At 70.9% G+C, this 56,211-nt stretch carries 56 protein-coding genes and 1 pseudogene (2 of these 57 cut by a window edge); 44 read left to right on the plus strand and 13 right to left on the minus strand.

Going from position 1 to position 56,211, the window contains the following annotated elements; genetic code table 11:
* From L3Q65_RS03605 to L3Q65_RS03615, 3 genes are all read left to right on the plus strand, one after another.
* A protein-coding gene (locus tag L3Q65_RS03605; protein ID WP_237598786.1) for a DUF389 domain-containing protein crosses the window boundary here: on the plus strand, window positions 1–854 show its 3' portion. The gene continues 88 nt to the left of window position 1, outside the view; the window shows 854 of its 942 coding nt (coding positions 89–942); its start codon lies beyond the left edge, outside the window; it ends in the stop codon at window positions 852–854.
* A gap of 69 nt (window positions 855–923) precedes the next feature.
* Complete coding sequence (locus tag L3Q65_RS03610) at window positions 924–2,111, plus strand: phosphotransferase (RefSeq protein ID WP_237598787.1); 1,188 nt, start codon at window positions 924–926, stop codon at window positions 2,109–2,111.
* 456 nt (window positions 2,112–2,567) lie between these two features.
* Entirely contained in the window at window positions 2,568–3,419 is an 852-nt protein-coding gene (locus L3Q65_RS03615; protein WP_237598788.1) for an SGNH/GDSL hydrolase family protein, read from the plus strand.
* Here L3Q65_RS03615 and L3Q65_RS03620 read toward each other — a convergent pair.
* Window positions 3,385–4,140, minus strand: a complete 756-nt coding sequence (locus L3Q65_RS03620; RefSeq protein ID WP_182890472.1) for a metallophosphoesterase — start codon at window positions 4,138–4,140, stop codon at window positions 3,385–3,387. The two genes, L3Q65_RS03615 and L3Q65_RS03620, sit on opposite strands and share 35 nt — an antisense overlap.
* 78 nt (window positions 4,141–4,218) lie before the next feature.
* Between L3Q65_RS03620 and L3Q65_RS03625 the strand changes: the two genes are divergently transcribed.
* From L3Q65_RS03625 to L3Q65_RS03635, 3 genes are all read left to right on the plus strand, one after another.
* Complete coding sequence (locus tag L3Q65_RS03625) at window positions 4,219–5,601, plus strand: replication-associated recombination protein A (protein WP_182890471.1); 1,383 nt, start codon at window positions 4,219–4,221, stop codon at window positions 5,599–5,601.
* Between the two features lie 104 nt (window positions 5,602–5,705).
* Window positions 5,706–6,236, plus strand: coding sequence for a cupin (locus L3Q65_RS03630; RefSeq protein WP_237598789.1), 531 nt, complete (start codon window positions 5,706–5,708; stop codon window positions 6,234–6,236).
* A 107-nt stretch (window positions 6,237–6,343) separates the two neighbouring features.
* The gene (locus L3Q65_RS03635) at window positions 6,344–7,195 is read left to right on the plus strand and encodes an NAD(P)-dependent oxidoreductase (RefSeq protein ID WP_182890469.1); all 852 of its coding nucleotides are present in this window, start codon (window positions 6,344–6,346) and stop codon (window positions 7,193–7,195) included.
* Here L3Q65_RS03635 and L3Q65_RS03640 read toward each other — a convergent pair.
* Window positions 7,185–8,090 carry a hypothetical protein gene (locus L3Q65_RS03640; RefSeq protein WP_182890468.1) on the minus strand — a complete coding sequence of 302 codons (906 nt, stop codon included), beginning with the start codon at window positions 8,088–8,090 and terminating at the stop codon, window positions 7,185–7,187. The genes L3Q65_RS03635 and L3Q65_RS03640 overlap by 11 nt on opposite strands.
* Window positions 8,091–8,244: 154 nt before the next feature.
* On the opposite strand from L3Q65_RS03640, the gene L3Q65_RS03645 reads away from it, so the two are divergent.
* The 8 genes and pseudogenes from L3Q65_RS03645 (at window position 8,245) to L3Q65_RS03680 (ending at window position 17,003) form a co-directional block, all read left to right on the plus strand.
* Window positions 8,245–8,649, plus strand: coding sequence for a DUF948 domain-containing protein (locus L3Q65_RS03645; protein ID WP_067579318.1), 405 nt, complete (start codon window positions 8,245–8,247; stop codon window positions 8,647–8,649).
* Window positions 8,646–8,948 carry a hypothetical protein gene (locus L3Q65_RS03650; RefSeq protein WP_182890467.1) on the plus strand — a complete coding sequence of 101 codons (303 nt, stop codon included), beginning with the start codon at window positions 8,646–8,648 and terminating at the stop codon, window positions 8,946–8,948. The genes L3Q65_RS03645 and L3Q65_RS03650 overlap by 4 nt, the downstream gene beginning before the upstream one ends.
* Before the next feature lie 80 nt (window positions 8,949–9,028).
* On the plus strand, window positions 9,029–11,692 hold the full coding sequence (gene alaS, locus L3Q65_RS03655) for an alanine--tRNA ligase (protein WP_182890466.1): 2,664 nt from the start codon (window positions 9,029–9,031) through the stop codon (window positions 11,690–11,692).
* Window positions 11,682–12,182, plus strand: a complete 501-nt coding sequence (gene ruvX, locus L3Q65_RS03660) for a Holliday junction resolvase RuvX (RefSeq protein WP_182890465.1) — start codon at window positions 11,682–11,684, stop codon at window positions 12,180–12,182. Before alaS ends, ruvX begins: the two co-directional genes overlap by 11 nt.
* Window positions 12,179–14,578, plus strand: coding sequence for an endolytic transglycosylase MltG (gene mltG / locus L3Q65_RS03665; RefSeq protein ID WP_237598790.1), 2,400 nt, complete (start codon window positions 12,179–12,181; stop codon window positions 14,576–14,578). Before ruvX ends, mltG begins: the two co-directional genes overlap by 4 nt.
* Window positions 14,579–14,597: 19 nt before the next feature.
* Window positions 14,598–15,428 carry a shikimate dehydrogenase gene (locus L3Q65_RS03670; protein ID WP_237601037.1) on the plus strand — a complete coding sequence of 277 codons (831 nt, stop codon included), beginning with the start codon at window positions 14,598–14,600 and terminating at the stop codon, window positions 15,426–15,428.
* Window positions 15,429–15,472: 44 nt separating this feature from the next.
* Window positions 15,473–16,036: pseudogene (locus L3Q65_RS03675) on the plus strand (GrpB family protein); the annotation flags it as partial.
* 25 nt (window positions 16,037–16,061) lie between these two features.
* Window positions 16,062–17,003, plus strand: a complete 942-nt coding sequence (locus L3Q65_RS03680) for a D-2-hydroxyacid dehydrogenase family protein (RefSeq protein WP_182890462.1) — start codon at window positions 16,062–16,064, stop codon at window positions 17,001–17,003.
* On the opposite strand, the gene L3Q65_RS03685 is transcribed toward L3Q65_RS03680, so the two are convergent.
* The 5 genes from L3Q65_RS03685 to L3Q65_RS03705 form a co-directional block, all read right to left on the minus strand.
* A complete protein-coding gene (locus L3Q65_RS03685; protein WP_182890461.1) occupies window positions 17,000–18,496 on the minus strand; it encodes an alpha/beta hydrolase in 1,497 nt (498 codons plus the stop codon). The two genes, L3Q65_RS03680 and L3Q65_RS03685, sit on opposite strands and share 4 nt — an antisense overlap.
* Complete coding sequence (locus L3Q65_RS03690) at window positions 18,493–19,308, minus strand: serine hydrolase (RefSeq protein WP_237598791.1); 816 nt, start codon at window positions 19,306–19,308, stop codon at window positions 18,493–18,495. Before L3Q65_RS03690 ends, L3Q65_RS03685 begins: the two co-directional genes overlap by 4 nt.
* A 125-nt stretch (window positions 19,309–19,433) precedes the next feature.
* Entirely contained in the window at window positions 19,434–19,703 is a 270-nt protein-coding gene (locus L3Q65_RS03695) for an HPr family phosphocarrier protein (RefSeq protein WP_033291653.1), read from the minus strand.
* Window positions 19,704–19,731: 28 nt separating this feature from the next.
* Complete coding sequence (locus L3Q65_RS03700; RefSeq protein ID WP_182890459.1) at window positions 19,732–20,970, minus strand: PTS transporter subunit EIIC; 1,239 nt, start codon at window positions 20,968–20,970, stop codon at window positions 19,732–19,734.
* Window positions 20,967–21,764 (minus strand): GntR family transcriptional regulator, encoded by a 798-nt coding sequence (locus L3Q65_RS03705; protein ID WP_182890458.1) that lies wholly within the window; start codon window positions 21,762–21,764, stop codon window positions 20,967–20,969. Before L3Q65_RS03705 ends, L3Q65_RS03700 begins: the two co-directional genes overlap by 4 nt.
* Window positions 21,765–22,009: 245 nt before the next feature.
* On the opposite strand from L3Q65_RS03705, the gene L3Q65_RS03710 reads away from it, so the two are divergent.
* Window positions 22,010–22,246: a glucose PTS transporter subunit EIIB gene (locus L3Q65_RS03710; RefSeq protein ID WP_037818963.1), complete on the plus strand. Its 237-nt coding sequence runs from the start codon at window positions 22,010–22,012 to the stop codon at window positions 22,244–22,246.
* A complete protein-coding gene (locus L3Q65_RS03715; RefSeq protein ID WP_237598792.1) occupies window positions 22,243–22,698 on the plus strand; it encodes a PTS glucose transporter subunit IIA in 456 nt (151 codons plus the stop codon). The genes L3Q65_RS03710 and L3Q65_RS03715 overlap by 4 nt, the downstream gene beginning before the upstream one ends.
* 48 nt (window positions 22,699–22,746) lie before the next feature.
* On the opposite strand, the gene L3Q65_RS03720 is transcribed toward L3Q65_RS03715, so the two are convergent.
* Window positions 22,747–23,172 carry a Rieske (2Fe-2S) protein gene (locus tag L3Q65_RS03720; RefSeq protein ID WP_182890456.1) on the minus strand — a complete coding sequence of 142 codons (426 nt, stop codon included), beginning with the start codon at window positions 23,170–23,172 and terminating at the stop codon, window positions 22,747–22,749.
* 103 nt (window positions 23,173–23,275) lie between these two features.
* Between L3Q65_RS03720 and L3Q65_RS03725 the strand changes: the two genes are divergently transcribed.
* Window positions 23,276–23,656, plus strand: coding sequence for a hypothetical protein (locus tag L3Q65_RS03725; protein WP_182890455.1), 381 nt, complete (start codon window positions 23,276–23,278; stop codon window positions 23,654–23,656).
* Here the strand turns inward: L3Q65_RS03725 and L3Q65_RS03730 are convergent.
* Window positions 23,644–24,060, minus strand: coding sequence for a pyridoxamine 5'-phosphate oxidase family protein (locus L3Q65_RS03730; RefSeq protein ID WP_237598793.1), 417 nt, complete (start codon window positions 24,058–24,060; stop codon window positions 23,644–23,646). The genes L3Q65_RS03725 and L3Q65_RS03730 overlap by 13 nt on opposite strands.
* Window positions 24,061–24,142: 82 nt before the next feature.
* Here L3Q65_RS03730 and L3Q65_RS03735 point away from each other — a divergent pair, with 82 nt between their 5' ends.
* From L3Q65_RS03735 to L3Q65_RS03765, 7 genes are all read left to right on the plus strand, one after another.
* On the plus strand, window positions 24,143–25,075 hold the full coding sequence (locus L3Q65_RS03735; RefSeq protein ID WP_182890453.1) for an AraC family transcriptional regulator: 933 nt from the start codon (window positions 24,143–24,145) through the stop codon (window positions 25,073–25,075).
* 103 nt (window positions 25,076–25,178) lie between these two features.
* On the plus strand, window positions 25,179–26,603 hold the full coding sequence (locus tag L3Q65_RS03740) for an A24 family peptidase (RefSeq protein WP_237598794.1): 1,425 nt from the start codon (window positions 25,179–25,181) through the stop codon (window positions 26,601–26,603).
* 49 nt (window positions 26,604–26,652) lie between these two features.
* Window positions 26,653–27,840, plus strand: a complete 1,188-nt coding sequence (gene aroC / locus L3Q65_RS03745) for a chorismate synthase (RefSeq protein WP_182890452.1) — start codon at window positions 26,653–26,655, stop codon at window positions 27,838–27,840.
* A complete protein-coding gene (locus L3Q65_RS03750; protein WP_182890451.1) occupies window positions 27,837–28,361 on the plus strand; it encodes a shikimate kinase in 525 nt (174 codons plus the stop codon). Before aroC ends, L3Q65_RS03750 begins: the two co-directional genes overlap by 4 nt.
* 132 nt (window positions 28,362–28,493) lie before the next feature.
* On the plus strand, window positions 28,494–29,609 hold the full coding sequence (aroB, locus tag L3Q65_RS03755) for a 3-dehydroquinate synthase (RefSeq protein ID WP_182890450.1): 1,116 nt from the start codon (window positions 28,494–28,496) through the stop codon (window positions 29,607–29,609).
* Window positions 29,606–30,037: a type II 3-dehydroquinate dehydratase gene (gene aroQ / locus L3Q65_RS03760; protein ID WP_182890449.1), complete on the plus strand. Its 432-nt coding sequence runs from the start codon at window positions 29,606–29,608 to the stop codon at window positions 30,035–30,037. The genes aroB and aroQ overlap by 4 nt, the downstream gene beginning before the upstream one ends.
* A 334-nt stretch (window positions 30,038–30,371) precedes the next feature.
* On the plus strand, window positions 30,372–31,862 hold the full coding sequence (locus tag L3Q65_RS03765; protein ID WP_237601038.1) for a beta-xylosidase: 1,491 nt from the start codon (window positions 30,372–30,374) through the stop codon (window positions 31,860–31,862).
* Here the strand turns inward: L3Q65_RS03765 and L3Q65_RS03770 are convergent.
* The gene (locus L3Q65_RS03770) at window positions 31,786–32,388 is read right to left on the minus strand and encodes a B-4DMT family transporter (protein WP_237598795.1); all 603 of its coding nucleotides are present in this window, start codon (window positions 32,386–32,388) and stop codon (window positions 31,786–31,788) included. The genes L3Q65_RS03765 and L3Q65_RS03770 overlap by 77 nt on opposite strands.
* Window positions 32,389–32,483: 95 nt before the next feature.
* Here L3Q65_RS03770 and L3Q65_RS03775 point away from each other — a divergent pair, with 95 nt between their 5' ends.
* From L3Q65_RS03775 to nusB, 3 genes are read left to right on the plus strand one after another with little or no spacing between them, the layout of a single operon-like run.
* The gene (locus L3Q65_RS03775) at window positions 32,484–33,575 is read left to right on the plus strand and encodes a Xaa-Pro peptidase family protein (RefSeq protein ID WP_237598796.1); all 1,092 of its coding nucleotides are present in this window, start codon (window positions 32,484–32,486) and stop codon (window positions 33,573–33,575) included.
* 43 nt (window positions 33,576–33,618) lie between these two features.
* Window positions 33,619–34,182 carry an elongation factor P gene (efp, locus tag L3Q65_RS03780; protein ID WP_009075786.1) on the plus strand — a complete coding sequence of 188 codons (564 nt, stop codon included), beginning with the start codon at window positions 33,619–33,621 and terminating at the stop codon, window positions 34,180–34,182.
* A complete protein-coding gene (gene nusB, locus L3Q65_RS03785; protein ID WP_182890445.1) occupies window positions 34,182–34,640 on the plus strand; it encodes a transcription antitermination factor NusB in 459 nt (152 codons plus the stop codon). Before efp ends, nusB begins: the two co-directional genes overlap by 1 nt.
* A 1,112-nt stretch (window positions 34,641–35,752) precedes the next feature.
* Here the strand turns inward: nusB and L3Q65_RS03790 are convergent.
* Complete coding sequence (locus L3Q65_RS03790) at window positions 35,753–36,241, minus strand: transcriptional regulator (protein ID WP_003096372.1); 489 nt, start codon at window positions 36,239–36,241, stop codon at window positions 35,753–35,755.
* 261 nt (window positions 36,242–36,502) lie between these two features.
* Between L3Q65_RS03790 and pyrR the strand changes: the two genes are divergently transcribed.
* From pyrR to L3Q65_RS03860, 14 genes are all read left to right on the plus strand, one after another.
* On the plus strand, window positions 36,503–37,099 hold the full coding sequence (gene pyrR, locus L3Q65_RS03795) for a bifunctional pyr operon transcriptional regulator/uracil phosphoribosyltransferase PyrR (RefSeq protein WP_116203800.1): 597 nt from the start codon (window positions 36,503–36,505) through the stop codon (window positions 37,097–37,099).
* Window positions 37,096–38,028 (plus strand): aspartate carbamoyltransferase catalytic subunit, encoded by a 933-nt coding sequence (locus L3Q65_RS03800; RefSeq protein ID WP_037818941.1) that lies wholly within the window; start codon window positions 37,096–37,098, stop codon window positions 38,026–38,028. The genes pyrR and L3Q65_RS03800 overlap by 4 nt, the downstream gene beginning before the upstream one ends.
* Entirely contained in the window at window positions 38,025–39,311 is a 1,287-nt protein-coding gene (locus L3Q65_RS03805) for a dihydroorotase (RefSeq protein WP_237598797.1), read from the plus strand. The genes L3Q65_RS03800 and L3Q65_RS03805 overlap by 4 nt, the downstream gene beginning before the upstream one ends.
* Window positions 39,311–39,814, plus strand: coding sequence for a transporter (locus L3Q65_RS03810; protein WP_182890443.1), 504 nt, complete (start codon window positions 39,311–39,313; stop codon window positions 39,812–39,814). The genes L3Q65_RS03805 and L3Q65_RS03810 overlap by 1 nt, the downstream gene beginning before the upstream one ends.
* Complete coding sequence (carA, locus tag L3Q65_RS03815) at window positions 39,766–40,938, plus strand: glutamine-hydrolyzing carbamoyl-phosphate synthase small subunit (protein ID WP_220506947.1); 1,173 nt, start codon at window positions 39,766–39,768, stop codon at window positions 40,936–40,938. The genes L3Q65_RS03810 and carA overlap by 49 nt, the downstream gene beginning before the upstream one ends.
* Entirely contained in the window at window positions 40,938–44,255 is a 3,318-nt protein-coding gene (gene carB / locus L3Q65_RS03820) for a carbamoyl-phosphate synthase large subunit (protein WP_182890441.1), read from the plus strand. Before carA ends, carB begins: the two co-directional genes overlap by 1 nt.
* Complete coding sequence (pyrF, locus tag L3Q65_RS03825; RefSeq protein ID WP_237598798.1) at window positions 44,252–45,094, plus strand: orotidine-5'-phosphate decarboxylase; 843 nt, start codon at window positions 44,252–44,254, stop codon at window positions 45,092–45,094. Before carB ends, pyrF begins: the two co-directional genes overlap by 4 nt.
* Window positions 45,095–45,201: 107 nt before the next feature.
* Entirely contained in the window at window positions 45,202–45,519 is a 318-nt protein-coding gene (mihF, locus tag L3Q65_RS03830; protein ID WP_003096398.1) for an integration host factor, actinobacterial type, read from the plus strand.
* Window positions 45,516–46,187, plus strand: coding sequence for a guanylate kinase (gene gmk / locus L3Q65_RS03835; protein WP_182890439.1), 672 nt, complete (start codon window positions 45,516–45,518; stop codon window positions 46,185–46,187). The genes mihF and gmk overlap by 4 nt, the downstream gene beginning before the upstream one ends.
* Window positions 46,184–46,453 carry a DNA-directed RNA polymerase subunit omega gene (rpoZ, locus tag L3Q65_RS03840; protein WP_020658117.1) on the plus strand — a complete coding sequence of 90 codons (270 nt, stop codon included), beginning with the start codon at window positions 46,184–46,186 and terminating at the stop codon, window positions 46,451–46,453. Before gmk ends, rpoZ begins: the two co-directional genes overlap by 4 nt.
* On the plus strand, window positions 46,446–47,678 hold the full coding sequence (gene coaBC / locus L3Q65_RS03845; RefSeq protein ID WP_182890438.1) for a bifunctional phosphopantothenoylcysteine decarboxylase/phosphopantothenate--cysteine ligase CoaBC: 1,233 nt from the start codon (window positions 46,446–46,448) through the stop codon (window positions 47,676–47,678). Before rpoZ ends, coaBC begins: the two co-directional genes overlap by 8 nt.
* 90 nt (window positions 47,679–47,768) lie before the next feature.
* On the plus strand, window positions 47,769–48,971 hold the full coding sequence (metK, locus tag L3Q65_RS03850) for a methionine adenosyltransferase (RefSeq protein ID WP_182890437.1): 1,203 nt from the start codon (window positions 47,769–47,771) through the stop codon (window positions 48,969–48,971).
* A 192-nt stretch (window positions 48,972–49,163) separates the two neighbouring features.
* The gene (locus L3Q65_RS03855; protein WP_237598799.1) at window positions 49,164–51,266 is read left to right on the plus strand and encodes a primosomal protein N'; all 2,103 of its coding nucleotides are present in this window, start codon (window positions 49,164–49,166) and stop codon (window positions 51,264–51,266) included.
* Window positions 51,267–51,698: 432 nt separating this feature from the next.
* The gene (locus L3Q65_RS03860; protein ID WP_182890435.1) at window positions 51,699–52,244 is read left to right on the plus strand and encodes a GNAT family N-acetyltransferase; all 546 of its coding nucleotides are present in this window, start codon (window positions 51,699–51,701) and stop codon (window positions 52,242–52,244) included.
* A 4-nt stretch (window positions 52,245–52,248) separates the two neighbouring features.
* Here the strand turns inward: L3Q65_RS03860 and L3Q65_RS03865 are convergent, their stop codons facing one another.
* Together L3Q65_RS03865 and L3Q65_RS03870 are read right to left on the minus strand one after the other, a co-directional pair.
* Window positions 52,249–53,406, minus strand: coding sequence for a hypothetical protein (locus L3Q65_RS03865; RefSeq protein WP_237598800.1), 1,158 nt, complete (start codon window positions 53,404–53,406; stop codon window positions 52,249–52,251).
* The gene (locus L3Q65_RS03870; protein ID WP_182890433.1) at window positions 53,403–54,470 is read right to left on the minus strand and encodes a helix-turn-helix domain-containing protein; all 1,068 of its coding nucleotides are present in this window, start codon (window positions 54,468–54,470) and stop codon (window positions 53,403–53,405) included. Before L3Q65_RS03870 ends, L3Q65_RS03865 begins: the two co-directional genes overlap by 4 nt.
* A gap of 253 nt (window positions 54,471–54,723) precedes the next feature.
* Here L3Q65_RS03870 and L3Q65_RS03875 point away from each other — a divergent pair, with 253 nt between their 5' ends.
* The 3 genes from L3Q65_RS03875 to L3Q65_RS03885 form a co-directional block, all read left to right on the plus strand.
* The gene (locus tag L3Q65_RS03875) at window positions 54,724–55,344 is read left to right on the plus strand and encodes a hypothetical protein (protein WP_182890432.1); all 621 of its coding nucleotides are present in this window, start codon (window positions 54,724–54,726) and stop codon (window positions 55,342–55,344) included.
* A 34-nt stretch (window positions 55,345–55,378) separates the two neighbouring features.
* A complete protein-coding gene (locus L3Q65_RS03880; protein ID WP_182890431.1) occupies window positions 55,379–56,041 on the plus strand; it encodes a Crp/Fnr family transcriptional regulator in 663 nt (220 codons plus the stop codon).
* 71 nt (window positions 56,042–56,112) lie between these two features.
* Window positions 56,113–56,211 carry the 5' end (the start) of a hypothetical protein gene (locus tag L3Q65_RS03885; RefSeq protein ID WP_237598801.1) on the plus strand. It continues 234 nt past the right edge of the window, so the window shows 99 of its 333 coding nt (coding positions 1–99); the start codon lies at window positions 56,113–56,115; its stop codon lies off the right edge, out of view.

Here is a 56,211-nt window from a genome sequence, read left to right on the forward strand (position 1 = left end):
TCGTGCACCGCGGGGCGTCCGTCTCGCCTGAGGGCGACCTCATCGAGGCGGACATCGCGCGGGAGGCGGCCGACGACATCGTCGACGCGTTGTGCACGCTCGGTCTCGACCGCAGCGGCGGCATCACCATGGAATCGCTGGACACAGCGCTTTCCGATGCCGCCGACGCGGCCGAGGAAGCCGCTCCCGGCGAAGGCGCGGACGCGGTCGTGTGGCAGGAGCTGCTCGGCCGCACCGGCGAGGAATCGCGGTGGAACGCGACGTTCCAGGCATTCCTCGCCATCGCGTGCCTGCTCGCCGCGGTCGGCGTGCTGACCGACTCGTCGGTGACGATCGTCGGCGCGATGGTGGTCGGTCCGGAGTTCGGCCCGCTCGCCGCGATCGCGGTCGGCATGGTGCTGCGCCGCTGGGACCTGGTGCGCCGGGCCGGGGTCGCGCTGGCCGTCGGGTTCCCGGTCTCGATGGCGATCACGCTGCTCGGCGTGCTGCTCGGCAGTTCGGCCGATCTGTTCGATCCGCACGCGATAGTCAATAACCATCAGGTCGATTTCGTGTACCAGGTCGGACCCGCGTCGTTCGTGGTGGCATTGCTCGCCGGGGCGGCCGGAATGCTCGCGATGACGTCGGCGAAATCGGCCGCGCTCGTCGGCGTGTTCATTTCGGTGACGACGGTGCCCGCGGCCGGTTACGCGATGGTCGCGGCCGTCGCCGGACGCTGGGACCGGGCCGGTTTTTCGGTGCTGCAGCTGCTGGTCAACCTCTTCGGAATCGTTCTTGCTGCGGCCATTGTGCTGATAGTTCGCCGACGCAAGCAACGTTCCACCGCGTTGCTGCGTCCGCTTTCCCGTGGGTGATTCCGGGCGTGTCCCGGCGCCCGGAACGTTGTGGTCATGGTTGCTCAGTCACGAGTAGGGTCGGTGACAATGACAGTCGACACCTCCTCCGCCGGCGACGCTGGAGTCCGGGCGGAAGCCGGGGAACTCGCAGTCGCCGCGGCCGTCGCGGCGGGCGAGGCGGTGCTCACGCGCCGGTTCGGGAGCGCGATCACGCTGGTCTCGCCCGAACACCTCTCCGGAAGCGGCCCGGCGACCGTCGTCCGGGCACGGGTCGTGTCTTCCTCCTTCGCACTGCCGCGCACCCTGGTGGTCAAGCACTATCCGGACCCGCCGGAACCCGGCCGGGTCGATCCGTTCGCCCAGGAAGCCGTGAGCTACCAGCTGTTCACCGCACTGGCCCCGGACGAGCGAATGTGCCCGGAACTCCTGGCCCACGACGGCGGCGACCGCGTGCTGGTGATCGAGGATTTGGGCCGCGCACCGACGCTGCAGGACAAATTGGCCGCCCGCGACTCCCGGGCAGCGGAGCGCGCACTCCTGTCCTGGGCGCGCTCGCTGGGCCGCCTGCACGCGAGCACCGCCAGCCGCGAAGCCGATTTCAACGCCCTGCTGCGCCGTCTTGGCGGCCCAGTGCGCACCGACAACGACGGCTTGGCCGGCCTGGCCGACGACGTCGAAGAACTTCTCTCCGAGCTGCTGGACGTGCCCGTCCCCGAGGCAGTGCGCGAACGCATCGCCGAAGCCGTCGCCCAAGCCCGGTCGGCCGCCTTCCGCGCGTTCAGCCCCGTAGAACTGGCCCCGGAAAACAACCTGGTCACCGGCTCCGGAGTGCGCTTCCTGGACTTCGAACGCGGCCGGGTCCGGACAGCCCTGGTCGACGCCTCCTGCCTGCGGCTGCCGTTCGTGTCGGACCCGCGCGCGATGGCGCTCCCCGCAGGCATGAGCGAGGCGATGATCGCCGCCTGGCGAGCCGAAATCGTCGACGTATGGCCTTCCTTCGCCGACGACGTCGAGCTGGCGAGGCAACTCACGATCAGCGAAATGCTGCAAGTCTGGCAAATCACCCGCGAACTGCTCCCGCACCTGAACCTGAGCAGGCACGCCACCCCCGTCAGCCGCGAGGCCGCCCTGGTCACGTGGTGGCGCGAACTGGCCCGGCACGCCGGTTACTCGCGCCTGACCGAGGTCGCCGAACACTCCACCAGAGTCGCCGCCGCCCTGGCCGCCCGCCTGGGCCCGCACGCCGACCTGGCCTTCTACCCAGCCTTCCGCTGACCCGCAGCACACCCGCCGCCGCTGTCCGTGAGGGCCACCCTCATTGACTCTGCTTCGCTCAGGGTTCCCCTTACGACCTGCCGCTGGTCCGTGAAGGGCTCCTTCACGGACGTGGATTCCCTCAAGGAGCCCTTCACAGACCGCCGCGCCCGCCTGCCGGATGCGCCCCAATGTGGCGTTGGGTGCATCCCACGCACCGAACGCCACATTGGGTGCGTCTGACGCACCCAATGCCACATTGGGGCGCTAGCCCCCACCACCTACGACACCGCAGCCGCTGCACCCAACGAGCGAGGCACCCAGCCCCTTCGGGGCGCCCCACGGAACCCAAGACGGCCGATGTCGCCGCCAGGCGACGAGCCGAACCACCCCAAACCAGACCCCCAGTACCGGAAGTTCCCACCTCCGTCCATACCGCGTTACCTCCCCATCACCAGCGGTGAGCCTCAATACCGGATGGTCTTGGTCGTGACCGTGATCAGCGTCGGAGTCACCCCACCCGCACAGCCGGCCCCCGCCCCCCGACCGCAAACCCAGCCCCGGCGAGCAACCCGCCTGGCAGTCCTAGGCGACTCGACGGCAGTAGGCCTAGGCGACCCCCTCCCCAACCGCGGCGGCTGGCGTGGCGTGGGCCCGTTGGTCGCGGAAGCACTGGGCATCGCCGAAGACGGCTACCTGAACCCGTCCTTCACCGGTGCCCGCATGTCCTGCGTCCGCACCGGCCAACTGCCGCAAACGATCGCGCACCGCCCAGACATCGCGCTGGTCGTAGTCGGCATGAACGACACCCTCCGGCCCGACTTCGACGCGGACGCCATCGCCGCGGACCTCACCGCGATCGTCCGAGAACTCACCGCGATCGGCACCATCGTCTTCCCGGTGCGTTTCCACGACCACAGCAAGGTCTTTCGCCTCCCGCCGTCCCTGAAGCGAGCCCTCAGCGCCCGCGTCACGGAACTGAACGAGGCGATCGACCGAGTGGTGGAAACAGAAGGCATCGCCTGCCTGAACCTGGACACCCTCCCCGGCGCCTACGACCTCACCGTCTGGAGCGTCGACCGCCTGCACCCTTCCGAACTGGGCCACCGCATGCTCGCCGAAGGGTTCGCGAACCTGGCCGCAGCAGCCGGTTTCGAGGTGCCGCAGCCAGTGAGCCTCACCTGCTCCGGCGGCGTCGAACCAAGCGCTGCCGCGCACTTCGGCTGGCTCGTCGCCAAGGGCGTGCCGTGGCTTTGGCGGCGTGGCCGCGAGTTCCTGCCCTACGCCGCGGTCATCATGTGGCGCTCGTTCCGCGAGCGCGTGGGCTGAAAACCCGCAACGCCTCCGCGTCCGACGCCGGATTCCGTACGAAATAGTCGTTCCAGTCCTGAATTCCGGGATATTCCGACGTCTCCGCCAACTCCCGGCACACGGTCTCCGCGTCGTAAGCAGTGCGCCGCAGTTCGACGCCGGGACCGAGCCGCGCCCAATGTGCTCCCGTTGTGCCATAAGGCATTCCGACGCTGCCCGGGTTCACGATCCGGCACCGGTCGGCCAGTCGCAGGAACGGCATGTGGGTATGCCCGCACACCACCGTCTCCGCCGTGACGCCGTCCAAGACCTCCGCCCAGCGCGACAATGGGCTGTCCACGAGCGCGACTTCTTCGTCGTCGCGCGGAGTGGCGTGGCAGAACAGCACTTCGCCTAGCCCGTCGATTTCGAGCGTGACCGTCAGCGGCAAGCCGGCGAGCAGCGCGACCTGATCCGGCCGCAGCTGCGTCGCCGCCCACGGGCCGATCGGATCGGGGATCTTGGCGGGGCCGCCGCCCGCGAGCGTGACCAGTTCGCGATCGGCGTTGCCGCGCACCCACACCGCGCGGTCGCCGAGCGAGACCAGCCGGTCGAGCGTCTGCCGGGGCAGCGGTCCGGCCGCGAGGTCGCCGCACAGGACCACCAGGTCGGCGGCGTGGACGTCGGGTTCGGCGAGGACCGCGTCGAGCGCGGGCAGCACGCCGTGGATATCGGACAACACCGCGACCGAGGAGACCATCGCCCCAGTCTGCCCCTCCGGCGGCGCTGCGGGGCCGGGCGAGCGGGATTGTCGGGGTGGTCGGATACCGTCGTCGGCGTGGCACAGGACGAACTCTTCACGGTGAACCCCGACGTGGGGCCGCCGCCGGAACCCTCCGGAGCGAACCAGGCCGAACCGCAGGCCGACCCGGCGACGTCGCCGCTCGCGGTCCGGATGCGGCCGCGCACGCTCGACGAGGTGGTCGGGCAGCAGCACCTGCTGCGCGAAGGGGCTCCGCTGCGCCGGCTGGTCGAGGGGGCCGCCCCGGCGTCCGTGCTGCTCTACGGCCCGCCCGGCACCGGCAAGACCACGCTGGCGAACCTGGTGTCGATCGCCACCGGACGCCGGTTCGTCGCGATGTCCGCGCTGTCGGCGGGCGTCAAGGAGGTGCGCGGCGTCATCGAGGAGGCGCGGCGGCGCAGGCAGTACAACACCGAGAACACGGTCCTGTTCATCGACGAGGTGCACCGGTTCTCCAAGACCCAGCAGGACGCGCTGCTCGGCGCGGTCGAGGACCGCACGGTGCTGCTGGTGGCGGCGACCACGGAGAACCCGTCGTTCTCGGTCGTGTCGCCGCTGTTGTCGCGGTCCTTGGTGCTGCAGCTGCGGCCGCTCACCGACGACGACATCGTCGCGGTGCTGGAGCGCGCGCTCGCCGACGAGCGCGGGCTTGGCGGCGAGCTCACGCTGACTGACGACGCGCGGGCACACCTCGTGCGGCTTGCCGGCGGTGATGCGCGTCGGGCGCTCACGGCATTGGAGGCGGCCGCGGATGCCGCGTCCGCCACGGAGAACAAGACGATCGATCTCGCCGTTGTCGAGTCCACTGTGGACAAGGCGGCGGTGCGCTATGACCGTGACGGCGATCAGCACTACGACGTGATCAGCGCGTTCATCAAGTCGATCCGCGGGTCGGATGTCGACGCGGCGTTGCACTATCTGGCTCGGATGATCGAGGCGGGGGAGGATCCGCGGTTCCTCGCGCGGCGGTTGGTGGTGCACGCGAGCGAGGACGTCGGGCTGGCGGATCCGACGGCGTTGCAGGCGGCGGTCGCGGCGGCGCACGCGGTGCAGTTCATCGGGATGCCGGAGGGGCGGCTCGCGTTGGCGCAGGCGACGATCCATCTGGCTACCGCGCCTAAGTCGAACGCTGTGGTCACGGCGATCGATACGGCGTTGAGCGACGTTCGGTCCGGGGCGATCGGGACCGTGCCGCCGCATCTGCGTGACGGGCACTACGCGGGGGCGAAGCAGCTGGGCAATGCCCAGGGATATCGGTATCCGCACAACGTGCCGGAGGGCGTGCTGGCTCAGCAGTATCCGCCGGATGAGCTGGTGGGGCGGGACTACTACGAGCCTACGCAGCGTGGCGGGGAGCGGACGCTGGCCGAGCGGGTGCCTCGGTTGCGGCGGACGATTCGAGGGGAGCGACAGGGGTGAGTGTGCCGGTCAGCGGGGGCTAGTGAAGGTCGCCACTCTTCGGGGTGGGCCGGGAACATCCGGCGGTGTCGTCGGTTGCTCCTCTGCAAGGAGAGGGGGCGGCGATGACGTTGTTGACCGTCTGGCCTGATGATCAGCCCGGGCATGTGCTGCTGCGGACTGAGGACACGGGGGCGATCGTCGCCGAGCTGGGACGGGTGGGGGCTGGGTTTGCCCGGTGGCCCGTGGCCGAGAGCGGCTCCGATGAGGGTTTGCTGGACCGGTACCGGGGGTTGATCGAGGCTCTGGGCGGCGGGGATTGCTCGGCGGATGTGGTCGCCGGGGAGCCTTCGCTGGTGGAGCGCAGTTTGGGCCAGGTCGAGGACCGGTTTTTCGTGCGCGGGGCCGCGGTGTGGTACTTGCACGCCGGGCGGGAGGTGCATGCGGTGTTGTGCGAGCCGGGGGATGTGCTGACGGTTCCGGCTGGGGTTCGGCATTGGCACGACGGGCGGGCAGGCTATGTGACTGTTCGGGTTCGGCGTGCTGGTGCTGGGACTTCTGGCGGGGCGGGGCGAGTTGTGTCGCCGGGGGAGTTCCCTGGGATTCGGGAACTGGTTGCGGAGCGGGCCGGTGGGTCGCCTGCGTTGCGTGGGTGATGGGTTCAGGGTTCCCCTCCCGGACTGCGCAGTGTTGATCGCGGCATGTTCCGGGCTGTCGCGCCGCTGATCCTGCCGATCTGCGTGTCTGGCGGCACGATGGCCGGATGACCACAGTCGCGTTTCTCGGTACCGGGATCATGGGACGTCCGATGGCCGCCAATCTTGCTCGCGCTGGGGTGACCGTGCGAGCTTGGAACCGGACTCGGGCCAAAGCTGAGCCGCTTGCCGCGGAGGGCGTCACCGTCGTCGAGTCGCCTGGTGAAGCGGTGAAGGGGGCCGACTTCCTGGTCACCATGCTCTCGGACGGGCCGGCGGTTGCTGAGGTGTTTCGGGGGCTTTCGCTCGAACCGGGGACTATTTGGCTGCAGACCAGCACCGTCGGGATCGAGTGGGCTGATCGGCTTGCGGAGGCGTCCGTCGCGGCGGGAGTGCCGTTCGTTGATTGTCCGGTGATGGGGACGAAGGGTCCTGCCGAACAGGGGCAGCTTCAGGTGCTCGCGGCCGGGCCGGACAACGTGCACGACGGGGCGGCGGAAGTGTTCGACGCGATTGGTTCCCGGACTCGCTGGCTCGGCACCGAACCTGGGACGGCGACACGGCTCAAGCTCGTGATGAACGCCTGGATTCTCGCGCTCACCAACGGCGCCGGGGAAAGCCTCGCCCTCGCGAAAGTGCTCGGGGTGGATCCGCAGTTGTTCTTCGACGTGATGAGCGGCACCGGGTTCGACGTGCCTTACGCGCGAGCGAAAGGACCCATGATGCTCTCCGGCGAGTACCCGACCAGTTTCCCGGCGTCGCTCGCGGCGAAGGACGCGCGGCTTGTCGTCGAGGCCGCGGGGGACGCGATCGACGTCGGTGGGGCGGCGGCTGCGTTGGCGCATCTGGAAACCGCGGTCGAGGCGGGGCATGGCGAGGACGACATGGCGGCGGTGTACGAGGGGATCGTCAAGCGTTGAGCAGTGACGCGACGCGGTCGACGCCGATGCCGGAGACGAGCAGGCGTTCCTTCGCGTTGCCGAGCAGCCGCGCGGTCCATGGGGTGAATCCCCCGTCGCCGACGGGGGCTAGTCCGGTGCCGAAGTCCGCGGTGACGGTGAAGCAAAGGCCGGAGTAGTAATCGCGGCCTGCTGCGCGGTCCGGGGCCTCGGAGACGGTTACGCCGGGCAACGATTCCTGCACTGAGGCGGCGAAATCGGCGAAGCGAGTGTCCAAAGTGGTCACTTGGAAGCCTGCGGCGCGGGCGCCGGCCGCACGCACGGCGGTGGTGAGCAGTCGCGCGTGCTCAATCAGGTGTTCGCGTTCGAAGGACCGGCTGCCTCGGTCGCGACCGGCGGTAACGGCGGCGAACAGCGAGAAGTGGGCGAAGAACCCGGGGGCCGGAAGCTGGGCTCGGACGATGCGTTGCACGGTGGCGAGGCGCACCGGCGCGGCACCGGTGCGGCGGACTGCGGCTTCCAGCGCGAGGCCGTTCGTCGGGTCCGCGGCGACTTCCGTGCCGCGCCCAGTGGGGACGACCCGGTGCTGGGCCAGTCCGGCCACTGCGGAATGCGCGCCGAGCGGGACGACCGGGGAGAGCGTCACTCGTTCGAATTCCGGTGGCGCGGCGGAAAGCAGGGAATCTTCGACCCGCCGCAGAACCTCGAACGGCAAGGGCGCGGGCGTGGTGAAGCGGTCCTCGCGGTAGCGGCGCAGGACGTCCGGTCCGCGCAGTTTCGCGGCTCGGCGGCGGGCTACTTCCAGTTGCAGTGTGGTCAGGTCCGCGCCGGGAAGGCCGGCGAGCACGTCGGCGGCGGGACCGCCCGGCCCGGCCAGCACGCGGGGGAGCGGGCCGCGTCCGTTCGAGGAGTCCATGAGGCGAGCAGACCAGCCGGAGCGCGTCTGCGCGAACTGTTTTCCGTGACGGCGACTGCGCTGGGTGACCACTGCGGCGGGGGGTCCCCGCCGAGAAGCGCCGCAGGCGGTAACCTCACACCACCTAAGACCCCGCACCACCCGAGGAGGGCCCGTGTCGGCAGGGCAGATCGCCGCGCTGATCGCCGCAGGAGCTTTCGTACTGCTGGTCTTGCTGCTGGCGATCCCGCTGCTCAAGCTCGGCCGCACGCTGGACGAGGCGACGATCGCGATCCGCAAGGCGCACGAGAACAGCGACCCGATCCTGATCGGGGCCAACGAGACGATCACGCACGTCAACACGCAGCTCGAGCGGGTCGACGGGATCACCTCGAACGCGCAGGCGGTGAGCGGCAACGTGTCCGCGCTCTCGTCGGTGTTCACCGCGACGCTCGGCGGTCCGCTGGTGAAGACGGCCGCGCTGTCGTACGGGATCAGCAAAGCCATCCGCGCGCGCCGCAAGAAGCAGGAAGCGAAGGCCGCCAAGGCGCAGCGCCCGGCCCGCCGGGGGAAGAAGTGAAGCGGCTGTTCTGGCTCGGGGTCGGGGTCGTCGCCGGAGTCGCGCTGAGCCGCAAGGCGAGCGAAACCGCTCGTCAGGCCACGCCCGCCGGGTTAGCATCGAACTTGGGCGACGCCGTGCGGGAACTCGCGGGCGCCGTCGGTTCGTTCGGCGCCGAGGTGCGCGCCGGGATGAACGAACGGGAACAGGAGCTGCACGACATGGTCGAGGAGCGGACCGCCGTGCTCGCGCCGCCTTCGGGCGCGGGCAGGCACGCCGCACGTCGCCCCGCCCGGCGAGCTCGCCGGGCGGAGGGCTGATCTCCGCGCGCCTTCCGCCGCCTCCGACCCCCGTTTCCTTTCCCCGGCCGAAGCCGGGTCTTCAGCACAAGGACGTACCCGTGGACACACACGAGATCACCGACCGTTTCCTGCGCCATTTCGAGAGCCGGGGCCACACGCGCGTGCCGAGCGCCCCGCTGATCCTCGACGACCCGAACCTGCTGTTCGTCAACGCGGGCATGGTCCAGTTCAAGCCGTACTTCCTCGGCGAGGCCCCGCCGCCCTACCCGCGCGCGACCTCGGTGCAGAAGTGCGTGCGCACGCCGGACATCGACGAGGTCGGCAAGACCACCCGGCACAACACGTTCTTCCAGATGGCGGGCAACTTCTCGTTCGGCGACTACTTCAAGGAAGGCGCGATCGAGAACGCCTGGGAGCTGATCACCAAGTCCCAGGACGACGGCGGCTTCGGCCTCGACCCGGACCGGATCTGGGCGACGGTCTACGAGAAGGACAGCGAGGCGGCCGGGCTGTGGCGCAAGCTCACCGGCCTGCCCAGCGAGCGGATCCAGGTCCGCGACGGCAAGGACAACTACTGGGACATGGGCGTGCCCGGTCCCGGCGGCCCGTGCTCGGAGATCTACTACGACCGGGGCCCCGCGTACGGCCGCGAGGGCGGCCCGGTCGCCGACGAAGACCGCTACATCGAGATCTGGAACCTCGTCTTCATGCAGGACGTCCGCGGCGACCTGAGCCCGAAGCTGGGCCACCCGCCGATCGGCGAGCTGCCGAAGAAGAACATCGACACCGGCATGGGCGTCGAGCGCGTCGCGACGATCTTGCAGGGCGTCGAGAACGTGTACGAGACCGACCTGGTGCGCCCGGTGATCGGCCGCGCCGAGGAGTTCTCCGGCCGCCGCTACGGCGCCAACCACGCCGACGACGTTCGCTTCCGCGTCATCGCCGACCACGCGCGCACCGGCGTGCTGCTGATCGGCGACGGCGTCACCCCCGGCAACGACGGCCGCGGCTACGTGCTGCGCCGCCTGCTGCGCCGCATCGTGCGCTCCACGCGTCTGCTGGGCGTGCAGGAGCCGGTGCTGCAGGAGTTCGCGAAGGTCGTCAGCCAGACCATGGGCCCGACCTACCCCGAGCTGGTCAGCGGCTTCGACCGGATCTCCGAGGTCGTGCGCGTCGAGGAGGAGGCGTTCCTCGCCACCCTCACCAGCGGTTCGCGCATCTTCGACCTGGCCGCGGCCGAGACGAAGAAGGGCGGCGGCGACGTGCTCGCCGGCGACAAGGCCTTCCAGCTGCACGACACCTACGGCTTCCCGATCGACCTGACGCTGGAGATGGCGGCCGAACAGGGCCTGACCGTCGACGAGGCCGGGTTCCGCACGCTCATGGAGGAGCAGCGCAAGCGCGCGAAGGCGGACGCGGCGTCGCGCAAGAGCGGCCACGGCGACCTGTCCGAGTACCGCAAGGTGCTGGAGCAGCACGGCGAAACCGAGTTCCTCGGCTACACCGAACTGCAGGCGGACGCGAAGGTCGTCGGCCTGCTCGAGGACGGCCTGCCGGTGCGCAGCGTCGCCGCGGGCCGCAAGGCCGAGCTGGTGCTCGACCGCACTCCGTTCTACGCCGAGAGCGGCGGGCAGATCGCCGACACCGGCGTCCTGGTCGGCGACGGCGTCGAGCTGAAGGTGCTCGACGTGCAGAAGATCGTGCCGGGCCTGTTCGTGCACCGCGTCGAGGTCACCCAGGGCGAGGTCGGGATCGACACCCGGCTCACCGGATCGGTGGACGCGAACCGCAGGCTCTCGATCGAGCGCTCGCACTCGGCGACGCACCTCGTGCACGCGGCCGTCCGCGGCGCGTACGGCAAGCGCGCGGCGCAGGCCGGTTCGCTCAACGCGCCGGGCCGGATGCGGTTCGACTTCACCACGCCGGGTGCGGTGTCGGCCGACATCCTCACCGAGGTCGAGCAGGAAGTGAACGACTACCTGCAGACCGACGTCGAGGTGCAGAGCTACACCACAACCAAGGACAAGGCGCTCGAGCTGGGCGCGGTCGCGCTGTTCGGCGAGAAGTACGGCAACGACGTCCGCGTCGTCGACATGGGCGAGTACTCGCGCGAGCTGTGCGGCGGCACGCACGTCGGCCGGATCGGCCAGCTGGGCCTGGTCAAGCTGGTGTCGGACGCGTCGGTCGGTTCCGGCGTGCACCGCGTCGAGGCGCTGGTCGGACCGGACGCGCTGAAGCACGTCCGCAAGGAGCAGCTGCTCGTGTCGCAGCTGGCGAACACGTTCAAGGTGCCGTCCGAGGAACTGCCCGGCCGGATCGAGGACGTCCTGTCCCGGCTGAAGAACGCGGAGAAGGAGATCGAGCAGCTGCGCACGCAGCAGGTGCTCGGCTCGGCGGGCGCGCTGCTGGACAAGGCGCAGGACGTCTCCGGCGTCTCGGTGGTCGCCGAGGTCGTGCCGGACGTCGACGGCAACGGCCTGCGCGCGCTCGCGTCCGACATCCGCGGCCGCCTGGGCGACCGCGCCGGTGTGGTCGCGCTGTTCGCGCCCTCGGGGGAGAAGGTGGCCTTCGTGGTCGCCACGACCTCGGCGGCGCGCGACAAGGGAATCGCGGCGGGCAAGCTCGTGCCGTCGTTCGCCGGGGCGATCGGCGGACGCGGCGGCGGCAAGCCGGACATGGCCCAAGGCGGCGGCAGCAACCCGGCGGGCGCGGAGCAGGCCGTGACGGCGCTGCGCGCGGCGGTCGCGGACCTTGGCCGCTAACCGCAGGAGAGGCCCGGATCGGCCCGGCGAGTCCGATCCGGGACGGGGCAGGCGGCTCGCGGTCGATGTCGGGTCTGTCCGGGTGGGGGTCGCGCTGAGCGATCCCGCCCCCGTGCTCGCGAGCCCGCTCGTTACCCTCTCCCGTGATGCGAAGGACGACAGCGATCTGGACCGGCTTGCCGATCTCGTCACCGAACACGAGGTGGTCGAGGTGATCGTGGGCTTGCCGAGGACGCTGGCGAACCGGCAGGGCGCGGCCGCGGACATCGCGCTCGCGTATGCGGAGAAGCTCGCCGGGCGCGTGGGGGACGTGCCCGTGCGGCTGGCAGACGAGCGGTTGACGACGGTCACCGCGTCGCGAATGCTGTCCCAGCGGGGGGTCAAGGGACGCAAGCAGCGCGCCGTGGTGGACCAGGCAGCGGCAGTCGAGATCCTGCAAGCCTGGCTCGACGCCGCCGCCGCGCACCGCGCCCGGAAAGGCGACTCATGACCGACCCCCGCGGCCCCGGCGACCCGGGTGGCCGCCGTCGGCTGCGCAACCCCGACAACCCGGACGTGCCGGACCCCGCGGCGGGTTCCGGCGCCCCGGGCGGACGGCGCAGGCGACGCGAGCCCGAAGACGAACCCCCTCCCCGCCGCGCGGCGCCGGAAGGCACGCCGCCTGGCGAACGACGACGTCCGCGAGGTGACGTGCCTCAGCGGCTTCCGGCAGCGGAAGGCCGCCGACGCGCGCCCGAGGGAACCCCTCGCCCGGCCGGCGAACCGACCCGCCGCGTCGCACCGGACGCGATGCCTCCGGCCGAACCGCCGCGCCGCCCGGCCGCTGAGGCTCCGCCGGCCCGGCGCCGCCGTCCGGTCGCGCCGCAGGACCGGCCGAAGCGGTCGACGGAGAACTGGGACTTGCCGCCGCACGCGGCCGACGACCTTCCCCGAGCGCGGCCGCGCCGCATAACTCCGGGCGAAGCACCGGTGGCCGGGAACGACATTCCGTCCGCGGAGGCCGAGCCGCCAGCCGGTCGACGCCGTCGGCGCGAGGACGTTCCGCCGCCGGTCGAGGCTGAACCTCCGGCAGGCCGTCGCCGGTTCGAGGACGCGCCGTCGCCTGCCGAGCCGCCAGCCGGCCGTCGCCGTCGGCGCGAGGACGTTCCGCCGCCCGTCGACGTCGAGCCGCCGTCCGGCCGCCGTCGCCGGGACGATGCCGACGTGCCGGTGGAAGCCGCCGCACCTGGCCGTCGCCGGGCGCCGGAGATGCCGCCGCCTCCTCCGGCCCGGCGCGCTCCCGCTCCGCCGCCGGACGGCTCCATGCCGCCGGATCCCCGGTTCGCCGAGGCCTCGATGCCGCGCGATCCCCGGTTCGCGGACGCGTCGATGCCGCCGGACCCGCGCTTCGCCGACGCTTCGATGCCGCGCGATCCCCGGTTCGCCGAGGCGTCGATGCCGCCGGATCCCCGGTTCGCCGACGCTTCCATGCCGCGCGACCCGCGTTTCGCGGACGCTTCGATGCCGCGCGATCCGCGCAACCAGCCGCCGCGACGGCAGCCGGTCGAGCAGCCCACCGAAGTGATCCCCGCCGTGCCCGCCGCGGCGCACGAACCGGAGCACCCGGACGAGCAGCCGATCGACGGCCTCTTCGAGGACGAGTACGACGACTACGGCGAGTACGAGGACTACGACGACGAGTACGACGGCTACGACGAGGACGGCTACCCCGAAGACGCGGCCGAGCCGCCGGTCGAGGAGCCGCCCGCGAAGAAGCCGCGCAAGAAGAAGCGCAAGCGCGCGATCGGCTGGATCGCCGCGGTGCTCGTGCTCGTCCTGCTCAGCGGCGGCGCCTATTTCGGGTACCAGAAGATCTTCGGCTACGCGGACTTCGACGGTTCCGGCGAAGGCGACGCGCTCGTGCAGGTCGAACAGGGCGACACGACGTCCGCGATCGGCGCGAAGCTCACCGACGCGGGCGTGGTCGCGAGTTCCCGGGCGTTCGTGAAGGCGGGCGCGGAGAACACCGCGCTCAGCAAGATCCAGCAGGGCTACTACCTGATGCGCCAGCACATGTCCGGCGAAGAAGCGGTCGACCTCATCACGTCGCCGACCGCGCGCGTCGGACGGCTGGAAATCCGGCCGTACACGCAGTTCGACGACATCACCCAGCCCAACGGCAAGGTCACGCCGGGCGTGTACAGCCTGATGTCGAAGGCGTCGTGTGCGACCTTGGGCGGCAAGAGCACCTGCATTCCGGTCGATCAGCTGCGCAAGACCGTCGCCGACGCCGACCTCAAGGCGCTCGGCGCGCCCGAATGGGCGCTGGCCGACGCGGGCAAGGCGCTGAGCAAGGACAAACGCCTGGAAGGCCTGATCGCGCCCGGCGTCTACGACGTGAAACCCGGCTGGAGCGCGACCGAGCTGATCACCGACCTGGTGAAGCAGTCGGCCGATTCGATCCAGGCGGCCGGGCTCACCGCGCAGAACACCGGGCCGGGCATGTCGCCGTACCAGACGCTGATCATCGCGTCGCTCATCGAGCGCGAGGCGATCAAGCCGGACTTCGGCAAGATCTCGCGGGTGATCTACAACCGGCTCGCGCAGCGCATCCGGTTGCAGCTGGACTCCACGGTCAACTACGTGCTGGACCGCCCGACGCTGCTCACGAAACCCGAGGACCGGGCGAAAGCGGGTCCGTACAACACCTACGCCAACTACGGTCTCCCGCCGACGCCGATCGCGGTGCCCAGCATGGACGCGATCAAGGCAGCGGTCAGCCCGACTCCCGGCGACTGGGTGTACTTCGTGAAATGCGAGATGGACGGGCATTCCTGCTTCGCGGTCACGAACGACCAGCACAACGCGAACAGGGCTCTGGCGGAGCAGCGTGGCGTCATCAAGTGACCGGCCGCGCCGCGCGGCGGTGCTGGGCAAGCCGGTGGCGCATTCGCTGTCGCCGGTGCTGCACCGCGCGGCGTTCGCGGCGCTGGGCCTGGACGGCTGGACTTACGACCGCGTCGAAACGGACGCCGCCGAGCTGCCTGGTTTCGTCGACGGTCTCGGCCCGGAGTGGGTCGGGCTCTCGGTCACCATGCCCGGCAAACGCGCCGCACTCGACTACGCCGCCGAGGTCGCCCCGCGCGCGGCCGCGGTCGGCGCGGCGAACACGCTCGTGCGCCGTCCGGACGGCTGGCTCGCCGACTGCACCGATGTCGAGGGAGTGACCGGAGCCCTGCGGTGCGCCGGCGGTTACTCGACTTCCGCGGGCGACCAGGCCGTGGTGCTCGGCGCGGGCGGCACCGCTGCCGCCGCAGTCGTCGGGTTGGCCGAGCTGGGCGTCACGACGGTGCGTCTGGTGGTGCGAGAACCGGCGCGAGCTTCGGAAACCGTGGACGCGGCCAAGCGCGCGGGCCTGGACGTGGACGTGCTGCGCTGGTCCGAAGCGGACTTCGCGGAGCTGTCGGACGCCACAGCGGTGCTGGTCAACACAGTGCCGCCGGACGCGGTCGTGCCGCACCTCGCGGAGCTGTCCCGCATCGGCAGTGTGCTCGACGTGATCTACCACCCGTGGCCGACGCCGCTGGCCGAGGCGGTCGAGCGGCGCGGCGGACGGCTCGCGACCGGGCTCGACATGTTGCTGCACCAGGCATTCGGGCAAGCGGAGCACTTCACCGGGCGACCGGCGCCGCGCGAGGAAATGCGGGCGGCGCTGCGCGAGGCGAGCGGAAACATCCTGCCGCTGCCGATTTCCTGATATCCTGGCGGGCTGCTTTTCAGCCAGCAACAGGGGGAATCACTGTGACCAGGCAACAGTTCGGCGAGGAAGAAATCCAAGCGGCGTGGGTCGGCGAGGCTCCGAAACACCGCACCACCATCACCCTCGCCGAGTACGACCCGGAATGGCCGCGGCTCTACGAACGCGAGGCGGCGCGGATTCGCGGCGTGCTCGGGGATCGCGTGCTGCTGCTCGAACACGTCGGGTCCACCTCGGTGCCGGGGCTCGCCGCCAAACCGGTCGTCGACATTCTGCTCGAAGTGCCCGATTCGGACGACGAAGCGGCATATGTCCCCGATCTCGAAGCGGCGGGCTACCGGCTGGTGATCCGCGAGCCGGACTGGGAGAAACACCGTCTGTTCAAGGGGCCGGACACGAACATCAACCTGCACGTCCATTCGCCCGGCAACGGCCAGACCGAGCGGTACCGGCTGTTCCGCGACCGGCTGCGCAGCCATCCGGAGGAACTGGCGCTGTACCTGGCGAAGAAACGCGAACTCGCCGCGCAGGTCTGGGAATACGTGCAGAACTACGCCGACGCGAAGAACGATGTGATCGACGAGATCATCGAGCGGGCGCGCAAGGCCTGACCCGCGGGTTACGGTGGGCGGCATGAAGATCGCGATCCTCGACGACTACCAGAACGTGGCTCTCCAGTGTGCGGACTGGGGCTCGCTCGGCGCGGAGATCGAGGTGTTCGACGAGCCGTTCGCCGGGCCGGACGAGACAGTGACGCGGCTGGCCGGGTTCGACGTCGTGGTCGCGATGCGCGAGCGCACGCCGTTCCCGGCCGCGGTGTTCGACCGGCTGCCGGAGCTGAAACTGCTGGTCAGCACCGGCAGGCGGAACGCGGCGATCGATCTGGACGCGGCGAAGCGCTGTGGCGTCGTGGTGTCCGCGACCGGGGCTCTCGCCGCGCCGACGGTCGAACACGCGTGGGCGCTCATCCTGGCCGGTGCGCGCAATCTGCCGCTCGAGTTCCGTTCGATGCGCGAGGGCGGCTGGCAGGTCGGTCTCGGGATGGCGTTGCGGGACAAGACACTGGGCCTGCTCGGGCTCGGCAGGCTGGGGGCCGAGGTCGCGCGGATCGGCCAGGCGTTCGGGATGAAACCGATTGCGTGGAGCCAGAATCTCACGCCGGAGCGGGCGGCCGAGCATGGCGTCACAGCAGTGTCCAAAGAGGACTTGTTCGCGCGGTCCGATGTGTTGTCGGTCCACTTGGTCCTGTCCGAGCGCACTCGCGGGTTGGTCGGTGCTGCCGAACTCGCCGCGATGAAGCCGGCCGCGTTGCTGGTGAACACTTCGCGCGGGCCGATCGTCGACGAATCGGCACTCGTGGACGCGTTGCGCGGCAAGAAGATCGCGGCGGCCGCGCTGGATGTCTACGACGTGGAGCCGCTGCCCGCGGATCACCCGCTGCGGACGTTGGACAACGCGATCCTGACGCCGCACATCGGCTACGTGAGCCGGGAAACGTACGAGATTTTCTATGGCGGCGCGGTGGAGGACATCGCCGCCTTCCGGGCGGGCGAGCCGATCAACGTGCTGAACTAGGGGAACGGCCGGACCTCCGGCGGGTAAACCGTTCCTTCCGGCGGCACGGTCAGATCAACGAAATACCGTGCCGTCGCCCCGGAAGCGGCTGTGCTGGGCACGTCGAGCGTCGTGTGTCCGGCACCGTCGACCACGATTACGTGGCCGTCGCCGAGTTCCCGTGCGGTGGCCTGGGCGTTGGCGAGCGGGGTGACCGGATCGTTCCGGTTGGCCAGGATCAGGATCGGATGCTGCCGCGGCCGGTTCCACGGTCCGAGGTACCGGTCCTCGTCCCGGGCGGGCCAGCCGACGCACTGCGCCATCGAAAACACCGGTGCGATCCCGAAATACGGCTGGCGTTTTTCTTCAGCGGCAGCGAGTTCGGCGTACTTGGCGGTGTCCTGGGGGAGTTCGCTGTCCAGGCACTGCACCGCCAGGAACCCGGGCGAATGCGTCGGCACGCGCGGATCCAGCACCGGCGCGGGGGACACCGGCGACGACGGCACGAGCCCGGCGAGCGTCTTCGCCAGCCGCGGCCACCGGGATGATTGATACAGCGCCCGATCGATCGTTTCCATCAGCGACGCCACCGTCATGCCGCCGACCGGACCGTGCGTCAGCCGGGCGAACACCGCGGCGAATTTCTGTTTCAAGTCACCGCCGGCGAACGCGCATTTGCCCGGTCCAGCCGCGGCGCAGGCAGCGAAGAACGCTTCGAGTTCCTGCTGCTGGGCCGTCGCGACATCGGCGCGCACGTCGACCGGTTTGTGCTGCTGACCCGGCTGTCCGGTCGAGTTCGCCACGAGGTCGAGCGTCCCGTCGAGGACCATCGCGCGCAGCTTGCCGGGGAACAGGTTCGCGTAGGTGCCGCCGAGATAGGTGCCGTAGGAATAGCCGTAGAAGTTCAGCTGCTGCTCGCCCAGCGCCTGTCGGAGCACATCCATGTCCCGCGCGACATTCGCGGTCGACAGATGCGACAGCTCGGCGCCGGTGCCAGCCGCGCACGCCTTGCCGACGGCCGCGCTGGCGGCCCAGAACGCCGCGCTGTCCCGCAACGGCGAACCGGCGGCGGGCGGCGTTCCTGGGCATTGCACCGGGGCACTGCCGCCGATGCCACGTGGATCGAAGCTCACCAGGTCGAATTTGGCCCGCAGCTCGTCCGGATACCGCGGGCCGAACCGCATCAGCTCGCCGACGCCGTCGGTGCCCGGACCGCCGAAATTGATCATCAGCGACCCGACGCGGTGCGCGGGATCGGTGGCCGGCATGCGGATCACCGAAAGATTCAGCTTCGCGCCGCCGGGTTCGCGGTAGCTCAGCGGAACCGGCGCGGTCGCGCATTGGAAACCGCCGTGGCACGGCGCCCAGTCGAGTTTGGGCGCCGCAGCACCGTTGGTGCCCAACGGAAGCGGAGCGTCCGGCGCGGGCAACGGTTGCGGTGCTTGGGTTTGCGCGGCCGGGGCGGAACAACTCGCCACGAGCAGCAGAGCGGCCAGCGCCCACCAGCGTCTCACGCGGAGAGTTCCGCCAGCACGGCGTCGGTGAACGGCGGCCAGACTTGCGCCGCCCACGGTCCGAACGAACGGTCGGCGAGCGCGACGCAGGCGTGTCCCGCTTCCGGGTCCACCCACAGGAAAGTACCGGACTGCCCGAAGTGGCCGAACGTGCGCGGCGAGCTGTTCGCGCCCGTCCAGTGCGGGCTCTTGTGGTCGCGCAGTTCGAAGCCGAGGCCCCAGTCGTTCGGCTTCTGGTGCCCGAAGCCGGGCAGCACGCCGTTTAGCCCCGGGAACGCGATTTCCGTGGCCGCGCTGAGGGTTTCCGGCGCGAGCAGCTTGGGAGCCTGCAGTTCCGCGGCGAACCGGAGCAGGTCGTCCAATGTGGACACCGCGCCCGCGGCGGGGGAGCCCTCCAGCCGGGTCGACGTCATGCCCAGCGGTTCGAAAAGCGCCTCCCGCTGGTACTCGGCGAACGCGATGCCGGAATGCTCGGCCAGCGCGTCGGCGAGTTCCTCGAACCCGGCGTTGGAGTACAGCCTGCGCGTGCCCGGCTCGGCCATCGCCTTGTGCGCGTCGAAGGCGAGCCCGGAGGTGTGCGCGAGCAGGTGCGCGACGGTGGAGCCTTCCGGCCCGGCAGGCGTGTCCAGTTCGACGACGCCCTCTTCGATCGCGATGTGCGCGGCGTAGGCGGTGAGCAGTTTGGTGACCGACGCGAGCCGGAACGGGCGGGCCGGGTCGCCGTGGCGTCCGCGCACCTCGCCGGAAGCGGAGACCGCCCCGGCCGCGGCGTTGTCCACTGGCCATTCGTCGATCAGGCGCAGACTCTCCATGCCCGCCAGCGTAATAGGGCCCGCCCCGGCGCCGTTCCGCAGTGCCCGGACGCGAACGAACCGTGCGGGGCCCCGGAAGTCCGGGAGCCCCGCACGGTTCGTGTTTTCCCCGTGGAGCGGTATCGCTACTGAGCGTCGAGATCGGTGGCGACCAGCTCGGCGACGGCCTCGACCGCCGCCTCGGCACCGTCTCCTTCGGCGCTGATGACGACCTCGTCGCCGTACGCGGCGGCGAGGGTCATCAGGTTGAGGACGCTGCCGGCGGCCACCGGTTCGCCGCCGTCCTTGGCGATCTGCACCGCCACGGGCTGGGCCGCGGCCGCCTTGGCGACCAGTGCGGCCGGGCGGGCGTGCAGCCCCACCTTGCTGGCCACGGTGACGCGTTTCTCCGGCATGGTGTACCTCTCTTGCTGTTTTCGGGTGTTACTTCGCGGCCGTGCGCTCGAGGTCGCCCTCGATCGAGTCGTCCTCGCGGCCCGGCGTGCGCAGGTTGAACTTGGTGATCACGACGCGGAACACCACGTAGTAGATCACGGCGAACACGAGCCCGATCGGGATCAGCAGCCACGCTTTCTGCGCGGTGTCCAGCGACGAGTTCAGCGCGAAGTCGATCGCGCCGCCGGAGAACGAGAAGCCGAGGTGGATGCCGAGTGCGTTGCAGACCGCGAGCGAGATGCCGGTCATCACCGCGTGGAAGATGTACAGCGGCCACGCGACGAACATGAACGCGAACTCGATCGGCTCGGTGACGCCGGTGACGAAGGCGGTGAGCGCGGCCGAGATCATGATGCTGCCGACGAGCTTGCGCTGGCCGGGACGCGCGGTGTGCACGATCGCGAACGCCGCGGCCGGGAGGGCGAACATCATGATCGGGAAGAACCCGGTCATGAACGAGCCGGAACCCTGCACGTGGTTGAAGAAGTTGGTGAGGTCGCCGCCGCCGAAGATGAACCACACCGGCACGTTCAGCAGCTGGTGCAGGCCGACCGGGATGAGCAGGCGGTTGAGCAGGCCGTAGATCCCGCCGCCGAGGACCGGCGAACCGACGACCGCCTTGCCCGCCGCGGTGATTCCCTCGTCGACGTACTTGAACAGCAGGCCGAAGATCACGCCGAGCACGATCATCGCCAGCGCGGTGATGATCGGCACGAACCGGCGGCCGCCGAAGAAGGCGAGCCAGGACGGCAGCTTGATCCGGTGGTAGCGCTGCCACAGCAGAGCCGCCACGATGCCGGACACGATGCCGGTCAGCACGCTGTAGGGCCAGTGGATCGGCGCGAGGTCCCAGCCGGGCTTGTAGCCCTGCTGGCTCTTGATCGGGGCGATCGCCTGGATCACCTTGTTGAACACGACCCAGCCGATGACGGCCGCGACGGCGGTCGAGCCGTCGCCCTTGCGGGCGAAGCCGACCGCGATGCCGATCGCGAAGATCAGCGGCAGCCAGTCGAAGATGCCGCCGCCTGCCGCGCCGATCACGTCGGCCGCTTTGCCCCAGTTCAGCCCGTCCTTGCCGAGGACGTCGTCCTGGCCGAGCCGGTTCAGCAGACCGGCCGCGGGCAGGGTCGCGATCGGCAGCATGAGGCTGCGGCCGAAGCGCTGCAGCCCGGCGAGGCCGCCGCCCTTCTTCTTCCCGCCGGCCCCAGCCGCGGTGGTGGCGCTCATCGGATACCTCCATTGTGGGGTTGGTCGCCGGAACCCGGGGAGTTCCGGTCCAGCTGCATGGTCACCTGGTAGTGGTCGCCCCGGTACCAGGACGTCATGTCCTCGACCGGTTCGCCGCCGGAGCTGGAGACCCGGCGGAACACCAGGAGCGGACTGCCGGTGCGCATGCCGAGCAGGCGCGCCGTCTCGCGGTCCGCGGATTCGGCCCAGACCGTCTGGTACGCCTGGTCCGGCCGGCGCGAAAACGCTTCGGCCAGCTGGGCGTAGAGCGAACGGGTCAGGTCGAGGTCGAGCAGGCCGGGGGTCCGGCCCGCGTGGTACCAGCCGCGTTCCACGGCCAGCGGAACGCCGTCGGCGCGCCGCAGCCGCACGAGCCGGTGCGCGGGCACGCCCTCGGACAGGCCGAGCGCGTGCGCCGAAGTCACCGGCGGGACCTCGGTCGAGGTCGAGATCACTTCGGTGGTCGGGGTGAGCCCGCGCCGGCGCATGTCGTCGGTGAACGACATCAGGTACACCTGCAGTTCCATCCGCCGGGCGGCGGTGAAGGTGCCCTTGCCCCTGACCCGGGCCAGCAGTCCTTCCTCGACGAGCTTCCCGATCGCCGAGCGGACGGTGAGCCTCGAAACGCCGTAGTGCTGCGCGAGCTCTCGCTCGGACGGGATCGGCGAGCCCGGCGGGAGCTCGCGCTCCACCAGGCGGCGCAGGATCTCCCGCAGCTGGGCGTGCTTCGGGGTCGGCCCGTTGACCACGCGGTCGGCGGGGTCGGACGGCGGAATGTGCGCGGCCGCACTCATCTCGGTGTCACCCTCCCTCGCTTCTCGCGCACCGGGGCCGGTGCTCGCGTCCGCGCCGGAAGATTGGTACGTTCCGGTCTAGACCAATGATCTGATGGGGCAGGATGCTCCGCAGCGCGAGCAGGTGTCAACCACCGTTATCCGTTCGTGGCCGGGCTCGCCCGGCAACGTGGCAAACGGCGTAGTAATGGTGGCGGAGCGCACCTGTTCCGAGTGGAAAACCAACGGGATACGAGGAGGCCGCGATGGCGGATGACAGGCCGGAAAAGATTCTCGCGGCGCTCGGCGGCGCGGACAATCTCGTCGAGATCGAGGGCTGCATCACGCGGCTGCGGTGCGAGATCGAGGACATGTCCTTGGTGGACGAAGCCGCACTGAAGTCGGCCGGCGCGATGGGCGTCGTGAAGATGGGCTCGGCGGTCCAGGTCATCGTCGGCCCGGAGGCGGACACCATCGCCAGCGACATCGAGGACTTGATGTGAGCCTGCCGATCCTGAGCCCGGTCGCGGGCGAGGTCGTCGCGATCACCGAGGTGCCGGATCCGGTGTTCGCCGAGGCGATGGTGGGCCCTGGCATCGCGGTCAAGCCGTCCGGCGGCCGCGCCGACGCGGTCGCGCCGGTCGACGGGACCGTGGTGACGCTGCACCCGCACGCGTACGTCGTGGCCACTGAGGACGGCCGCGCGGTGCTCGTGCACCTCGGCATCGACACGGTCAAGGAGAAGGGCGAGGGGTTCACCCTGCACGTCGTCAAGGGCGAAAAGGTGCGGGCCGGCCAGCCGATCGTGGGCTGGGACCCCGAGGCGGTCGCCGCCAAGGGCTACTCGCCGATCGTCCCGGTCGTCGGGCTCGACGCGTCCGCCGACGTCCTCGCCGGCCTCCAAGGCGGCCGCACGGTCGCCGCCGGCGACGAGCTGTTCACCTGGAACGATTGATCCGAACGCCCTTTGTGGACCGTGACTGTCCACAAAGGGCGATTCCGGTCACGCCGTGACGACCTCGCCGTTCTCGATCTTCACGGCCACTTTGGACAATGGCTGGCTCGCCGGCCCCTTCTTCACCTCGCCGGTCAGCGCGTCGAACACCGAACCGTGGCACGGACAGCTCGCCTGGCCGTTCTCCGGCGGATTCACCGTGCAGCCCTGGTGCGTGCAGACGGCGCTGAAACAGGCGACCGTCCCCTTCGCGGGCTGTGCCACGAGCACTTCCTGCCCGTCCGGGGTTTTCGCGGATTTCGCTTGGCCCACCGGCACTTCCGCCAGTGCGATCACCTTGCCGCCCGGCTTGTGCGCGGCCTGTCCGGATCCGCCGTCGCCGCTCCCGCAGGCGGTGAGAGCGACGGCGGCGGTCCCCGCGACGGCCGCCCCGGAGACGAGGACGGAACGGCGGGAGTGAAGTTCGGCAGTCATGCCCTGTGCAACGAACCGGGGCCCTTCCGGGCGCCGGTGAACCGCCGCGGTCGCCCGTGCGTGTAGTCCGTATCCGGTATTCCGCGCGGAAGGAGACGCCGTGGTGACCACTTGGATGCGTGTGCTGGGTGCGGCGGGCCTGGCTGGCTCGGCGGCGATCCACTTCTCCCTGTACTGGGGCAGCGGCTACGCGGACATCCCCGTGGTCGGGCCGCTCTTCCTGGTGAACGGCGTCGCCGGCGTGGCGATCGCGATCGCCTTGCTCGCCTGGCGGCATTGGCTCCCGGCGTTTCTCACGCTGGGCTTCGGCGGCGTGACGCTGCTGGCCTACCTGCTGTCGGTGACGGTGGGCTTCTACGGCGTGCACGACCAGTTCAACAGCCAGTACGAATACTGGGGCGTGATCACCGAAGCGGTCTGCGTGATCTCCGGTCTGGTGCTGCTGGTGCAGGCGATCCGCGCGCGGACGGCTCAGAACGCGTAGCGGTGCACCTTCTCCGGGTGGATGACGACCCGGACCTGGGGGAGGTCTCGCAGGATCTTCGCGCCGGCGGCGCCTTCCTCGGTGCTGAGGTCCCAGTACCGTTCGGCGAGCCTGCGGGCGAGGTCGTGCCCGCCGTCGGCCTCGATCGTGACGCGCCTGGCGACGGACACCCAGCGCTCCGGTTCCCCGACCGGAGCCGCGACGACGATCGACGCGCGCGGATCCTCGCGCAACTGGCGGATCTTGACCGAGTCCGGGGACGTGAACAGCTGGATCGTGCCCTCGTCAGTGGCCTCGAACCACACCGGCCGGGGCCGCGGCGGCCGCGGTCCGGCGGCGACGGTCAGGAAGCCGTGCAGAGGACGGCGGAGGAACTCGAGATCGTGGTCGGTGAGGGTGCTCATGGCTGCGATTCAACCGGGTGTGCCCGGACGATCCCATAGACGATACGCCGGATTGCCTGTCCATTCGTCTAACCTCGGGCGAGTGGACGCGTTCAGCGATTTGATCCGCGGGGTCCGGGCGCACGGCTCGTTGTTCGGCTGCACGGCCCTGTCCGCTCCGTGGTCGCTCCGGTTCGTGGACAGTGCGCCGCTGACCCTGTGCACGCTGTTGAGCGGCGAGGGCTGGATCGTGCCGGAGGACCATCCGCCCGAACTGCTGCGCGCCCGCGAGACCGTCCTCGTCCGCGGGCCGTTCTCCTTCGTGGACAGCCTGGACACCACCGCCGTCCCCGTCGAATGCGGCGAGTTCTGCGCCACTCCCGATCAGGGCGGCGCCCAGCACCACCTTGGCTGGAACGACCCGTTCCACGGCGAAACGAACCTGATCGTCGGCGCGTACCCAGTGCGCAGCCGCGGCCGGATGTCCGCGCTGCTGGATGCCCTGCCAATAGTCGTCCGGCCGCCCTCCTCGGCCGCGGAAGACCCGGTGCTGGACCACCTGGCCGCCGAACTGGCCGTCGACGCGCCGGGCCAGCAGATCGTCCTGGACCGTCTCTTGGACTGGATGCTGGTCTGCCTGCTGCGCGACTGGTTCGACCGTCCAGGCGGCACCCCGCCGCCGTGGTGGACGGCCCAGCGGGACCCGGTGGTGGGCGCCGCTCTCCGGCTGCTGCACGCGGATCCGGCGGCCCCGTGGACGGTCGTCACGCTGGCCGCGCGGGCCGGAGTTTCGCGGTCCACGCTGGCCAAACGCTTCGCGGACCTGGTCGGCGAGCCGCCGATGACGTACCTGACCCGATGGCGGATGACCCTGGCCGCGGACCTTCTGACCGAACAGCCGTCGATGCCGATCGCGGAGGTGGCCTGCGCGGTGGGGTACTCGGACGCGTTCGGGTTCAGTTCGGCTTTCAAACGCTTGCGAGGCGTCAATCCGACCGGATACCGGCGAGCTTTCCTCGCTTCTTCCCCCGGCTGAAAGTGCCTCCGCCGAGTGAACCTTCCGGCGTGTCGCGCACGAGGGGTCCCCTCGCACCGTGATTTGTTTGCCCTGGTCCAGGCGTTTTCGACAGGCTGGGCGCATGGTTCTGACAGCAGTGCTCGCAGCCGGGGCGGTGGTCCCCGTGCTGCTGATGATGACGAAGAAAGCCGGTGCCCCGGTCTCCGCGGCGATCGGCATGACCGCTGCCGTCGCGGCCGCAGCAGTGGCCGCGTGCCGCGCCGACGCGGGCGCGCTTCCGGCTTGGTGGCTGCCCGTGGCGTGGCTGGTCTCGGTACTGGGCGTGCCCCTCGCCTTGGCTGACGCCCGGCACCGCCGCCTCCCGGACATCCTCACCCTGCCCGCCTACCCGGCCGTCGCCCTGACCCTCACCCTCGCCGCCCTGAGCGGCGGAGGCTGGCGGTTGGCGGTCGGTGCTCTCCTGGGATGCCTGCTGTTCGGCGGGACACACCTGATCGTCCACAGGTTGTCGGCGGGCGGCCTCGGCCCCGGTGACGTGAAACTGGCCGGGTCATGCGGCGCCGTCCTGGGCGCAGTCGGCGGACTGGCCCCCGCGGCGGCTGCCGTCCTGGCAGCGCTGGCGAGCCTGGCGGGTGTCGTACCGATGTGGCTGCTGCGCCGGATCCGCCAGACGCGGTCTTCTGCCCGGCTTGCTTCACCCTCATCCGTCACCGACCGGACCGTCGCACCCTCGCTCCGCTCGGCAGCCGAAGGAGAACTCCACGAGCCCACACCGAGCCAATCCGACCCCTTAGCGGCCAGTCTCGCCCAGCCGGACCTCGCCCGTGCGCACGAGACAGCCAGTCCCGCCCCGTCCTCTGCTCCGGCAACCGCCCCCTCCGCGCCGACCGACCCCACTCCCGCGCCGTCTGCTCCCGTTGCTGCGCCGATCGATGCTGCGGTCCTCCCGGGGCCTGCCTCGTCCGCGCCGCCGACCAACCCTGTTCCCACGCCGACCGCCTCCGTTCCTGCGCTGCCCGGTCCGGTTGCCGCGCTGCCCGGTCCGGCCCCCACGTCAACTGGTGCCGCGTTCCCGCCGGGGCCTGTCTCGTCCGCGCCGCCGACCAACCCTGTTCCCACGCCGACCGCCTCCGTTCCTGCGCTGCCCGGTCCGGTTGCCGCGCCGTCTGGTCCGGCCCCCACGTCAACTGGTGCCGCGTTGCCGCCGGGGCCTGTCTCGTCCGCGCCGCCGAGCAGCCCTGTTCCCGCGCTGACCGACCCCGTTCCCGCGCCGTCTGGTCCGGCCTTCACGTCAACTGGTGCCGCGTTCCCGCGGGGGCCTGTCTCGTCCGTTCCGCCGACCAACCCCGTTCCCGCGCTGCCCGGTCCGGCCCCTACTCCAACCGGCACCGCGGTCCCGCCGAAGCCCGCCCCCGCCGCACCTCCGCCCGGCCCGGCCCGCCCCCGGACCCGCGCCGGCCCCCTCCGCGTTCCCTACGGCCCGGGCTTGGTTCTGGCCACCTGGGCGTGCGCGGTCTTCCCAGCCGCTGGAACGGGCATCACCTGAGGCCAGGGGCTCTGCCAGGCCGCCGGACACGCCGTGACAGGATTGGCCGGTGCTGCGCTGGATCACCGCTGGAGAATCGCACGGACCCGCCCTCGCCGCTGTGCTCGAAGGGCTGCCTGCCGGGGTGGAGGTGACGACCTCGGACCTCTCCGCGCAGCTCGCGCGGCGCCGGCTCGGGTTCGGCCGCAGCCCCCGGATGGGCTTCGAGACCGACCAGGTCCAGTTTCTCGGCGGGGTCCGGCACGGGGTCACCCAGGGCGGCCCGATCGCCGTCCAGATCGAGAACGCCGAGTGGCCCAAGTGGGAGAAGGTCATGGCGGCCGATCCGGTCGACGAGGCCGAGCTCGCCGGGCTCGCCCGCAACGAGCCGCTGACCCGGCCCCGCCCGGGGCACGCCGACCTTCCCGGCATGCAGAAGTACGGCTTCGACGAGGCCCGTCCCGTCCTCGAGCGCGCCAGCGCCCGCGAGACGGCCTCGCGGACCGCGCTCGGCACGGTCGCGCGGAACTTCCTGCGGCAGCTGCTCGGGGCCGAGGTGCTGAGCCACGTCGTCTCCATCGGCGGCGCCGACGCTCCCGACGGCCCGCTCCCGCAGCCGGGCGACCTCGCGGCGATCGACGAGAGCCCGGTGCGGGCGTTCTCGGCCGAAGGGACCGAGGCGATGGTCGCCGAGGTCGACGCGGTGCGGAAGGCGGGCGACACCGTCGGCGGCGTGATCGAGGTGATCGTCTACGGCCTGCCCCCGGGCCTCGGCTCGCACGTGCACTGGGACCGCCGTCTCGACGCGCGGCTCGCCGGCGCGCTCATGGGCGTGCAGGCGATGAAGGGCGTCGAGGTCGGCGACGGCTTCACCACCGCCCGCCGGTGGGGCAGCCAAGCGCACGACGAGATCGACCGCGGCACCGGACCGGTCGGCGTCACGCGCCGGTCGAACCGCGCGGGCGGGCTCGAGGGCGGCATCACCAACGGCGAGCCGTTGCGGGTGCGCGTCGCGATGAAGCCGATCTCGACCGTGCCCAAGGCGCTGTCCACAGTGGATGTCCGGACCGGCGAGCCCGCCGTGGCGATCCACCAGCGTTCCGACGTGTGCGCGGTGCCTCGCGCGGGCGTGGTGCTGGAGTCGGTCGTGGCGCTGGTCGTCGCGGACGCGGCACTGGAGAAGTTCGGCGGCGACTCGCTGGCCGAGACCCGGCGCAACGCGCAGTCGTACTTGAAGGCGCTCGAGGAGCGCTGGTGAGCCCGCGCGCGGTCGTCGTCGGACCGCCGGGCTCGGGCAAGAGCACGGTCGGCCCGCTGCTGGCCGCGGCGCTCGGCGTGTCCTTCCGCGACACCGACGACGACATCGTCGCCCGCGCCGGACGCGCCATCTCGGACATCTTCGCCGACGACGGCGAACCCGCGTTCCGCGCGATCGAGGAGGAAGCGGTCGCCACCGCCCTCGCCGAACACGACGGCGTCCTCTCCCTCGGCGGCGGCGCCCCGCTCACCCCCGGCACCCGCGCGCGGCTTCAGGACCACACGGTGGTCTTCCTGAACGTCGGGCTCGCGGCGGGCGTCCAGCGCACTGGCATGTCCAGCGCGCGCCCGCTGCTCGCGGGCATCAACCCGCGCGCCACCTTCAAAGCTCTGCTCGACCAGCGGCTGCCGGTGTACCGCGAGGTGGCGACCGTCGAGATCGAGACCGACAAGCGCACGCCCGAAGAGGTCGTCGCGGCCGCCGTCGCCGCCCTCGAACCCGACCGGGTCCGCGAACCGTGACCCGCCACCGGCCGCCCGCGCCCGCTCAAGTCCGTGAGGGGAACCCCGCGGGACTCTGAATCCCGCAGGGGCCCCTCACGGACCGCAAACCCCGCTCCAGGACCACCGGGCCCGGGAGCAGTGAGGAGAACCGTGTCCGCCACCCCGCCCGTCCGGATCCGGGTCGCCACCGCGCAGCCGTACGACGTGCTCGTGGGACGCGGCCTGCTCGGCGAACTCACCGAGCAGCTCGCCGACGCGTCGAAGGTCGCGCTGATCCACCCGCCGACGCTCACCGCCACCGCCGAGGCTGTTCGCGACGAGCTGGCCGCGGCCGGGCTCGACGCGCACCGCGTCGAGATTCCCGACGCGGAGGACGGCAAGGCCTTCTCGGTCGCCAGCTTCTGCTGGGAGGTCCTCGGCCGGATCGGGCTGGACCGGCGCGGCGTGGTCGTCGCGCTCGGCGGCGGGGCGGTCACCGACCTCGCCGGGTTCGTCGCGGGCACCTGGATGCGCGGCGTCCGGCTGGTGAACGTGCCGACGACGCTGCTCGGCATGGTCGACGCGGCCGTCGGCGGGAAGACCGGCATCAACACCGAAGCGGGCAAGAACCTCGTCGGCGTCTTCCACGAGCCCTCCGCCGTCCTGGTCGACCTCGCGACGCTGGAATCCTTGCCGCGCAACGAACTCGTCGCCGGAATGGCCGAGATCGTCAAGACCGGCTTCATCGCCGACCCGCGGATCCTCGAACTGATCGAGGCCGACCCGGCGCAGGCGCTCGACCCGGCGGGCGACGTGCTCGCCGAACTGGTCCGCCGCTCGATCCAGGTGAAGGCCGACGTCGTCGCCGCTGACCTGCGCGAATCCGACCTGCGCGAAATCCTCAACTACGGCCACACCCTCGGCCACGCCATCGAACGCCGCGAGCGCTACCGCTGGCGCCACGGCGCGGCGGTCAGCGTCGGCCTGGTGTTCGCGGCGGAACTGGCCCGGCTGGCCGGACGTCTCGACGACGCCACCGCCGACCGGCACGCCTCGGTGCTCAAGCTGATCGGCCTGCCGACCGCCTACGACGCGGACGCGCTGCCCCAGCTGCTGGAAACCATGAAGGGCGACAAGAAAACCCGCTCCGGCGTGCTGCGGTTCGTCGTCCTCGACGGCCTGGCCAAACCCGGCAGGCTGGAGGGCCCCGACCCGTCGCTGCTCGCCGCCGCGTACTCGGCGATCGCGGCCGAGTCCACCGAAAACGGCGGGAGCGTGCTGCTGTGAAGACGTTCGTGTTCAACGGCCCCAACCTCGGCCGCCTAGGCAAACGCGAGCCGGACGTCTACGGCTCCACCACGCACGACGACCTCGCGCACCTGTGCGTCGCGACCGGCCAGGAGCTGGGCCTCGACGTCGAGGTCCGCCAGACCGACCACGAGGGCGCAATGGTCGGCTGGCTGCACGAGGCCGCCGACGCGGGCGCCCCGGTCGTGCTGAACGCCGGCGCGTGGACGCACTACTCGATCGCCGTCCGCGACGCCGCCGCCCAGCTCACCGCGCCGCTGATCGAGCTGCACATCAGCAATGTGCACAAGCGCGAGGAATTCCGGCACCACAGCGTGCTTTCCGACATCGCGACCGGGGTGATCGTCGGCCTCGGCGTGGATGGTTACGCCCTGGCGCTGCGCTGGATCGCCGCGCACGCGTCCTGACCTCGCGTTAGACGCTGCTGCCGGGCGGTTCCGGTGCCGCGGCGGGCTTTCCGGCATCACGCCAGGGTGCGGCCGCTGGGGCTGGGGGTGAGGGCGGCAGCCCCGGGGGTCGTGAGTGTTCGTGCCGGTTAGAACCGGCGCCGCCACTCACGAGACCGGCGGAGACGCGGACCGTCGCGCCGGATCGCCGCGCACCAACCGAAAAGCAAGCCTCCGGTAAACCCGCCGCTTGACCGGCAGATGCCCGATGTGGTTCACCCATCCGGTGCCGCTGTCGCTACACTCGGCGATCATGCACCCGTTTCGTCGTGGGGGTCGGCGACCCGTGCGTCAGCTGCTCTCGCTGCTGATCGCCGGTTCCCTCGTTTCCGGGTGCAGCCAGACGATGGCCCAGCCGCAAGCCGAGGGCACGGGGCACGGCGGCATCGCGGGCGGTGCTCCGCAACCGCCCAAGGATCCGCCTCGGGCGGCGGACGTCGCTCTCGCCGCGGGGGCCAGCAGGCAGGGCGGGGGCGTCGTGGCGGCCGGGGCCGCGGACGCGTCCTACAACTACGGCCCCACCGTGATGGTCGAGAACGGCCGCACCCGGATCTGGTGGTGCAGCCAGTACAGCAGCGCCCCGCCGCCGGGCGACGACATCCTCTACGCCGAGGGTCCCTCGGCCGACGGACCCTTCACCGGGCCGGGTGGCGGCGCGCCCCCGGCGGTCCTGTCCGGCGCGCCCGGGAACTTCGACGGCATGCACACCTGCGACCCGTCCGTGCTGCGCGTCGGCGGCACCTACTTCATGTACTACACCGGGGCTGCGGGCGACCACGCGCTCGGCAACGCGATCGGCATGGCCACCAGCCCGGACGGCATCCACTGGACCCGTTCGAACGGCGGCAACCCGATTCTCGGCGCGTCCCACGACGTCCACCGCGCCAACGTCTACGGCGCCGGCCAGCCCTCGGTGGTCTTCCTCGACGGCTGGTACTACCTCATGTTCACCGACACCACCGGCCGCGCGGCGGGCTGGAACGGGGCGGGGCAGTTCGTCGTCCGGGCGCACGACCCGGCGTTCCGCGAGGGGGTGGAAGCGTTGGGGGAGAAGGGGTTCGAGCCCACCGCGACGACTGCCGCGCCGCGGACCCGGTCTGTGGTCGACGCGTTCAGCGTGGACCTGGAGTGGGTCGGCGCGCTCTCCGCCTTCGCCATCGCGCACGAAACCGCCGAGGGCACCACGATCACCTTCTGGGACCGCGATTTCACGATGCAGCCGTACAAACCGGTCGTGATCCCGGGCGCGTGGAAGGAAGGCCCCGGCCTAGTCCGCCGTCCGGACGGGCACGCGCCGACGTCGGTCAGCGACCCGTGCGATCTGGTTTCGCTGGACGTCGTGCGCGCCACCGAGATCGGCCCGACGGGCGCGCCGACCGGGCTGAAGCACTTCGGGCTCGACGTGAAAGGCGCGGGCGGCTGCTCGACCCCCTCGCGCAGCATGGCGACCTTCGACGGCGTCGCGATGCCGTCCCCGGACCGCATGATCGACCTCTACCGCCGCGGCGAGCGGATCCGGATCGACCGGCGGTCAGTCGCCGCGGTGCTTGCCGGGGAACTGGTCGACCGGCCGTTGCCGCAGGTGCCGGAAGCGCCGGTGAAAACCCGCCTGCGCTCGGGGGCCACCATCGTGCACGCGTACGGCCGCGGTTACGGCATCGTGCTCGACGGGCAGCTTTACGGCTTGCCGGACACGACGATCGTGCCGCTCAACGGTTCCGGGGTGCAGGAGATCGACCCGCAACAGTGGGACGGCGCCGCGCGCGGTTTGCCGCTGGGCGGCTGACCGGCGAAGGCTTCGGAGCGGTCCGCGGGGCCGGGCTCGGCGGGAGTTCGAGTTCGCCGGAACGGCTGCCGGCGCCGTCCTCGTCCTCGTCGTCCGGTTCAGGTGCGGCGGACTCCTCGTCGGAAGTCTCCGCCGGCCGCCGCATCCGGCCGCCGACGAACAGGCCCAGCCCGGCGGGCACCAGCACCAGCAGCGCGGAGAACGCCGCCCCGCCGGTGAGCGCGGCGCCCAGTTCGGAAACCCCGGTCTGGTCGACGAAGATCGCCCGCCCGATCACGTACAGGATGCCCGAGCACACGCCCGCGACCAGCGACGCGATGAACCACGCGCGCCCTCTGTCGCGCAGGCCGCGCCAGCCGTCGATCGCGCTCCACAACGCCGCCAAGCCGACCAGTACGGCGATGGTGAGCGACGTGAACAGCGTCTGGCCGGTCGGGTGGAACACGGACCACTTGGCGAGCAGCGTCATCGCGGCGGCGTGCACGACCGCCATGACCAGCCCGCGCGTCAACCAGGCACCCAGCATGGACGGAGTGTAGGCGCGCCGAAGTTAACCGCCAGTAGGCCGTCCTCGAACCGCGGCCGCGGGGACGGCCGGAAGCCGCTGGTTAAGCTGGTCGCGTGCCGGAAATCCACGCTCACCGCCGCGCCGCGGCCGCCGCCCTGCTCCACGAGAACGGGGTCGACGCGCTGCTGGTCACCGATCTGCTCAACATCCGCTACCTGACCGGGTTCACCGGGTCGAACGCCGCGCTGCTGCTGCACGCGGACGGCGACGCGAAGACCCTGTTCTGCACCGACGGGCGCTACACGACCCAGTCGGAGTCAGAGGTGCCCGACCTGGAGCGCGTGCTCGACCGCGCCAGCGCCCGCGCGCTCGCGGTGCACGCGGCGGAGCAGGGCTACGGCCGGACCGGGTTCGAGAGCCAGCACGTGAGCGTCGAGGAGCACGAGAACCTCAAGGTGTGCTTCGACCGGGTCGAACTGGTCCGCACTCCGGGGCTGGTAGAGCAGTTGCGGGTGGTCAAGGACGAGGTCGAGATCGCGGCCTTGCGCGCCGCGTGCGCCGCCGCCGACCGTGCGCTCGCCGCCTTGATCGAGGCCGGGGGAGTGCGGCCGGGCCGGACCGAACTGGAAGTGGCGCGCGACCTGGAGAACCGGATGCTGGAGCACGGTTCGTCCGGGATCTCCTTCGAATCCATCGTCGCCGCCGGGCCGAACTCGGCGATTCCGCACCACCGCCCGACCGGGGCCGAACTGAGCCGCGGCGACTTCGTGAAATTCGACTTCGGCGCCACGGTCGACGGCTACCACTCGGACATGACCCGCATGGTCGTCATCGGCGAACCGGCGGACTGGCAGCGCGAGATCTACGACCTGGTGCACCGCGCGCAGGCGGCGGGCGCCGAGGCTGTCCGCCCGGGCGCTGTGGTGTCCGAAGTGGACGCCGCGGCCCGCTCGGTGATCGCCGACGCCGGGTACGGAGAGCAGTTCGCGCACGGTCTCGGCCACGGCGTCGGGCTGGAAGTGCATGAGGCACCGAGTCTCGCCGCCGCGGGCGTCGGTACACTGTCCGCCGGTATGGCGGTCACCGTCGAGCCCGGCGTGTACCTCGCGGGGCGCGGTGGCGTGCGCATCGAGGACACGCTCGTCGTGCGGGACTCCGGACCCGAACTCCTCACCCTGAGCACCAAGGACCTCGTGGCCGTCTGACGGCCGCGGCCGAAGAGATCGAACACAGGAGACCTGAAGACTCGTGGCCACCACCAACGACCTGAAGAACGGACTCGTCCTCAACCTGGACGGCCAGCTGTGGAGCGTCACCGCGTTCCAGCACGTCAAGCCGGGCAAGGGCGGTGCGTTCGTGCGCACCACGCTCAAGCACGTCCTGACCGGGAAGGTCGTCGACAAGACCTTCAACGCGGGCACGAAGGTCGAGACGGCCACGGTGGACCGCCGGAACATGACGTACCTGTACAAGGACGGCGCGGACTTCGTCTTCATGGACGGCGACACCTACGACCAGATCACGGTGCCCGCCGAGACCGTCGGCGACAACGCGAACTACATGCTCGAGAACACCGAGGTCCAGGTCGCGGTGCACGAGAACGAGCCGCTGTACGTCGAGCTGCCGACCTCGGTCGAGCTGGTCATCCAGCACACCGACCCCGGCCTCCAGGGCGACCGTTCCACCGGCGGCACCAAGCCGGCGACGCTCGAGACCGGCGCGGAGATCCAGGTCCCGCTGTTCCTCTCGACCGGCGAGAAGATCAAGGTCGACACCCGCGACGGCCGTTACCTCGGCCGCGTCTCCAGCTGATGGCGGACAAGCTTCCCCCGCACCCGAACCGCGGCGGCGCGATCAGCAGGCGCCAGGCGCGCCGGCGCGCGGTCGAGATGCTGTACGAGGCCGCCCAGCGGTCCGCCGACCCGGTCACGCTGCTGGCCGACCGGGTCGGCGCGGTCGGCCTCGACCCGGTCGCGGACTACACGATCACCGTCGTGGAGGGCGTCACGGCCCACCGCGAGCGGATCGACGAACTTCTCGCGGAGCACTCGCAGGGCTGGACCCTCGAGCGGATGCCGCCGGTCGACTTGGCGGTCCTGCGCGTCGGCGTGTACGAGATGCTGTGGTCGGCGGACGTCCCCGACGCGGTCGCGATCGACGAAGCGGTCGGCCTCGCGAAGGAACTTTCGACGGACGACTCGCCGCGGTTCATCAACGGCGTGCTCGGCCGTATCGGCACGATCGCCGACCGGCTGCGCGCGGTCCTGTAGTCCTCGCCGCCCTGGCGGCTCGGTAGTCAGAGGTAACCCGGCTGGGGGAAAGCGGCCACCTGAATGGCCGCTGCCTGATCGGGTCACCGCCGGGCCCCGGCGGCCGGTGCGAGGGGCGTCCGGGAGAAAATTGATCACCGAGCGGAATCGGATCCGGTCGGCGGGCGCCATTCGCGGCCGGAGAATCCGGGCGATGGCGCGGCGATCCGGCGCGGTTGGGGTGACGGGCTCCCGGATTCGCTGCGGTGAGTAAGCAGTCCTGCTGAGCGGGCCCCAATGCGGTGATCGCGGCCGGGGGCTGCGAAATCCGCGACGGGGCAACGGTTTCCGATGGCTGAACGGGGACTTAACCGCTGCCGGAGCGGAATTCGTTGCCTGGGGGAGCGGCGAGACCAGACGGGCGCCGCTGTCGGGAGAGCGTGCCCGGGGCGGAAAACCCGTTGTGAGCGGGGGAAATGCTCGGGGCGAGACTGCCGCGAAGGTCGCTTCATGCTGACAGTTCAGGTTTGCGGCCACGCGCGGGGAATGCTCGGTGCCGGACTGTCGCGCTGCTCGGGGAGTTGCTTTGCGCTGGTAGTTCAGGTTTGCGACGCGGGAATGCCGGTGCGGGATTGTTGCGCTGATGGTTCGGGTTTCGTGGCTGCGAGCGGGGGAAATGCTCGGCGCGAGAGAGCCGCGCTGCGGGGAAGTCGCTTGACATCGGCGGTCCGGGTTTCGCGGCCGGGAGTGAGCAGGCGCTCGGCGCGGAACTTCAAGCCGGGCAAGGAAGTCCGCTCGGCATCCGAAGCTCGGAGCGGGGAAGCGGCCGGGGCGGAAGAACCCCTGGCGCTCTGGGGCGCACCGCAGAAAATGCGCCGGAATCCGGAAGAAATCCGATTCTCAGCGCGGAAAACCCAGGCAATTCCAGCGAAGTCACCGGCTGTGGCCAGGCGCGTCGCGAGGCAGAACAAGGCAGGTCAGCGGTCCCGGGCACCCTGGATCAACCGAGGCCGACCGGATCCGGCGGGCCGGGATTCGCGGCCGGAGACTCACCCGAAGCGCGGCGGGCGTTCCCGGTTCCCCGGGTGCGGGAAGCCCGCCGCGTCGTGCACGGCCGCTGCCGCCATCAGTGCTCAGTCCTCTTTGGACGGGCGGGCTTCCGGCGGGAGGACGCCCCAGTCGATGAGCTGCTCGGTCAGCTCGCCGGGGGTCATGTCGTAGATGATGGCGAGCGAGCGCAGGTCCTCGGTGCGGATGGAGAGCACCTTGCCGTTGTAGTCGCCGCGCTGGCTCTGGATCGTGGCCGCGTACCGGGCGAGCGGGCCGACCTTTTCCGCGGGGAGCTGCTGGAGCCGCTCCAGGTTGATCACGATCTTCGTGGCGGGCTCGGCTCCCGAGGGGACCCGGCCCTCCGGCAGCAGTTCGACCACCGGCACGCCGTAGAAGTCCGCCAGCTCGGCCAGCTTCTGGACGGTGACCGCCCGGTCGCCGCGCTCGTACGAGCCGACCACGACGGCCTTCCAGCGTCCGCCGGACTTCTGCTCGACCCCGTGCAGGGACAGGCCTTGCTGCTGGCGGATCCCGCGGAGCTTGGCCCCGAGCGCCTTGGCGTAATCGCCCATCTGGTGGTTCTCCGTTTCATCGCCCCTGCCCGGCCGGGAGGACCGGAGCCGGGGACTCCTCGAGTCGAATACTCAGAGTAATGGTTACGCATAGTTGTCACCAGGTCAAGCAGAAGGTCGGTCCGCGCAGGTGGCGGCCGTGCGCGTACCACCCGGAAGACTGATTGACCGCTCCTGCTACTGTCGGTGCGGTTTCCGGCAGCAGCCGGTTGCCGACGTCCTTTAAGGACCCGTCCAGAGAGGCGGGGAAGGAGGTCCGCCTTGTCGTCACGTCCGCGTGGCGCGGCGGAGCCGGCGGGAGAGCGCGAGCTGCTGTCCGCCGGTGATGTCGCGCGCACGATCGCGAGGATGGCCCACCAGGTCATCGAGAAGACCGCTCTCGGAGCCGGTCCGCCCGAGCAGTACCCGGTGCTGCTGGGCATCCCCACGCGCGGCACTCCGCTGGCCGCGCGCCTCGCCGGGAAGATCGGCGAGTTCGCCGGGGTCGCGCCGCCGCACGGCGCCCTCGACATCACCCTGTACCGCGACGATCTCCGCCGCCGTCCGCCGCGCGCGCTCGAGCAGACGCAGCTGCCGCCGGGCGGGATCGACAACCGGGTCGTCATCCTCGTCGACGACGTCCTGTTCTCCGGCCGCACCATCCGCGCAGCCCTCGACGCCCTGCGCGACCACGGCCGCCCGCGTGCCGTCCAGCTCGCCGTGCTCGTCGACCGCGGCCACCGCGAGCTGCCGATCCGCGCCGACTACGTCGGCAAGAACGTGCCCACCGCGCGCGCCGAGGGCGTCTCCGTGCTGCTGTCCGAAACCGACGGCCGGGACGCGGTGCTGCTGCGCGCGCCGGAAGGAGAAACCCGGTGAAGCACCTGCTCGCCACCGACGGGCTCGACGCGGACACCGCGACCGCCGTGCTCGACACCGCCGACGAGCTGAAGCACACGCTGCTCGGCCGCGAGGTCAAGAAGCTGCCGACGCTGCGCGGCCGCACCGTGATCACGCTGTTCTACGAAAACTCGACGCGCACCCGGGTCTCGTTCGAGATCGCCGGGAAGTGGATGAGCGCGGACGTGATCAACGTCTCGGCGTCCAGTTCCTCGGTGAACAAGGGCGAATCGCTGCGGGACACCGCGCTCACGCTGGCCGCCGCGGGCGCAGACTGCGTGATCATCCGGCACCCCGCCTCGGGGGCCGCGCACCGGCTGTCCGGCTGGCTCGCCGGTCCGGGCACCGCGGTGGTCAACGCGGGCGACGGCATGCACGAGCACCCCACACAGGCGCTGCTGGACGCGGCGACGCTGCGCGAACGCCTCGGTTCCCTGAAGGACCGGCGGATCGCCATCGTCGGCGACGTCCTGCACAGCCGGGTCGCGCGGTCGAACATCCACCTGCTCAGCACCCTCGGCGCGGAGGTGGTGCTCGTCGCGCCTCCGACGCTGCTGCCGGTCGGCGTGGAGAAGCTGCCGGTCACGGTCTCGCACGACCTCGACGCCGAGTTGCCCGCCGTCGATGCGGTGATGATGCTGCGCGTCCAGGCCGAGCGCATGCACGGGGGCTTTTTCCCCTCCGCGCGCGAATATTCGATCTCTTACGGGCTCTCCGAGCGCCGTCAGGCGCTGCTGCCGGACCACGCGGTCGTACTGCACCCCGGTCCGATGCTGCGCGGCATGGAGATCGCCTCCGCGGTCGCGGATTCCCCCTCCTCAGCCATTACCGAACAGGTCCGCAACGGCGTGCATGTGCGCATGGCGGTCCTCTACCACCTCCTGGCCAGTGAAGGAGCTGCCGCGTGAGCATCGTGATCAAGGGTGCCCGCCCGTACGGCGAGGGCGAGCCGGTGGACGTCCTGATCGAGGACGGCGTGATCGCCGCCATCGGCGAGGTGAACGTTCCCGAGGGCGCCGAGGTGCTCGACGCCAAGGGCCAGGTCCTCCTGCCCGGGTTCGTCGACCTGCACACGCACCTGCGCGAGCCGGGCCGCGAAGACACCGAGACCATCGACACCGGCTCCGCGGCGGCCGCGCTGGGCGGCTACACCGCGGTGTTCGCCATGGCCAACACCGATCCGGTCGCCGACAACGCGCTCGTCACCGACCACGTGTGGCGGCGCGGGCAGGAGGTCGGCCTGGTCGACGTCCATCCGGTCGGCGCGGTCACCGTCGGGCTCAAGGGCGAGAAGCTCGCCGAACTGGGCACGATGGCCAAGGGCACCGCGGCGGTGCGGGTCTTCTCCGACGACGGCGTGTGCGTCGCGGACCCGCTGCTGATGCGCCGGGCGCTGGAGTACTCGTCCGCGCTCGACGCGGTGATCGCCCAGCACGCCGAGGAACCGCGGCTCACCGTCGGCGCGCAGGCGCACGAGGGCGAGCAGGCGTCGCGGCTGGGCTACGCGGGCTGGCCGGCGTCGGCGGAGGAGTCGATCGTCGCGCGCGACTGCCTTCTGGCGCTGCACGCGAACGCGCGGCTGCATGTCTGCCACGTCTCCACCGCGGGCACGGTCGACGTCCTGCGCTGGGCGAAGGAGCGCGGCACGAAGGTGTCGGCCGAGGTCACGCCGCACCACCTGCTGCTGACCGACGACCGGCTCGAGACCTACGACCCGGTCAACAAGGTCAACCCGCCGCTGCGCACCGGCGGCGACGCGGAGAAGCTGCGCGCCGCGCTGGCCGAGGGCGTCGTGGACTGCGTCGCCACCGACCACGCGCCGCACGCCGTGCAGGACAAGGACACCGAGTGGGCCGCGGCCCGGCCCGGCATGCTCGGCCTGCAGACCGCGCTGTCGGTGGTCGTCGAGACGATGGTCAAGACCGGTCTGCTCGACTGGCGCGGCGTCGCGCGCGTGATGAGCGAGCGGCCCGCGGAGGTCGGGAACCTGGCCGGGCACGGCCGTCCGATCGAAGCGGGCGAACCGGCGAACCTGACGCTGGTCGACCCGGACGCCGAATGGACCGTGCGCGGGGCCGAACTGGCCAGCATCGCGGCCAACACCCCGTACGAGGGAATGCGGTTGCCCGGCGTGGTGACGGCGACCCTGCTGCGCGGGCGGATCACCGCACGCGAGGGGAAGATCTGCTGATGGAGCGGTTGCTGCTGACGCTGGGGATCGTCGCGTTCTTCCTGCTGTGCCTGTGGGGCATGTGGGTCGGCTGGCGGCGCAAGGCGCGTTCGCAGAGCGCGCGGATCGCGCCGTTCCCGGAGATCCCGGCCGAGCCCGGCGAGTTCCAGCTCGAATCGACCGGCGTGTACGTGGGCACCACGACCGCGGGCAACTGGCAGGACCGGGTCGTCACGCGCGGCGCGGGCCCGCGGTCGGGCGCGGTCTGGCGGCTGCACCCGGACGGGATCGCCGTGGAACGCGGCGGGCTGCCGGACTTCTGGATCCCGCGCGGCTCGATCACCGGGATCCGCCGCGACTCGCGGCTCGCCGGGAAGGTCACCGGCACCGACGTGCTGCTGGTGATCACCTGGCAGCTCGGCGACGTCGCGCTGGACACCGGGTTCCGCGGGGACGACCTCGACGACTATCCGCAATGGATCAACGAACTTTCCGATCACGACATCAAGGGAGGTGCCCAGTGAGCACCGGCACTCGCGGCCCCGCCGCCCTGGTTCTCGAAGACGGCCGGGTGTTCCGCGGCGCTGCGTACGGCGCGCGCGGGCGGACCCTGGGCGAGGCGGTGTTCTGCACCGGCATGACGGGGTACCAGGAAACGCTGACGGATCCGTCGTACCACCGGCAGATCGTGGTGCAGACGGCGCCGCAGATCGGCAACACGGGCTGGAACGACGAGGACGACGAATCGGCCCGGATCTGGGTTTCCGGTTACGTGGTGCGGGATCCCGCGCGCACGCCGTCGAGCTGGCGCGCGAAGCGCACGCTGGACGAGGAACTGGTGCGCCAGGGCGTGGTCGGGATTTCCGAAGTGGACACCCGCACTTTGACGCGGCATCTGCGCGAGCAGGGCGCGATGCGCGCCGGGGTGTTCTCCGGCGACGCGCTGGGCAGCGACGAGCAGATGGTCGCGGAGGTGCTGGCGAGCCCGCCGATGAAGGGCGCGGACCTCGCGGGCGAGGTCTCCACGGAGAAGCCGTATGTCGTTGCGGCGCAAGGCGAACGGCGGTTCCGGGTCGCGGCGCTGGACTTGGGGATCAAGTCGAACACGCCGCGGCTGATGACGCAGCGGGGCATCGAGGTGCACGTGCTGCCGTCGAGCACGAGCGCGGAGGAACTGCTGGCGCTGGAGCCGGACGGGGTGTTCCTGTCCAACGGCCCGGGCGACCCGGCGACGACCGCGCACGCGACGGCGTTGACGAAAACCGTTCTGGAGCAGCGGATCCCGCTGTTCGGCATCTGCTTCGGCAACCAGATCCTGGGCCGCGCCTTGGGTTTGGGCACCTACAAGATGCGTTACGGGCACCGGGGGATCAACATCCCGGTGATCGACGTGGCGACCGGCCGGGTGGCGATCACCGCGCAGAACCACGGTTTCGCCTTGGAAGGCGAGCCGGGACAGCGGTTCGATTCCCCGTACGGGGCGGCGCAGATCAGCCACTACTGCCCGAACGACGACACCGTGGAGGGCGTGCGCGCGTTCGACGTGCCCGCGTTTTCCGTGCAGTACCACCCCGAAGCGGCGGCGGGTCCGCACGACGCCGCGCCGCTGTTCGACGAATTCGTTGACTTGATGGAGAAGAAGGCCTGATGCCGAAGAGGACGGACATCCAGCACGTGCTGGTGATCGGCTCCGGGCCGATCGTGATCGGGCAGGCGGCCGAGTTCGACTACTCGGGCACGCAGGCCTGCCGGGTGCTGCGCAGCGAGGGTCTGCGCGTGTCCCTGGTGAACTCGAACCCGGCGACGATCATGACGGACCCGGAGTTCGCGGACGCGACCTACATCGAGCCGGTGACGCCGGACTTCGTGGAGAAGGTCATCGCGGCCGAGCGCCCGGACGCGCTGCTGGCGACGCTGGGCGGGCAGACCGCGCTGAACTGCGCGGTGGCGCTGCACGAGCGCGGCGTGCTGGAGAAGTACGGCGTGGAGCTGATCGGCGCGGACATCGACGCGATCCAGCGCGGCGAGGACCGGCAGAAGTTCAAGGACATCGTGCGCACGGTCGGCGCGGACGTCCCGCGCTCGCGCGTCTGCCACGACATGGACGAGGTCCGCGCCACCGTCGAGGAACTCGGGCTGCCGGTCGTCATCCGGCCGTCGTTCACCATGGGCGGGCTCGGTTCGGGCATGGCGCACACGCCTGAGGACCTGGAGCGGCTGGCGTCGACCGGGCTCACGGAGTCTCCGGTGACGGAGGTGCTGATCGAGGAGAGCGTGCTCGGCTGGAAGGAGTACGAGCTCGAGCTGATGCGCGACAAGCACGACAACGTGGTGGTCGTGTGCTCGATCGAGAACGTGGACGCGATGGGCGTGCACACCGGCGACTCGGTGACCGTCGCGCCGACGATGACGCTGACCGACCGCGAGTACCAGGTGATGCGCGACGTCGGGATCGCGGTGCTGCGCGAGGTCGGCGTGGACACCGGCGGCTGCAACATCCAGTTCGCGTTCAACCCCGAGGACGGCCGGATGGTCGTGATCGAGATGAACCCGCGCGTGTCCCGTTCGTCCGCGCTGGCGTCGAAGGCGACCGGTTTCCCGATCGCGAAGATCGCGGCGAAGCTGGCGATCGGCTACACCCTCGACGAGATCCGCAACGACATCACCGGCGAGACCCCGGCGGCGTTCGAGCCGACGCTGGACTACGTCGTGGTGAAGATGCCGCGGTTCGCGTTCGAGAAGTTCCCCGGCGCGGACCCCACGCTCACCACGACCATGAAGTCGGTGGGCGAGGCGATGTCGTTCGGCCGCAGTTTCCCCGAAGCTCTCGGGAAAGCGATGCGGTCGATCGAGACGAAGGCGACCGGGTTCTGGACGCTGCCCGACCCCGAGGGCGCGACTGCCGAGTCCGTTCTGGACTCGCTGCGCACGCCGCACGAAGGCCGCCTCTACGAGGTGGAACTGGCGCTGCGGCTGGGCGCGACGGTCGAGCAGGTCCACGAGGCCTCGGGCATCGACCCGTGGTTCATCGACCAGGTCGCCCTGATCGGCGAGGTCGGCGCGGAGGTCCGCGACGCCCCGGTGCTCGACGGCGACTTGCTGCGCCGCGCCAAGCGCACCGGCCTGTCCGACCGGCAGATCGCCGCGCTGCGCCCGGAACTCGCGGGCGAGGACGGCGTGCGGGCGCTGCGGCACCGGCTGGGGGTGCGGCCGGTGTTCAAGACGGTCGACACCTGCGCGGCCGAGTTCGCGGCGAAGACCCCGTACCACTACTCGGCCTACGAGACCGACCCCGCCGCGACCTCGGAGGTCGCCGCCCAGTCGGACAAGCCGAAGGTGCTGATCCTCGGGTCGGGGCCGAACCGGATCGGGCAGGGCATCGAGTTCGACTACTCCTGCGTGCACGCGGCGATCGCGTTGCGCGAGGCCGGGTTCGAGGCCGTGATGGTCAACTGCAACCCGGAAACCGTGTCCACCGACTACGACACGTCCGACCGGCTGTACTTCGAGCCGCTGTCGTTCGAGGACGTGCTGGAGGTCGTGCACGCCGAACAGCAGTCCGGCACCGTGGCCGGGGTGATCGTGCAACTGGGCGGGCAGACCCCGCTCGGGCTCGCGCAGCGCCTCGCCGACGCCGGGGTGCCGGTGGTCGGGACGCCGCCGGAGGCGATCGACCTCGCCGAGGACCGCGGCGCGTTCGGCGAAGTCCTCACCGCCGCCGGGCTGCCCGCGCCGAAGTACGGGACGGCGACCTCGTTCGAGGGCGCGAAGCGGATCGCCGACGAGATCGGCTACCCGGTGCTGGTCCGCCCGTCCTACGTGCTGGGCGGGCGCGGCATGGAGATCGTCTACGACGAGGAGTCCCTCGCCGGCTACATCCGCCGCGCCACCGAGGTCACCCCCGAGCACCCGGTGCTGGTGGACCGGTTCCTCGACGACGCGATCGAGATCGACGTGGACGCCCTGTTCGACGGCGAGGACCTCTACCTCGGCGGCGTGATGGAGCACATCGAGGAGGCCGGGATCCACTCCGGCGACTCCTCCTGCGCGCTGCCGCCGATCACCCTCGGCGCGCAGGACCTCGACGCGGTCCGCGCCTCCACCGAGGCCATCGCCCGCGGCGTCGGCGTCCGCGGCCTGCTGAACGTGCAGTACGCGCTCAAGGACGACGTGCTCTACGTCCTGGAAGCCAACCCGCGCGCCTCCCGCACCGTCCCGTTCGTCTCCAAGGCCACCGCCGTCCCGCTGGCGAAGGCCGCGGCGCTGGTGATGACCGGCTCGACGATCAAGGACCTGCGCGCGTCCGGGGTGCTGCCCGCCGAGGGCGACGGCGGCCGGATGCCCGCCGACTCCCCGGTCGCGGTTAAGGAAGCCGTCCTGCCGTTCCACCGGTTCCGCACCCCCGAAGGACACGGCGTCGACTCCCTGCTCGGCCCGGAAATGAAGTCCACCGGCGAAGTCATGGGCGTCGACACCTCCTTCGGGAAAGCATTCGCGAAATCGCAGAGCGGCGCCTACGGATCCCTTCCCACTTCGGGCCGGGTATTCGTCTCCGTCGCCAACCGCGACAAGCGCTCGCTGGTCTTCCCGGTGAAGCGGCTGGCCGACCTCGGCTTCGAGATCCTGGCCACCTCCGGAACCGCGGAAGTGTTGCGGCGCAACGGGGTTGCCTGCTCGGTGGTGCGCAAGCACTCCGAACCGGACCCGGGCACCGGCGAGCCGAACATCGTCGACGTGATCCTCGCCGGCGACGTCAACATGGTGATCAACACGCCGTACGGAAACAGCGGACCGCGCGTGGACGGTTACGAAATCCGGACTGCCGCGGTGTCGCGCGACATTCCGTGCGTCACCACGGTGCAGGGCGCCGCGGCGGCCGTGCACGGCATCGAAGCGCTTATCCGCGGCGACATCGGCGTGCGCAGCCTCCAGGACCTCCAGGCGGCGCTGAAGGCGACGTCGTGACCGCCCGGTTCGGGGCGCGGCTCGCCGAAGCGGTGGCCGCGCGCGGGGCGCTGTGCGCCGGGATCGACCCGCATCCGGGCCTGATCGAGGCGTGGGGCCTGCCAGTCGACGCGAGCGGGCTCGAACGCTTCGCGCTCAGCGCCGCGGAGGCGCTGGGCGAGGTGGCGGCGATCGTGAAGCCGCAGTCGGCGTTCTTCGAGGCGTTCGGGCCCGCCGGCGTGGCGGTGCTCGAACGCGTCGTAGACGTCGCTCACGACGCCGGAGCGCTTGTCTTGCTCGACGTGAAGCGGGGTGACATCGGCTCCACCATGGCGGCCTACACGGCGGCGTACGTGGCCGAAAAGGCGGCTTTCGCCGCCGACGCGGCCACCGTGTCGCCGTACCTCGGCTTCGGCGCCCTCGACGCGGCGGTCAAGGCGGCGAGCGAAGCGGGCAACGGGCTCTTCGTGCTCGCGCGCACGTCCAACCCGGAAGCGGACGCGTTGCAGCGCGCGCGGCTCGAAGACGGCCGTACGGTCGCTCAGAGCGTCGTAGACGCTGCGGCGGACCACAACGCAGGTGCTGAGCCGTACGGCGACGTCGGCGTGGTCGTAGGGGCCACTGTGGCTCCTGGGGAAGTCGACCTGAGCCGGCTCAACGGACCGGTGCTCGCGCCCGGTTTCGGGGCGCAGGGGGCAACCGAGGCGGATTTGCGGGCAGTCTTCGGGGAAGGCCTCCCGGGGCTGCTCCCGGCGTCTTCGCGCGACCTGCTGCGCCACGGCCCGGACACGGCGGCGTTACGCCGTGCGGCCCAAGAGGTGAACGGCCGGTTGGCGGGACTGCGCGGAAAAGGCCAATAGCAGGCCCCGGAATCGCGCTCCACCAGCCACCCCCGCATTGTGGCCCCTGCTCAGGGGTGGGTACCGTCGCGTCACCCACCCAGATGTGAGAACTACCGGAGGAAAACGTGGCACTTCCCCAGCTGACAGAGGAACAGCGTGCTGCGGCGCTGGAGAAGGCCGCCGCCGCCCGCCGCATCCGTGCTGAGCTGAAGGAGCGGCTGAAGCGGGGCGGTACCACTCTGGTCGACGTGCTGAAGCAGGCCGAGGAGAACGAAGTCCTCGGCAAGATGAAGGTTTCGGCCTTGCTCGAGGCGCTCCCCGGCGTCGGCAAGGTGCGCGCCCAGCAGACGATGGAACGACTGGAGATCGCCCCCAGCCGCAGGCTCCGCGGGCTCGGCGACCGGCAGCGCAAGGCGCTGCTGGCCGAGTTCAGCGGCGAGTGAGCGGCGTCGGTCAGGACTACCCGGTGACCCGGGGCGCCGACCGCGGCAGTGAGCCGGTGGCAGGAGATCTCTCCCGCCCCCGGCTCACCGTCGTCTCCGGCCCTTCCGGCGTCGGGAAGTCGAGTGTGGTGGGACAGCTGCGCCTGCTCGAGCCGAACCTGTACTTCAGCGTTTCGGTGACGACGCGGGCGCCGCGGCCGGGCGAGGTCGACGGAAACCATTACCACTTCGTGGATTCCGCCGAATTCGACCGGATGGTGGCCGGGAACCGGCTGCTGGAGTGGGCCGAGTTCGCGGGCAACCGGTACGGGACGCCGCGCGAGCCGGTCGAGAAGGCGTTGGCGGACGGCCGTCCGGCGGTGCTGGAGATCGAACTGCAGGGCGCGCGCCAGGTCCGGGCCGCGATGCCGGAGGCACGGCTGGTCATGCTGATGCCGCCGTCCTGGGAAGAACTGGTCGGCAGGCTCACCGGCAGGGGCACCGAGACCGAGGCCGCGGTCGCCGCCCGGCTGGCGGAGGCGGAACGCGAACTGGCCGCGGCCGGGGAGTTCGACGAACGGGTCGTGAACGCCGACGTCGAGGTCGCCGCGCGGCGGTTGCTAGACTTGATTACCGGCGGTGGCGATTCTGCCGCCGATCGATGTGACGATACGGAGCACCACGAGTGACTGTGCAACAGGCGACGCTGGAAGAGCTCGAAGGCATCACCAACCCGCCGATCGACGACCTGCTCGAGAAGGTCTCCTCGAAGTACGCGCTGGTGATCTACTCGGCCAAGCGGGCCCGGCAGATCAACGACTACTACGCGCAGCTGGGCGAGGGCCTGCTGGAGTACGTGGGCCCGCTGGTCGAGCCCGGCCCCCGCGAGAAGCCGCTGTCGATCGCGCTGCGCGAGATCCACGGCGGGCTGCTCGAGCACACCGAGGGTGAATGACGCCAAGCCCAGGGTCGTCCTGGGCGTGGGCGGCGGCATCGCCGCCTACAAGGCGTGCGAGGTCCTGCGGGGCCTCACCGAATCCGGGCACGACGTCCGCGTCGTGCCCACCGAGGCCGCGCTGAACTTCGTCGGCGCGGCGACCTTCGAGGCACTGTCCGGGAACCCGGTGCACACCGGGGTGTTCACCGAGGTGCCCGAGGTGCAGCACGTGCGGGTCGGCAAAGAGGCCGACCTCGTGCTGGTCGTCCCGGCGACCGCGAACCTGCTGGCCAAGGCCGCGCACGGGCTCGCCGACGACCTCCTGACGAACACCCTGCTCACCGCCCGGTGCCCGGTCGCCTTCTTCCCGGCGATGCACACCGAGATGTGGGAGCACCCGGCCACCCGCGACAACGTGGCGTTGCTGCGCTCGCGCGGCCTGGTCGTCACCGAACCCGCCGCCGGCAGGCTGACCGGCGTCGACACCGGCAAGGGACGGCTCGCCGATCCGGCCGAGATCGTCGACCTGGCCCGGCTGCTGCTCGCCGAGCCTCGCGCGCTGCCGCGCGACCTCGAGGGCCTCCGCGTGGTGATCTCCGCGGGCGGCACCCGCGAACCGCTCGACCCGGTCCGCTACCTGGGCAACCGATCGTCGGGCAAACAGGGCTTCGCGCTCGCCCGGGTCGCCGCGCAACGCGGCGCCGAGGTGACGCTGGTCGCCGGGCACACCGACGAACTGCCGTCTCCGGCGGGCGCGACGCTGCAACGAGTGTCCACCGCCGAGGAAATGCGCAAAGCGGTGCACGCCGCCGCGGCGGACGCGGATGTCGTCGTGATGGCCGCCGCGGTCGCGGATTTCCGGCCCGCGACGCCGGCCGACCACAAGATCAAGAAGTCCGACGACAGCCCGGACCCGGTCATCACGCTCGACCGCAACGCCGACATCCTCGCCGAAGTGGTGCAAGGACGGCGTTCCGGGCAGATCGTGGTGGGTTTCGCCGCGGAAACCGGCGACGAGAACGGCAGCGTGCTCGACCACGCCCGCGCCAAGCTCCGCCGCAAGGGCGCGGATCTGCTCGTGGTCAACGCGGTCGGCGACGGAAAAGCCTTCGGCACCGAGGACAATTCGGGCTGGCTGCTCGCCGCGGACGGCACTGAGCAGGTCATCTCGCAAGGCGCTAAAGCCCGGCTGGCGGCCACATTGTGGGATGCCGTAACAGCGTTGATTGAACGTCGACTCTAGCTACAGGCCCGCTGGGTAGGGTGGGCTGTGCCAGGAGCGCCTGAAATACCGGTGGGGCGCCATCGCTTGACCGAGGGAAGTGACGAGGTCGTGTCTGCGTCCACGAAAAGGCTGTTCACGTCGGAATCCGTGACGGAAGGCCACCCCGACAAGATCTGTGACGCCATCAGCGACTCGATCCTCGACGGCCTGCTGACCAAGGACCCGCGCAGCCGGGTTGCCGTCGAGACCCTGATCACGACGGGCCAGGTGCATGTCGCGGGCGAGGTGACGACCGAGGCGTACGCGGACATCCCCACCATCGTGCGGGACGTCATCCTGCGCATCGGCTACGACTCGTCGGCCAAGGGCTTCGACGGCAACTCCTGCGGCGTGAACGTCGCGATCGGCTCGCAGTCTCCGGACATCGCCCAGGGCGTCGACACGGCGTACGAGTCGCGCGTGGAATCGGACGAGGACGAGATCAACCGCCAGGGCGCGGGCGACCAGGGCCTGATGTTCGGCTACGCCTGCTCGGACACGCCTGAGCTGATGCCGCTCCCGATCGCGCTCGCGCACCGCCTGTCGCGCCGCCTGACCGCGGTCCGCAAGGACGGCGTGCTGCCGTACCTGCGTCCCGACGGCAAGACCCAGGTCACCATCGAGTACGCGGGCGAACAGCCGGTGCGGCTCGACACCGTCGTGGTCTCCACCCAGCACGCGGACGGGATCGACCTGGAGCAGATGCTCGGGGTCGACGTGAAGAAGCACGTCGTGGAGCCGGAACTGGCCGAACTGGGCCTCGACACCGACAGCACCCGCCTCCTGGTGAACCCCACCGGCCGCTTCGTGATCGGCGGCCCGATGGGCGACGCCGGGCTCACCGGCCGCAAGATCATCGTCGACACCTACGGCGGCATGGCCCGCCACGGCGGCGGCGCGTTCTCCGGCAAGGACCCGTCCAAGGTGGACCGTTCGGCCGCGTACGCGATGCGCTGGGTGGCCAAGAACGTGGTCGCCGCGGGCCTGGCCGGACGGGTCGAGGTGCAGGTCGCGTACGCGATCGGCAAGGCCGCTCCGGTGGGCCTGTTCGTCGAGACGTTCGGCACCGAAACAGTCGACCCGACCAAGATCCAGTCGGCCATCAGCGAGGTCTTCGACCTGCGCCCCGCCGCGATCATCCGCGACCTGGACCTGCTCCGCCCGATCTACGCCCCCACCGCGGCGTACGGCCACTTCGGCCGCCCGGACCTGAACCTCCCGTGGGAAAGCACCGCCCGCGCCGACGCCCTGCGCTCGCTGGCCGGCGCCTGACCCCGCTGAGCTTTGGGTCCGTGAAGGGCCCCTTGCGGGAATCTCATTCCCGCAAGGGGCCCTTCACGGCTTTCGGGGGCGGCCGAATGTCCTCAAACCGCAGCCGCTGCGCTCAACGGTTCGGGGTGCCCCGCCGCACCTTCTCCCTACGAGACGACAGCCTTGTCGCCCCCGTCTGGTAGAGATCTCCAAGTGACCAGCTCCGAACCCACCCCCCTATGGGACCTCCCGGAGCCTTCGCGCTCCACCCCGGAGCCGAAGGCCACCCCGGCGAAAAAGCCCGCCCGCAAACCCGCCCGCTCCCGCAAAGGCCAGCAAACCCCCGCCCCGGAACTGCCCGTCGCGAAGATCGCCGTAGACATCCCGCTGGCCCACCTCGACCGCACCTTCGACTACCAAGTCCCGGAAAAACTGCACGAATCCGCGGTCCCCGGCTGCCGGGTCCGGGTGCGTTTCGCCGGCCAGCTGGTCGACGGCTACCTCATCGAACGCACTGACACGACGGAGTACGAGCGAAAACTCGCCTACCTGGAGCGAGTCACCTCGAGCGAACCCGTCCTCCCGCCTTCTCTGCACGCCGTCTGCCGCTCGGTAGCCGATCGCTACGCCGGAACCCTCTCCGACGTCCTGCGCCTGGCCCTGCCGCCAAGGCACGCGAAGGCGGAAAGCGAACCCCCTGCGGAACCGGCCCCCGCCCCGGACGCCCCGGACATCTCCGCCTGGTCCCGCTACCAACGCGGTGAAGCGTTCCTGGAAGCGATCGCCGAATCCCGCCAGGCGAACGCGGTCTGGCAAGCCCTGCCCGGCGAAGACTGGCCGCGCCGCCTCGCCGAAGCGGCCGCCACCGCGGCCGCCCAAGGCCGGGGCGCGGTCCTGGTGGTCCCGGACCACCGCGACCTCACGCGGGTGCACGAGGCGTGCATCGAACTGGTGGGGGAGCAGGGCGTCGCCGCGCTGATCGCCGGGTTGGGGCCGGCCGAACGGTACCGGCGCTGGCTTTCCGTGCTGCGCGGCGCGGTCCGCGTGGTGGTCGGCACTCGCGCGGCGATGTTCGCGCCCGTCGCCGATCCCGGGCTGTTCGTCGTCTGGGACGACGGCGACGATCTGCACCTGGATCCGCATGCCCCGTACCCGCACGTGCGGGATGTGCTGATGGATCGGGCCCACGCCACGAAATCGGCGTTCCTGGTCGGCGGGTTCGCCCGGACCGCCGAAGCGCAGCTGCTGGTGGAATCCGGCTGGGCGCAACAGATCCAGGCCGATCGCGCCGGACTTCGCGCCGCCGCCCCGCGCGTGACCCCGGTCGGCGAGGACTTCGACGTGGCGCGTGACGAAGCAGCTCGGGTCGCCCGGCTGCCCGCGGTCGCGTTCGAGGCCGCGCGCCAGGCTTTCGCCGCCGGATTGCCGGCCTTGGTCCAGGTTCCGCGCCGCGGTTACGTTCCCGGATTGTCGTGCGGCCAATGCCGGACGCCCGCCCACTGCCGTCGCTGCGCCGGTCCGCTCGCGTTGCCCGGCGGGTCGGCGGACGGCGCCCCGCGTCCGCCCGCGTGCCGGTGGTGCGGTGTCCCGGAGACCGCTTTCCGGTGCCCTGCTTGCGGTTCCGTCCGGTTGCGGGCCGTGGTGGTCGGCGCGAAACGCACCGCGGAAGAACTGGGCCGGGCCTTCCCCGGGGTTCCGGTCCGGACCTCCGGCGCGACCGAAGTCCTGGCGACCGTCCCGGGCCGTCCGGCGCTGGTGGTCTGCACGCCGGGCGCGGAGCCGGTCGCCGAAGGCGGTTACGGCGCGGCGCTGCTGCTGGACGGCTGGGCGTTGCTGGGACGGCAGGATCTGCGTGCCGCGGAAGAGACTCTCCGCCGCTGGATGGCCGCCGGCGCGCTGGTCCGCCCGGCGTCGGGCGGGGGCCGGGTGATCGTCGGCGCGGAAGCCGGGCTGGCGGTGGTGCAGGCACTGGTGCGCTGGGATCCGGGCTGGCACGCGAGCCAGGAACTGGAACAGCGCCGGGAGCTGGGTTTCCCGCCCGCGATGCGGATGGCGAGCGTCGAGGGGAGCCCGGCCGCGGTGGCGAGCGTGCTCGACGACCTTCCGCTGCCCGGCAGCGGCGAGGTGCTCGGCCCGGTCCCGCTGGGCGATTACGACGACGAGGGCAACGCGGAACGAGAACGGGCGCTGGTGCGGGTGGCCCGCCCGGACGGCCGCGCACTGGCGACGGTGGTGCGCGACGCGGTGGCCCGCCGGGACGCCCGGAAAGCGGTCGAGCCGGTGCGGGTGCAGCTGGATCCGCTGGACCTGATCTAGGAACGCGGTAGCTTAGGGGTATCCGGAAGCCCGGTGTGCCCGGAAACGGTCGTTCAACTGGCTTTCCGCCCGCAGTCGCACGGCCGGCCCCGCCTGCCGCTTGTCCGCGAGCACGACTGAATTCGCTAAATCCCTTCCAGTCGACCGCTCATTTGCGCGCCGAACTCCGCCACAGACGCGGTTTTCCGCACTACTGCGCGGTTTCCGTTTGAATCCGTTCGTCCCGGGGTGTATGGGAAACGTGGAAAACGGGGGAGGGGCGCGGCGGCGCGGGGCGGCCGGTTGCTCCGTTCGCGGGGCCGCGCTGCGGCATTCGCCGTCTTCGCGGCTCCCAGGCGCGCACTTACCCTTGAGGCCGGGCGGCCAAGATCAGGACCGCGGCCCGGGCCTGCCGCTCGCGTGCCCCGGTCCCGCGGACAGGAGTCGGCGTTGATGGGCGACGTCTCGATCCGGCCGGCTGAGCAGGCGGACCTCGCGGCGCTGGCGGAGATCCTCGGCGACCAGGGGTTTTTCGAGGACCGGTTCACCCGGCAGGCGAAGGGGCTCGGCGTCCTGTTCGCCGCGTGGTGCTCCGCGCGGCCGGTCGGCGACGTGTACCTCTGGCTCGAGGACGCCGAGGAACCGCCGATCCGCGGCCATCTGCCGGGCGTCCCGCTGCTGACCCATCTGGAGGTGGCCCCGGAGGCGCGCAATCGCGGCATCGGCGCGGCTCTCGTGCGTGCGGTCGAGGATTACCTGGTCGGGCATGGGCACGCCCTGGGCGCGCTCGCGGTCCGCACGGACAACACCCGCGCCGCGAGGCTGTACCGCCGCCTCGGCTACCACGACTGGGGCCATGGCACGGTCGTCTGCTACGCCGAGCGCGTTTCGCCGGACGGGCGCACGATTTCCGAGGCCGAGCGCTGCCACGTACTGGTGAAGCGGCTGCCGGACGACCGTCCCGCACCGCTAGCCGGCCGCGCCTGCGGCGAAGGCTGAGCCTTCAGGACTTGTGCACGATCTCCGCGATCCCCAGCGTGTCGAAAGCGGCGTCGGGGTCGCCAGCCGAACCGTGCCGCGCGCGCAGCGACAGCAGATGCGTCTCCCACGTGTCCCGGTCCCGCTGCCAAGCGCGCAGGTACCGCACGCACAGGTCCGGTTCGATCAGCAGGCTGCGGCCGTGCGCGGCCTTCAGCGCCGCGCTCATCCGCTCCTCGTATCCACCGGTCAGGTACGGCGCGTCCTGGACCTGGCGCAGCGTGGTGCGGATGAACGCCCGGCGGCTTTCCAGGAAGCCCGCCCAGTACGCGGCGGTCGCGTCGGCGATGCCGAGACCGTTGTCCAGCAGGCAGTAGATCCCCTCGGCGAGCGTGTCGCCCAGTTCCTCCGACCGGGCGCGCACGGTGTTGCGAAAGGGGTCGTAGTCGTGCTGGTAGGCGAAGCTGGTGACCGCGGTGGCGCGCAATCCGGTTCCGCTGAGGAGGAAAAACCAGTCCTCGTTGTAGATGTCCGGGAAGAACGAGGAGAACGCGTCGCGCCCGACCGCCAGCGCGCCGCCGCCGACGAACGTGTCCTGCTTTCCTCCGGACTCGCGATAGGCGTGGCACACCACGGAGTTGTCCGGCATCCCGATGTTGGCGAGGCCCGCCGCGGCGTACTCGTCGAGCAGTCCCGCGGCGGCGCGCAGGTTGCTGGGCCGCGGAAGCGGGATGTCCTTGCTCGGGAACAGCCGGATGTCGTCGTCGAGGAACAGGATGCGCTGCCAGCCCGCCAGATCGGCGACGAGCACGCCGAGGTTGCGTTTGAAACTCGTGTCGGTGCGGCGCAGCAAACGCTTCGCCTGCAGCAGCCTGCTTGTCGCGAACGGCGGAACGGCGCCGAGACCCGCTGCCTCGTCGGTGTCGATCGCGCGGACTCGCACCCCGGCGCGCTTCGCGGCGAGCACCGCGTCGGTCGCGCGCGCGTTCTTGCTGCACAGCAGCAGAAGCGTGGCGTCGACTTCGCGGGCGGCGCGGAAAGCGTCCTTGAGGTAGGCGGCGGGGCGGCCGTTGGGCACGACGATCGCGTCCAGCCTTGCCTGCGGCGCGTCTTCGGCGGCGACGTGATGCAGCAGCCGCTGATGCGTCGTGTGCTGCGCCGGCGCTGCGACGGTCGCGGTCATGTGAGGCTCGATTCTGGCCACTCGTGCAGCCGGTTTTCAGGCAGGGTCCAGTCAGGGGTGAGCCCTTGGTTGTCGAAGACCGGGACCCGGCTGATGATGCTGAAGGAATCCGCGCCCGCGAAGCGCTGGTCGAGGTAGGCCTGGTTGCGATCGCGGAAGCGGCGGTCGGTCAGCGCTCGTACGGCCCCGAGGGTGCCGCGGCCGTACATTCCGTTGCACACGGTCACGGTGCGCTTGCGGTTGAGCGGGCTGACGCCGTGGTAGAAGTGCGCGACGTCTTCGAGCAGGATTCCGTTGCGCAGTTTGGCGCTGAACATCTGGGTCGTGCCGTCCGGGCGGGTCACTTCGAACCCGGTTTCCAGCTGCTCCTCGTCGCCCTTGCGGCTGATCTGGCGGACCGGCACGTCGACCCGGTCGAGCAGCGCGCGGGTCTGCGGATTCCAGTCGACGCCGCCGAGCAGCACCAGGTGCGCGGTGTACTCGTCCGCCGACAGCGTCGTGTTCTGGTCGGTGGTGCGGAAGGTGACGTCGCTCGCCGGGTTGCACGCGCGGATGTGGCCGTAGAGCTCGAGCAGCGCGTCCGGGTCGGCGTAGGTGTAGAGGTTCACGTAGTCCGGGCTCGACGGGTCGGTGTAGGCGATCCGGTACTTCTCCGGCAGCTGCGCGCAGACGATCACGATGTCCTGGTTCGGCGGGAAGTGCCACAGGCTCGAGGGCGCGAAGACCGGCTGGGCCGGCGGGTCGTCGAGGTCGCCGCGCAGTGCCTGCAGCTCCGCGAGCAGCTCCTTGCGGACGGTGTGCTCGTCGTCCGTCAGGTTCTCTGTGTCCAGCAGATGAAGATTGGGACCCTGCACCGAACGGCGGGTGGCGAAGAAGGTCGCGTACGCCTCCAGGCGATGAGGCGGGGGCGTCACCGGTTTCGCCACGTTCTCCCACGACGACAGCAGGCCGGTGCTCACGCCGAAGGCCTCGGCGAGCTGCTTCTGGGTGAGCACCACGTCGGACCAGCTCTCCTTGCGCAGGGTACGCAGGCGAGCGGCGAGCGCGGGATTGGGCTGAGACACGACTTCAGACCCTTCAGTGAAGTTCAGTCAGGCGTGAATGGCGGGGATTCTACACCCGGGACGCCGGGGTGGCCGGACGGGCCGGGGTCGAGTGTCGGCGAGCGTTCAGGGGTTGCCAATCTCGGACTAGACCCGCACCTGAACCGAAGATGTCGTGTGCGCGACACCATTGTTTCAGTCCGGGCCCACCCTTATAGTAGCTGCTGTGAAAGTCTACTAGATTTCAGTAGCTTCCTGAAATAGGGGGGCGGTCATGGACACCTCAGCAGTACAGGCACCAGTACACCGAGCCATCGTGGTCGTCGACATCGAAGGGTCGACCACCCGTACGAACCCGGCTCGGGCCGGGCTCCGTTCGGTCCTGTTCGACCTGCTCGACGAGGCGTTCCGGGCCGGCGGCATCACGGAGCAGTTCCGGGATCCCTTCGTGGACCGGGGCGACGGGGCGCTGTGCCTCGTGCGGCCCGTCGACGAGGTCCCGAAGACGGTCCTGCTCGCCCGCGTGGTGCCCGCGCTGACCGAACTGCTCGCCCGGCACGGCGACCAGGACCCCGAACTGGCCTTCCGGCTGCGCGTTTCGGTGCACGCCGGCGAGGTGCACTACGACGCGCACGGGCCCTACGGCGAGGACATCGACATCGCCTGCCGCCTCCTCGACGCCCCTGACCTGAGACGCAGGCTGCGCAGCTCCTCGGGGCCGCTCGCGCTCGTCGTCTCGAACGCGATCCACCGGTCGGTCGTCCGGCACGGCTATGCCGGGATCGACCGCAGCTCCTTCGCACACGCCTTCCACGTGCGCGTCGGCGGGCAGCGGACCCGCGGCTGGGTCCGCACCACCGACGCCGTCCGGCCGGGAGCGGGACTGATCGCCTGACCGGTCCGGCCGACGACGAGGAGGGGGGACCGCCGTGGAAGCGATCGGGTTCTGGCCGGCGCTGGGCGCCGCGGACCGGGCGAAGTTCGAAGAGCTGTCCGTCCGCAGGGCTTACCGGCGCGGGGACGTCCTCTGCCGCGAAGGCGAGCGAGCCTCGGTCGTGCTTCTCCTCCTCGCCGGGCACGTCCGGATCACCAACGCGACGCCGGACGGGCGCGAGGTCGTGATCGGCGTCCGCGGCGCGGGCGACGTGATCGGCGAACTGGCCGTGATCGACGGCGGACGGAGGTCGGCGACCGTGCAAGCACTCGACGAACTGGACGTGCTGGTCGTGCCCGCCGCGCGGTTCGTCGCGCTGTGCCGGCGCGAGGCCGCGATTTCCTGGGCGCTGCTCCAAGTCCTCGCCGACCGGATGCGCGACGTCGGACGGCAATGGCTCGACATCGGCGGCGGGACGGCCACCCGCCGCGTCGCCGCGCAGCTGATGCAGCTCGCGGTGCAGCACGGCGTGCGGCGAGGAACGGACATCGAAGTCGCGGTGCCCGGAACGCAAGCAGAACTCGCTATGACGGCAGCGATTTCGCGCGAATCGTGGGCAAGGGTGACGCGGGAACTCCGCCGCCAGGGGGTGATCAGCACCGCCCGCGGGAAGGTGACCATCCACCGGCTCGCGGAATTGCGCAGGCTCGCCCGCTGAACGTGTCAGCTGACACAGATTTCCCGGCCCCGCCGGGGTTTTCTGGAAACACACCACCGAGGGAGGCAGTCATGGAACCGTTTCTTCCCGCTCCTCAGCCGGTTCGCTGGCGTCGGGGGGTGTACGCGGCAGCTCTGGTCATCCCGTTCACCGTCGCTCAGGTGTGGGCG

The sequence above is a fragment of the Amycolatopsis sp. FU40 genome (genome assembly GCF_021903635.1).
Taxonomy (GTDB): Bacteria; Actinomycetota; Actinomycetes; order Mycobacteriales; family Pseudonocardiaceae; genus Amycolatopsis; species Amycolatopsis dendrobii.

Excerpts from the sequence above, each read along its gene's own strand:
- L3Q65_RS03610 (WP_237598787.1), top strand. The coding sequence starts at position 924 with ATGACAGTCGACACCTCCTCCGCCGGCGACGCTGGAGTCCGGGCGGAA.
- L3Q65_RS03615 (WP_237598788.1), top strand. The coding sequence starts at position 2,568 with ATGGTCTTGGTCGTGACCGTGATCAGCGTCGGAGTCACCCCACCCGCA.
- L3Q65_RS03620 (WP_182890472.1), bottom strand. The coding sequence starts at position 4,140 with ATGGTCTCCTCGGTCGCGGTGTTGTCCGATATCCACGGCGTGCTGCCC.
- L3Q65_RS03630 (WP_237598789.1), top strand. The coding sequence starts at position 5,706 with ATGACGTTGTTGACCGTCTGGCCTGATGATCAGCCCGGGCATGTGCTG.
- L3Q65_RS03635 (WP_182890469.1), top strand. The coding sequence starts at position 6,344 with ATGACCACAGTCGCGTTTCTCGGTACCGGGATCATGGGACGTCCGATG.
- L3Q65_RS03640 (WP_182890468.1), bottom strand. The coding sequence starts at position 8,090 with ATGGACTCCTCGAACGGACGCGGCCCGCTCCCCCGCGTGCTGGCCGGG.
- mltG (WP_237598790.1), top strand. The coding sequence starts at position 12,179 with ATGACCGACCCCCGCGGCCCCGGCGACCCGGGTGGCCGCCGTCGGCTG.
- L3Q65_RS03680 (WP_182890462.1), top strand. The coding sequence starts at position 16,062 with ATGAAGATCGCGATCCTCGACGACTACCAGAACGTGGCTCTCCAGTGT.
- L3Q65_RS03690 (WP_237598791.1), bottom strand. The coding sequence starts at position 19,308 with ATGGAGAGTCTGCGCCTGATCGACGAATGGCCAGTGGACAACGCCGCG.
- L3Q65_RS03695 (WP_033291653.1), bottom strand. The coding sequence starts at position 19,703 with ATGCCGGAGAAACGCGTCACCGTGGCCAGCAAGGTGGGGCTGCACGCC.
- L3Q65_RS03700 (WP_182890459.1), bottom strand. The coding sequence starts at position 20,970 with ATGAGCGCCACCACCGCGGCTGGGGCCGGCGGGAAGAAGAAGGGCGGC.
- L3Q65_RS03705 (WP_182890458.1), bottom strand. The coding sequence starts at position 21,764 with ATGAGTGCGGCCGCGCACATTCCGCCGTCCGACCCCGCCGACCGCGTG.
- L3Q65_RS03710 (WP_037818963.1), top strand. The coding sequence starts at position 22,010 with ATGGCGGATGACAGGCCGGAAAAGATTCTCGCGGCGCTCGGCGGCGCG.
- L3Q65_RS03720 (WP_182890456.1), bottom strand. The coding sequence starts at position 23,172 with ATGACTGCCGAACTTCACTCCCGCCGTTCCGTCCTCGTCTCCGGGGCG.
- L3Q65_RS03730 (WP_237598793.1), bottom strand. The coding sequence starts at position 24,060 with ATGAGCACCCTCACCGACCACGATCTCGAGTTCCTCCGCCGTCCTCTG.
- L3Q65_RS03740 (WP_237598794.1), top strand. The coding sequence starts at position 25,179 with ATGGTTCTGACAGCAGTGCTCGCAGCCGGGGCGGTGGTCCCCGTGCTG.
- L3Q65_RS03770 (WP_237598795.1), bottom strand. The coding sequence starts at position 32,388 with ATGCTGGGTGCCTGGTTGACGCGCGGGCTGGTCATGGCGGTCGTGCAC.
- nusB (WP_182890445.1), top strand. The coding sequence starts at position 34,182 with ATGGCGGACAAGCTTCCCCCGCACCCGAACCGCGGCGGCGCGATCAGC.
- L3Q65_RS03790 (WP_003096372.1), bottom strand. The coding sequence starts at position 36,241 with ATGGGCGATTACGCCAAGGCGCTCGGGGCCAAGCTCCGCGGGATCCGC.
- L3Q65_RS03810 (WP_182890443.1), top strand. The coding sequence starts at position 39,311 with ATGGAGCGGTTGCTGCTGACGCTGGGGATCGTCGCGTTCTTCCTGCTG.
- carA (WP_220506947.1), top strand. The coding sequence starts at position 39,766 with ATGGATCAACGAACTTTCCGATCACGACATCAAGGGAGGTGCCCAGTG.
- carB (WP_182890441.1), top strand. The coding sequence starts at position 40,938 with ATGCCGAAGAGGACGGACATCCAGCACGTGCTGGTGATCGGCTCCGGG.
- L3Q65_RS03860 (WP_182890435.1), top strand. The coding sequence starts at position 51,699 with ATGGGCGACGTCTCGATCCGGCCGGCTGAGCAGGCGGACCTCGCGGCG.
- L3Q65_RS03865 (WP_237598800.1), bottom strand. The coding sequence starts at position 53,406 with ATGACCGCGACCGTCGCAGCGCCGGCGCAGCACACGACGCATCAGCGG.
- L3Q65_RS03875 (WP_182890432.1), top strand. The coding sequence starts at position 54,724 with ATGGACACCTCAGCAGTACAGGCACCAGTACACCGAGCCATCGTGGTC.